General features: G+C 35.7%; 56 protein-coding genes, 4 pseudogenes, 2 riboswitches and 1 other annotated feature (2 of these 63 cut by a window edge). Of the genes and pseudogenes, 29 read left to right on the forward strand and 31 right to left on the reverse strand.

Going from position 1 to position 57,671, the window contains the following annotated elements; all coding sequences use genetic code 11:
• Positions 1-704, reverse strand: the 5' portion of a protein-coding gene (locus C7J90_RS02555; RefSeq protein ID WP_103207797.1) for a peptidoglycan recognition protein family protein. Its footprint begins 73 nt before the window's first position; the window shows 704 of its 777 coding nt (coding positions 1-704); its start codon is at positions 702-704; the stop codon falls past the left edge of the window.
• A 100-nt stretch (positions 705-804) separates the two neighbouring features.
• Entirely contained in the window at positions 805-1,632 is an 828-nt protein-coding gene (locus tag C7J90_RS02560) for a class I SAM-dependent methyltransferase (protein WP_103207799.1), read from the reverse strand.
• 203 nt (positions 1,633-1,835) lie between these two features.
• Between C7J90_RS02560 and C7J90_RS02565 the strand changes: the two are divergent.
• Positions 1,836-2,295 (forward strand): annotated as a pseudogene (locus C7J90_RS02565) (2-thiouracil desulfurase family protein).
• 424 nt (positions 2,296-2,719) lie between these two features.
• Here the strand turns inward: C7J90_RS02565 and C7J90_RS02570 are convergent.
• From C7J90_RS02570 to xpt, 7 genes are all read right to left on the reverse strand, one after another.
• Positions 2,720-3,547: a hypothetical protein gene (locus C7J90_RS02570; protein WP_158701889.1), complete on the reverse strand. Its 828-nt coding sequence runs from the start codon at positions 3,545-3,547 to the stop codon at positions 2,720-2,722.
• A 50-nt stretch (positions 3,548-3,597) separates the two neighbouring features.
• Positions 3,598-3,909: a hypothetical protein gene (locus tag C7J90_RS02575; RefSeq protein ID WP_103207802.1), complete on the reverse strand. Its 312-nt coding sequence runs from the start codon at positions 3,907-3,909 to the stop codon at positions 3,598-3,600.
• Between the two features lie 219 nt (positions 3,910-4,128).
• Complete coding sequence (locus tag C7J90_RS02580; RefSeq protein WP_269780139.1) at positions 4,129-5,568, reverse strand: RNA/DNA-binding domain-containing protein; 1,440 nt, start codon at positions 5,566-5,568, stop codon at positions 4,129-4,131.
• Between the two features lie 845 nt (positions 5,569-6,413).
• Complete coding sequence (gene guaA, locus C7J90_RS02585) at positions 6,414-7,955, reverse strand: glutamine-hydrolyzing GMP synthase (protein WP_103207806.1); 1,542 nt, start codon at positions 7,953-7,955, stop codon at positions 6,414-6,416.
• Between the two features lie 22 nt (positions 7,956-7,977).
• A complete protein-coding gene (gene guaB / locus C7J90_RS02590; RefSeq protein WP_103207808.1) occupies positions 7,978-9,444 on the reverse strand; it encodes an IMP dehydrogenase in 1,467 nt (488 codons plus the stop codon).
• 33 nt (positions 9,445-9,477) lie between these two features.
• The gene (pbuX, locus tag C7J90_RS02595; protein ID WP_103207810.1) at positions 9,478-10,746 is read right to left on the reverse strand and encodes a xanthine permease PbuX; all 1,269 of its coding nucleotides are present in this window, start codon (positions 10,744-10,746) and stop codon (positions 9,478-9,480) included.
• Positions 10,743-11,327, reverse strand: coding sequence for a xanthine phosphoribosyltransferase (gene xpt, locus C7J90_RS02600; RefSeq protein WP_103207811.1), 585 nt, complete (start codon positions 11,325-11,327; stop codon positions 10,743-10,745). Before xpt ends, pbuX begins: the two co-directional genes overlap by 4 nt.
• Positions 11,328-11,646: 319 nt before the next feature.
• Positions 11,647-11,749, reverse strand: a riboswitch (purine riboswitch).
• Positions 11,750-11,912: 163 nt separating this feature from the next.
• On the opposite strand from xpt, the gene C7J90_RS02605 reads away from it, so the two are divergent.
• The 5 genes from C7J90_RS02605 (at position 11,913) to C7J90_RS02625 (ending at position 16,710) form a co-directional block, all read left to right on the forward strand.
• The gene (locus tag C7J90_RS02605) at positions 11,913-12,329 is read left to right on the forward strand and encodes a general stress protein (RefSeq protein WP_103207813.1); all 417 of its coding nucleotides are present in this window, start codon (positions 11,913-11,915) and stop codon (positions 12,327-12,329) included.
• 173 nt (positions 12,330-12,502) lie between these two features.
• Positions 12,503-13,177: a hypothetical protein gene (locus C7J90_RS02610; protein WP_103207815.1), complete on the forward strand. Its 675-nt coding sequence runs from the start codon at positions 12,503-12,505 to the stop codon at positions 13,175-13,177.
• 109 nt (positions 13,178-13,286) lie between these two features.
• Entirely contained in the window at positions 13,287-13,886 is a 600-nt protein-coding gene (locus tag C7J90_RS02615) for a DNA-binding protein (RefSeq protein WP_103207817.1), read from the forward strand.
• Between the two features lie 63 nt (positions 13,887-13,949).
• A riboswitch (TPP riboswitch) is annotated at positions 13,950-14,050 on the forward strand.
• 83 nt (positions 14,051-14,133) lie between these two features.
• Complete coding sequence (gene thiO / locus C7J90_RS02620) at positions 14,134-15,243, forward strand: glycine oxidase ThiO (RefSeq protein ID WP_103207819.1); 1,110 nt, start codon at positions 14,134-14,136, stop codon at positions 15,241-15,243.
• Between the two features lie 75 nt (positions 15,244-15,318).
• On the forward strand, positions 15,319-16,710 hold the full coding sequence (locus C7J90_RS02625; RefSeq protein WP_103207821.1) for an L-cystine transporter: 1,392 nt from the start codon (positions 15,319-15,321) through the stop codon (positions 16,708-16,710).
• 110 nt (positions 16,711-16,820) lie between these two features.
• Here C7J90_RS02625 and nfsA read toward each other — a convergent pair whose 3' ends face one another.
• Entirely contained in the window at positions 16,821-17,576 is a 756-nt protein-coding gene (gene nfsA / locus C7J90_RS02630) for an oxygen-insensitive NADPH nitroreductase (protein ID WP_103207823.1), read from the reverse strand.
• 290 nt (positions 17,577-17,866) lie between these two features.
• Here nfsA and C7J90_RS02635 point away from each other — a divergent pair, with 290 nt between their 5' ends.
• The 5 genes from C7J90_RS02635 to ahpF all read left to right on the forward strand — a co-directional run bounded on the left by C7J90_RS02635 (position 17,867) and on the right by ahpF (position 22,833).
• On the forward strand, positions 17,867-18,709 hold the full coding sequence (locus tag C7J90_RS02635) for a LytTR family DNA-binding domain-containing protein (RefSeq protein WP_158701890.1): 843 nt from the start codon (positions 17,867-17,869) through the stop codon (positions 18,707-18,709).
• 97 nt (positions 18,710-18,806) lie between these two features.
• Positions 18,807-19,670: an ABC transporter ATP-binding protein gene (locus C7J90_RS02640; protein WP_103207826.1), complete on the forward strand. Its 864-nt coding sequence runs from the start codon at positions 18,807-18,809 to the stop codon at positions 19,668-19,670.
• Positions 19,657-20,157, forward strand: a complete 501-nt coding sequence (locus C7J90_RS02645; RefSeq protein WP_103207828.1) for an ABC transporter permease — start codon at positions 19,657-19,659, stop codon at positions 20,155-20,157. Before C7J90_RS02640 ends, C7J90_RS02645 begins: the two co-directional genes overlap by 14 nt.
• 568 nt (positions 20,158-20,725) lie before the next feature.
• Positions 20,726-21,295: an alkyl hydroperoxide reductase subunit C gene (ahpC, locus tag C7J90_RS02650; RefSeq protein ID WP_103207829.1), complete on the forward strand. Its 570-nt coding sequence runs from the start codon at positions 20,726-20,728 to the stop codon at positions 21,293-21,295.
• A 14-nt stretch (positions 21,296-21,309) separates the two neighbouring features.
• Positions 21,310-22,833 (forward strand): alkyl hydroperoxide reductase subunit F, encoded by a 1,524-nt coding sequence (gene ahpF / locus C7J90_RS02655; RefSeq protein WP_103207831.1) that lies wholly within the window; start codon positions 21,310-21,312, stop codon positions 22,831-22,833.
• A 111-nt stretch (positions 22,834-22,944) separates the two neighbouring features.
• Here the strand turns inward: ahpF and C7J90_RS02660 are convergent, their stop codons facing one another.
• From C7J90_RS02660 to C7J90_RS02675, 4 genes are all read right to left on the reverse strand, one after another.
• Positions 22,945-23,895, reverse strand: coding sequence for a DUF1002 domain-containing protein (locus C7J90_RS02660; RefSeq protein ID WP_103207833.1), 951 nt, complete (start codon positions 23,893-23,895; stop codon positions 22,945-22,947).
• Positions 23,896-24,069: 174 nt separating this feature from the next.
• On the reverse strand, positions 24,070-25,053 hold the full coding sequence (gene bioB / locus C7J90_RS02665) for a biotin synthase BioB (protein ID WP_103207835.1): 984 nt from the start codon (positions 25,051-25,053) through the stop codon (positions 24,070-24,072).
• Between the two features lie 124 nt (positions 25,054-25,177).
• Positions 25,178-26,332, reverse strand: coding sequence for a chromate efflux transporter (gene chrA / locus C7J90_RS02670; RefSeq protein ID WP_103207837.1), 1,155 nt, complete (start codon positions 26,330-26,332; stop codon positions 25,178-25,180).
• A gap of 12 nt (positions 26,333-26,344) precedes the next feature.
• Positions 26,345-26,647: a PadR family transcriptional regulator gene (locus C7J90_RS02675; protein WP_103207839.1), complete on the reverse strand. Its 303-nt coding sequence runs from the start codon at positions 26,645-26,647 to the stop codon at positions 26,345-26,347.
• A 135-nt stretch (positions 26,648-26,782) separates the two neighbouring features.
• Here C7J90_RS02675 and C7J90_RS02680 point away from each other — a divergent pair, with 135 nt between their 5' ends.
• From C7J90_RS02680 to gmpC, 4 genes are all read left to right on the forward strand, one after another.
• Complete coding sequence (locus tag C7J90_RS02680; protein WP_103207841.1) at positions 26,783-27,160, forward strand: iron chaperone; 378 nt, start codon at positions 26,783-26,785, stop codon at positions 27,158-27,160.
• 272 nt (positions 27,161-27,432) lie between these two features.
• A complete protein-coding gene (locus tag C7J90_RS02685; RefSeq protein ID WP_103207842.1) occupies positions 27,433-28,449 on the forward strand; it encodes a methionine ABC transporter ATP-binding protein in 1,017 nt (338 codons plus the stop codon).
• 1 nt (position 28,450) lies between these two features.
• Entirely contained in the window at positions 28,451-29,110 is a 660-nt protein-coding gene (locus C7J90_RS02690) for a methionine ABC transporter permease (RefSeq protein ID WP_103207844.1), read from the forward strand.
• A gap of 15 nt (positions 29,111-29,125) precedes the next feature.
• Complete coding sequence (gene gmpC / locus C7J90_RS02695; protein ID WP_103207846.1) at positions 29,126-29,968, forward strand: dipeptide ABC transporter glycylmethionine-binding lipoprotein; 843 nt, start codon at positions 29,126-29,128, stop codon at positions 29,966-29,968.
• A gap of 483 nt (positions 29,969-30,451) precedes the next feature.
• Here gmpC and rpsR read toward each other — a convergent pair whose 3' ends face one another.
• Genes rpsR through rpsF form a run of 3 tightly spaced genes read right to left on the reverse strand, consistent with a single transcriptional unit; the run spans position 30,452 to position 31,562 of the window.
• A complete protein-coding gene (gene rpsR / locus C7J90_RS02700) occupies positions 30,452-30,694 on the reverse strand; it encodes a 30S ribosomal protein S18 (RefSeq protein WP_014614919.1) in 243 nt (80 codons plus the stop codon).
• A gap of 44 nt (positions 30,695-30,738) precedes the next feature.
• Positions 30,739-31,242: a single-stranded DNA-binding protein gene (gene ssb / locus C7J90_RS02705; RefSeq protein WP_103207848.1), complete on the reverse strand. Its 504-nt coding sequence runs from the start codon at positions 31,240-31,242 to the stop codon at positions 30,739-30,741.
• Between the two features lie 23 nt (positions 31,243-31,265).
• A complete protein-coding gene (gene rpsF / locus C7J90_RS02710; protein ID WP_103207850.1) occupies positions 31,266-31,562 on the reverse strand; it encodes a 30S ribosomal protein S6 in 297 nt (98 codons plus the stop codon).
• Positions 31,563-32,042: 480 nt separating this feature from the next.
• Between rpsF and C7J90_RS02715 the strand changes: the two genes are divergently transcribed.
• Both C7J90_RS02715 and C7J90_RS02720 read left to right on the forward strand, forming a co-directional pair.
• Entirely contained in the window at positions 32,043-33,575 is a 1,533-nt protein-coding gene (locus tag C7J90_RS02715; RefSeq protein ID WP_103207852.1) for a B domain-containing protein, read from the forward strand.
• 209 nt (positions 33,576-33,784) lie between these two features.
• Positions 33,785-34,423 carry an NAD(P)-dependent oxidoreductase gene (locus tag C7J90_RS02720; RefSeq protein WP_103207854.1) on the forward strand — a complete coding sequence of 213 codons (639 nt, stop codon included), beginning with the start codon at positions 33,785-33,787 and terminating at the stop codon, positions 34,421-34,423.
• Between the two features lie 82 nt (positions 34,424-34,505).
• On the opposite strand, the gene ltrA is transcribed toward C7J90_RS02720, so the two are convergent.
• From ltrA to C7J90_RS02735, 3 genes are all read right to left on the reverse strand, one after another.
• Positions 34,506-35,792, reverse strand: a complete 1,287-nt coding sequence (gene ltrA, locus C7J90_RS02725) for a group II intron reverse transcriptase/maturase (RefSeq protein WP_106465077.1) — start codon at positions 35,790-35,792, stop codon at positions 34,506-34,508.
• Positions 35,793-36,412: 620 nt separating this feature from the next.
• Positions 36,413-37,183: an HAD-IIB family hydrolase gene (locus C7J90_RS02730; RefSeq protein ID WP_244905081.1), complete on the reverse strand. Its 771-nt coding sequence runs from the start codon at positions 37,181-37,183 to the stop codon at positions 36,413-36,415.
• Between the two features lie 103 nt (positions 37,184-37,286).
• Positions 37,287-37,544 (reverse strand): hypothetical protein, encoded by a 258-nt coding sequence (locus C7J90_RS02735; RefSeq protein ID WP_232618905.1) that lies wholly within the window; start codon positions 37,542-37,544, stop codon positions 37,287-37,289.
• A 254-nt stretch (positions 37,545-37,798) separates the two neighbouring features.
• Between C7J90_RS02735 and C7J90_RS02740 the strand changes: the two are divergent.
• The 6 genes and pseudogenes from C7J90_RS02740 to C7J90_RS02765 all read left to right on the forward strand — a co-directional run.
• Positions 37,799-37,986 (forward strand): annotated as a pseudogene (locus C7J90_RS02740) (DDE-type integrase/transposase/recombinase); the annotation flags it as partial.
• 368 nt (positions 37,987-38,354) lie between these two features.
• A complete protein-coding gene (locus C7J90_RS02745) occupies positions 38,355-38,996 on the forward strand; it encodes an HAD family hydrolase (RefSeq protein ID WP_103209463.1) in 642 nt (213 codons plus the stop codon).
• 39 nt (positions 38,997-39,035) lie between these two features.
• Entirely contained in the window at positions 39,036-39,278 is a 243-nt protein-coding gene (locus C7J90_RS02750) for a hypothetical protein (protein WP_103209461.1), read from the forward strand.
• The gene (locus C7J90_RS02755; protein ID WP_103209459.1) at positions 39,235-39,807 is read left to right on the forward strand and encodes a hypothetical protein; all 573 of its coding nucleotides are present in this window, start codon (positions 39,235-39,237) and stop codon (positions 39,805-39,807) included. The genes C7J90_RS02750 and C7J90_RS02755 overlap by 44 nt, the downstream gene beginning before the upstream one ends.
• Positions 39,800-40,279, forward strand: a complete 480-nt coding sequence (locus tag C7J90_RS02760; RefSeq protein WP_103209458.1) for an NUDIX hydrolase — start codon at positions 39,800-39,802, stop codon at positions 40,277-40,279. The genes C7J90_RS02755 and C7J90_RS02760 overlap by 8 nt, the downstream gene beginning before the upstream one ends.
• A gap of 90 nt (positions 40,280-40,369) precedes the next feature.
• Positions 40,370-40,858, forward strand: a complete 489-nt coding sequence (locus C7J90_RS02765; protein WP_103209456.1) for an MFS transporter — start codon at positions 40,370-40,372, stop codon at positions 40,856-40,858.
• Between the two features lie 7 nt (positions 40,859-40,865).
• Here the strand turns inward: C7J90_RS02765 and C7J90_RS02770 are convergent.
• The 5 genes and pseudogenes from C7J90_RS02770 to C7J90_RS02790 all read right to left on the reverse strand — a co-directional run bounded on the left by C7J90_RS02770 (position 40,866) and on the right by C7J90_RS02790 (position 45,528).
• A pseudogene (locus C7J90_RS02770) lies at positions 40,866-42,176 on the reverse strand (ISL3 family transposase).
• A gap of 230 nt (positions 42,177-42,406) precedes the next feature.
• Entirely contained in the window at positions 42,407-43,504 is a 1,098-nt protein-coding gene (ychF, locus tag C7J90_RS02775) for a redox-regulated ATPase YchF (protein ID WP_103209819.1), read from the reverse strand.
• The gene (locus C7J90_RS02780) at positions 43,504-43,716 is read right to left on the reverse strand and encodes a DUF951 domain-containing protein (protein WP_103209818.1); all 213 of its coding nucleotides are present in this window, start codon (positions 43,714-43,716) and stop codon (positions 43,504-43,506) included. The genes ychF and C7J90_RS02780 overlap by 1 nt, the downstream gene beginning before the upstream one ends.
• 11 nt (positions 43,717-43,727) lie before the next feature.
• Positions 43,728-44,627: a mechanosensitive ion channel family protein gene (locus C7J90_RS02785; RefSeq protein WP_103209816.1), complete on the reverse strand. Its 900-nt coding sequence runs from the start codon at positions 44,625-44,627 to the stop codon at positions 43,728-43,730.
• A 76-nt stretch (positions 44,628-44,703) separates the two neighbouring features.
• Positions 44,704-45,528, reverse strand: coding sequence for a ParB/RepB/Spo0J family partition protein (locus C7J90_RS02790; RefSeq protein WP_103209815.1), 825 nt, complete (start codon positions 45,526-45,528; stop codon positions 44,704-44,706).
• A 182-nt stretch (positions 45,529-45,710) separates the two neighbouring features.
• Positions 45,711-46,025: a binding site (T-box leader), on the forward strand.
• Between the two features lie 80 nt (positions 46,026-46,105).
• On the opposite strand from C7J90_RS02790, the gene C7J90_RS02795 reads away from it, so the two are divergent.
• The 6 genes from C7J90_RS02795 (at position 46,106) to C7J90_RS02820 (ending at position 54,045) form a co-directional block, all read left to right on the forward strand.
• Complete coding sequence (locus C7J90_RS02795; protein ID WP_103209813.1) at positions 46,106-47,209, forward strand: PLP-dependent transferase; 1,104 nt, start codon at positions 46,106-46,108, stop codon at positions 47,207-47,209.
• Positions 47,206-48,381, forward strand: coding sequence for a cystathionine beta-lyase MetC (metC, locus tag C7J90_RS02800; protein ID WP_103209812.1), 1,176 nt, complete (start codon positions 47,206-47,208; stop codon positions 48,379-48,381). Before C7J90_RS02795 ends, metC begins: the two co-directional genes overlap by 4 nt.
• Positions 48,335-50,176: a bifunctional homocysteine S-methyltransferase/methylenetetrahydrofolate reductase gene (locus C7J90_RS02805; protein WP_103209810.1), complete on the forward strand. Its 1,842-nt coding sequence runs from the start codon at positions 48,335-48,337 to the stop codon at positions 50,174-50,176. The genes metC and C7J90_RS02805 overlap by 47 nt, the downstream gene beginning before the upstream one ends.
• Positions 50,170-52,419, forward strand: a complete 2,250-nt coding sequence (gene metE, locus C7J90_RS02810) for a 5-methyltetrahydropteroyltriglutamate--homocysteine S-methyltransferase (RefSeq protein WP_103209808.1) — start codon at positions 50,170-50,172, stop codon at positions 52,417-52,419. The genes C7J90_RS02805 and metE overlap by 7 nt, the downstream gene beginning before the upstream one ends.
• Positions 52,420-52,431: 12 nt before the next feature.
• Positions 52,432-53,187, forward strand: coding sequence for a cyclase family protein (locus C7J90_RS02815; protein WP_103209807.1), 756 nt, complete (start codon positions 52,432-52,434; stop codon positions 53,185-53,187).
• 489 nt (positions 53,188-53,676) lie between these two features.
• Positions 53,677-54,045 (forward strand): hypothetical protein, encoded by a 369-nt coding sequence (locus C7J90_RS02820; protein WP_103207495.1) that lies wholly within the window; start codon positions 53,677-53,679, stop codon positions 54,043-54,045.
• A 364-nt stretch (positions 54,046-54,409) separates the two neighbouring features.
• On the opposite strand, the gene C7J90_RS02825 is transcribed toward C7J90_RS02820, so the two are convergent.
• From C7J90_RS02825 to C7J90_RS12295, 6 genes and pseudogenes are all read right to left on the reverse strand, one after another.
• Entirely contained in the window at positions 54,410-55,243 is an 834-nt protein-coding gene (locus C7J90_RS02825) for an urease accessory protein UreD (protein WP_103207496.1), read from the reverse strand.
• Complete coding sequence (gene ureG, locus C7J90_RS02830) at positions 55,243-55,854, reverse strand: urease accessory protein UreG (protein ID WP_103207497.1); 612 nt, start codon at positions 55,852-55,854, stop codon at positions 55,243-55,245. Before ureG ends, C7J90_RS02825 begins: the two co-directional genes overlap by 1 nt.
• 12 nt (positions 55,855-55,866) lie before the next feature.
• A complete protein-coding gene (locus C7J90_RS02835) occupies positions 55,867-56,556 on the reverse strand; it encodes an urease accessory protein UreF (protein WP_103207499.1) in 690 nt (229 codons plus the stop codon).
• Positions 56,549-57,004 (reverse strand): urease accessory protein UreE, encoded by a 456-nt coding sequence (gene ureE, locus C7J90_RS02840; protein WP_103207500.1) that lies wholly within the window; start codon positions 57,002-57,004, stop codon positions 56,549-56,551. Before ureE ends, C7J90_RS02835 begins: the two co-directional genes overlap by 8 nt.
• A 112-nt stretch (positions 57,005-57,116) precedes the next feature.
• Positions 57,117-57,320 carry a hypothetical protein gene (locus C7J90_RS02845; protein ID WP_410049433.1) on the reverse strand — a complete coding sequence of 68 codons (204 nt, stop codon included), beginning with the start codon at positions 57,318-57,320 and terminating at the stop codon, positions 57,117-57,119.
• 5 nt (positions 57,321-57,325) lie between these two features.
• A pseudogene (locus tag C7J90_RS12295) lies at positions 57,326-57,671 on the reverse strand (urease subunit alpha); its annotated part runs 53 nt beyond the window's last position; the annotation flags it as partial.

Genomic DNA, 57,671 nt, shown 5'->3' on the forward strand with positions numbered 1-57,671 from the left:
TCAATCGGATCAACATGTGTTGTACCACCCCAATATTTCCTTACTGCATCGTGGCTAATAACTGTTCCGACACCTTCATTGTCATCTGCGAGTGAAGGCTCTAACCCTTTTTGTTTCAACATATATGCCGTTAGCCACGCTTGATTATTGACCGATTTTGCAAAATCAGTAAATTGATACGTACGCACAACTTCAATCTGATAAAAATATGGATTAGCTTGCTTACCAGCGCCCCATACATAATATTCAGCAGGAGCTGTTAAGCGGATCTCATTTTGGTCAACAAATGCATGGACAAAAGCCGTATTGTATGTAGCATACATACGATCTACCCACTCTTGTAATGTTCGGTGATCCTGACCTACTTCATGAATAATGACACCAATATAAGTACCATATTTATATTGGAGCTTAGGTAATGTGTCGATACGTGGATCTTTCACGATTTTTGAATGTTTAATGTGGTTGTCAATAATATAGCGATTGACATTTGGATAATTCATATGATCAAAAGGACCTGTCATTTGTAAAGGTAAAGTGGTTTCATTTGGCGTAAAAGGATTATTTCTCGTTAATGCATTAGAGGAAGACTCTGTCTCATTAGAACGTAACAACGATCTTTCTGCATATACAGCAGGAGTAACTACGACTGACGCTAAAACGAAAGTAACAAATGTAGAAAATATCGAAATTATTTTCAACATATAAACGAACTCCTCTCTTTTATAAAATTATTATATTATAATTTCAACAATAATTTTACTCTAGTAAACGTCAAAGTCAAGCGTATCCTTTTATTGCTATTTATCTTTTTGTTGCCGCAACTAAGATTTTATTATTTAATCTGTTTTTTAAAAAAGGGATGTATCTACATAAGCCAAATATCCCCCAGCGTCTATGGAAATAATCAAAATAATTGTACTCTTTTTCTAGTCGGATACCCTTAGGAAACCATTTTTGGGCTTCTTTAAACTGATTATACCCCGACTTAAAAACTGGCTTGGATTTCAAATGAGATACGGATTTATGCTTGGATGTATGTTTAGCGATAGTCTCAGAACAACACTCAATTGCAAATGTTAATTTACAATTTGAGAACTGTAAATCTATTGTTTTGATTAATGCTTGGATTTCTTTATCATCAAAATACATCAACACTCCTTCAAATATCACTAATATATCTAATCCATCAGCATAAAATGTCGCACTTTTCACTTCATCAATCCACTTATAGTCAAACATTGACTTAGATATCATCACATGGTTTTCGCTCTCAGTGAAAAAACGCTTTCTAATATTGATTACATCTGGTACATCAATATCTACCCATGGGATACCTTTCATACTTAACCTATCGAACCTCGTATCCAAACCACAACCAATGTTAATAATGAACGCTTTTTCGTTATTTTTCACAAAATCATTCACAAGCATATCTAAAATATACGTTCTTATACTTATACCTAATTGAGTAGTCCAATCTTTCGTAATTTGATCAAAGTCATAATTAAGCTTTCTAAACATTTTTTCTGAGTGCGGATCTTTAATAATAGGATTTTTTTCATATGTTTCTAATGCTCTAGCTGCAACAGGAATTAACATCGATTCAGGAACTCCATGTAATTTTTCCATCATTTCCTCCTTGATAAGCCATTTAATTGATAATCATTTTCAATTATACAATAGTCGCCTACTTTGTAAAAGATGCATCCTTGTCCTACGTATATTGAACTTTGAGCGTAAAAATTTTATTATATTCTTATTAATGAAAGGCGTAGCAACTATCATAGTAAAGAATGATTCAATATGACTTTTGTAAGGAAGGGGGACAACTTGTGATACTCATTAGTGCTTGCTTGGCAGGAGAAAATGTTCGTTATGATGGTCAAAATAAAAAACATACATCATTAAGCCATTTAGTACAATGTGGTCTGGCTCAAACGATATGTCCTGAACTTTTAGGAGGTCTAGGTGTTCCAAGAGAACCTGCAGAAATTGTAGGTGGCGATGGATATGACGTGTTAGCCGGAAGTGCTAAAGTTATAGATATTAAAGGAAATGGTGTCACTAAAGAATATATGCAAGGTGCAGAATTAGCTTTGGAAATTTGTAAAAATATGCATTGTGATATGTTAATTTTGAAATCAGACAGTCCTACTTGTGGATCTAGTACGATTTATTCAGGTGAATTTAACGGCAAAAAAAAAATGGGGAGTCGGACTATTTACCGCACTGTTAGAAAGCAATAATATCAAAGTATATGATGAAACAAACTATATGCGGAATAATGATTGATATTACAATGGATACTATTGACAAAAAACTGGCAGGCATACAAAGTATATTAACCAAAGAGATAAAGATTACTTAAACAAAGCCTATATCGAAGAAGCCGAAAGAAAGAAGTTTACAGATGCTCTTAAAGAATATGTAGGTGTAGGACAATATAAGTATGCATACTTTACAGATTTATTATATAAATCACAGACCATAGAATTCGTGTCTTTACAATTTCTTTTGAACTTTAGTTCTAGTCACTTTGAGATCAATGCTACACTTTTGATAGTTACTTCTTACACCATTTTGCGACACCGCCTAAGGTATCAGCACCTAACGAGAACTCATCGGAACTTGGTTTCTAAGTAAATTGTATATTGCCAATTAACGTCAACCAATAAATCATCTACGAAATGTCATAAAAAGAGAGCTTTAGAAGTGTTTAATCATAATACACATAGTAAACCTCATCAATAAATTTTTGAATCAATGAATCTTCATAATTATCTGCAATAATTTCTGAAGATTCATTATCCCCCATATATCCACTAGTATATTCCAAATAATGTCCTATTTCATGGGCAAATATCCTCAATATGTTTAATACTGCATCAAACTCACCTAATTCTTGCAGTAATACGTCAAAATGATTAATAGAAACAAAAATTTTAGGATAATTGTATATTGTAGTTGGTTCGAAAAAATGACCTATAGCGCCATCATTCAGCTTATCGAAAGTGACACTAACTATAACTTTAACTGGGAACGAAAACTCACTTAATAAAAAGTTTTCAAACATCAAAAAACCTTCTTTCAATGTACTTGAAATTCCCTCTTCATATTTTATTTCTATCCCTTTTTTTGTATATAAGTTAATAGTATCACTGGATAAGACAAATTGATTTGACATATAAGTATGTATCTTATACATATCTTGTTTATACGTATCATACTGCTCTACAAAATCACGATAATCAATCTCATCTCTATCTATAATATAGAATTTAGCTAATTGTAAAGATAAATCTTTAACTATTTCATATGTCGCATTTGACAATCCATCGATAGATCTATTGAAAACTTTCCTCTCAACTTGATAACTTTCAATATCAAATAACGAGTAATAAATAACTCTATCTTCTAAATCAACCTGACAGTCACTCCAATCACCATAGCTGAGTATTGGCTTGTCATGTATGATTATAGTCACTCTTTCCCTAAAGTTACGATATCTATTAATCCACATTTCAAATTCTGCTAATTTATCCATTAACTTATCATGTTTCGTTCTATTTTTTATGCTTACTTTTTTCATCTATATCACTTTTTCTTCTTATTTGATCCTTTTGTTATTTTTCCCCCTTTATGTTTCTTACTAGGAGTATGCTTTTTATTTGTTTTAGCTCTTGAGTCTTTCCTGCTACTATAATTACTCTTGCTTCTGCTTTTATTCTTTTTTTCCCTACCTACTTTGATTCTTCCTCTGGCATCGGCTGTATTATTTAAAGGATTATGAACAATCACTCTCTCTTGATTATTCTTAAATAAATTTAAGTCTCCTTTCGAAAAATCACCATTAAACGAAAATAATACAACAAATGAAAAAATACTTAGTAATAATTTCCTTTTCATTATATCGTCCCCTATAAAATATCATAATTTTATAAAGGGAATAAATCAATACACAAAAAGAACCCTCTAACCATTACAGTTAAAGGGTTCTTCTTATTTACAGTTCTATTCCCACTCGATCCCTAACAGCTTTAATTGTAATTTCTCACAGTCTCAAAAAGCTTGTTTATTATCAAGGAGATTGAACATTGTATTTCTGATTTACTTCTCACGGTGTCGCTACTTTTTGGTTGTTTTTCTCTTATCTTTTTGTTTTCTTAATAATTTTAATTCTCTTATCATATGTTCCATAGTTGCTATTTCATCTTCATATTTCTCATTTATATGATATTTTATAGACCTCGTTTGACCATGTTTACTCAAATATCCTTTGTCGATTAGTCCATTTAGTACACTTAAAGATGCATCTCTTTTAACACCTAACAATTTCATTACATCAGCTGATGCAATAATTTTTTTCTTCGTAATATACTTTAGAACTGTTTTCTCTCTTTCACTTAATTCAGGATCAGAGTCTGCAATATCAACTTTCCATACCCTTAAGGAAGTTGTATTATTTTCGCTTTTCAGTTCAGGTAACCTTAGTTTTTGCTCTACTACATTTGTATATATTGTAATACCACCGGAGCCCATGCGTTCACTTATTCCAATTTTCCTAAATAAAACCTCTATAATAGCATTTCTCGGTTTCGATTTATTTTCTTCAAAGAATTCTCGTGTTGAAACTCTCATTTTTCCGGGGTTTGTAAAATCATAGTAATGATTAAATACTTCTATCTTAACATCCTGGTTTGCCTTATAATCAGCATGTATTATAGTATTAGCTAAAGCTTCCCTCAATACTGCATTAGTTTTAGTAGCATTTTCTTCTCTTATCATTGTTTCGGGATTTAGTGAAAATATATCTTTTATGTTTTCTGACAATCTCTTTTGTACTTCAAAATAAAAATTATATAGATTCAAGTTTGGAAAGTTAATACTTCCTGAAGATACTCTATCTTTATATCTTTCTTCCTTTGAAAAAGAAGTGTTTGTTAAATCAATATACTCTAAATGAAAGTGTGGTAAGTATTCTTTGATAGAATCATATTTACCAAAGAATAATAATCCCCCAAAAGTTAATGCTTCTTTTTTGGTTTTTCTATCTCTCCTAATTACACCTAGCTCTGATAAAATTTGATGTTTCTCCATATTTACATATCTATTATGTTTATCTCTTACAACTAATCTTTCTATATAATTATCAATAGTTATACTATCTAAATCATCCATATCATAGTTTTCTATCAAATCTTCATCTAAATTATCAATTTTATTTCTAAAAAATGTTGCAAGTTCATCTTCATTAACAATATAATCCCCACTTCCTCTTCTTATGTAAGTTTGGTTCGCTTGTCCGTTAAGGTATATTGGCTTTTCCTTATAGCTTGCCTCTGGTACTCTAATTTCAATAACCTTTTTACCATCTATATACTCCTTTATTTCAATACTATCTTCACCTAAAGATGTTAAGTTAATTTTAGAATCTGAATTTAAAGTATCGAGATATTCCTTTTTAATTTTTTCTGGACTTTCGACGCCTGTTACTACAAATTCACCTTCAATTTCTGCAATACCAAGTACCATCAAACCTCCTTTTGTATTTGAAAATGCACAAATGGTTTTCCAAGCTTCATTAGGAAATGTTTTTTAGCTTCTTTATACTCTAATTGAGTATGCTCGGCTTTAAAATTATATGTCATATTCACTCTTCTTTCTTCGGTCATATTTTTATTTTCATCGGTTTCGACCTCTTAAACCGTTGATATCATGTGGTTTTGATTTCGTTTTTTCTTCGGTTTTCTTCGTTTTTTCTTCGGCTTTAATATATTAATATGCGTTTAAACCAACAATCCAACATTCTCTGTCATTTCATAAACACCCTTACACAAAACTAAGTTTTTCATAAATTCTTACTTTAATATTGAACATTGGCATCCACTTCTTTAAGTCACCTAACGTTTTAACAGCAATTAAAAGTAACACTATAATAAAGAAATTTGAATATTGTGTAAGTTGTCTCTCTAACTTAAAGGTACATCACATTAATTATATTGTATTTATTCATTTATAACCATAAGAAAACTACCCACTTTATCGACGGATAGTAAGCAACATTCTGAAGATAGGCGGTTTTGAAAGGTAGTATAGAAGCGGGTTAACCTAAAAGTTGCCCTAACCTTTGAACCCCGTCAGTAATGACGAAGTTGTATTAAAGTGACAATTACATTGGTTTCTCAAAAAAGAGTAACAGAGAATTATGGCTATTACCGTTTCAACTTGCTCAAAATTGTACAAGTCCAAGAGGACTTCAACTCCACATTTTTACATACAATTTTTGAAAAAAACACATAAAAAAACAAACTATCGCCAAATTTTACAATTTAAAACGATAGTTTGTCTACGATCTGAGGCTAGAAACCGCATCACAACGGTATTTCTAGCCTCTCATTTATACTATATCATTATTCCCACTCAATCGTACTTGGTGGTTTTGATGTGATGTCATATACCACACGGTTAACGTGGTCGACTTCGTTTACAATACGTGTTGAGATTTTTTGTAAGACTTCCCAGTCAATACGTGCAAAGTCACTAGTCATACCGTCAATTGACGTTACGGCACGGATACCCACTGTATAGTCATACGTGCGGTAGTCTCCCATCACGCCGACTGAACGAATATCTGGTAATACTGTGAAATATTGCCAAATTTCACGTTCTAAACCTTCCTCACGAATAACTTCTCGCAAAATCGCATCTGATTCACGCACGATTTCAAGTTTGTCTTCTGTGATTTCACCTAATACACGAATGCCCAGACCTGGTCCAGGGAATGGTTGACGCCATACGAGATGTTCAGGTATGCCCAGTTCAATTCCAAGCGCACGAACTTCATCTTTGAATAACGTATTGATTGGTTCGATTAATTCGAATTCCATATCTTCAGGTAATCCACCCACATTATGATGTGATTTGATCGTTTGCGCTGTTTTCGTACCCGATTCGATAACATCTGTATAAAGTGTTCCTTGTGCAAGGAAGTCTACCCCTTTTAACTTTGATGCTTCATCATCGAATACGTATACAAATTCATTACCAATAATTTTACGTTTTTGTTCAGGATCCGATACGCCTTTGAGTTTAGACATGAAGCGCTCTTCAGCATTAACCCGAATAATGTTCATATTGAATCCTTCACCGAATTGTTCCATGACCATGTCACCTTCACCTTTTCGTAAAAGACCATGGTCAACGAAAATACACGTCAATTGGTCACCGATTGCTTTGTGTAATAAAACAGCTACAACAGATGAGTCTACGCCACCGCTCATCGCACAAAGAACTTTGCGATCACCTACACGTTCACGAATTTTAGCAACTTCAATATCAATAAAGTTTTCCATTGTCCATTCACCTGTACAGTTACATACACGGCGCACGAAGTTACGTAATAAGTCATTACCAAATTCAGTATGACGTACTTCTGGATGGAATTGAACACCGTAGATACGGCGTTTTTTGTCTTCAATTGCAGCATATTGTGTGCTTGGGCTATCTGCAATCACTTCAAAACCTTCTGGGATTTCAATGACTTTGTCAGAATGACTCATCCATACTGTTTGTTCTTCTGGTAATCCGAAGAAAAGTTCATCGGATTTCGCGTTAATGATTGCTTTACCATATTCACGTTGGTTGGCACGTTCAACTTTACCACCTAATAATTTCGTTGTCAGTTGCATGCCGTAACAAATCCCCAATACAGGGACGCCTAAGTTATAAATCTCTGGATCAATTGTGAACGCATCTTCGGCATATACTGAGTTTGGACCACCTGAAAGGATTATTCCTTTTGGATTCATTTTTTTAATTTCATCAATAGAAATTTCATGGTCATGTAATTCACTATATACGCCCATCTCACGAATACGACGTGTAATCAACTGGTTGTATTGACTACCAAAATCGAGGACAAGAATCAGTTCTTGTTCTTTTGCCATTTCCATACTATTTGTACTCCTTTATGAATTAGAATGAGTAGTTTGGTGATTCTTTCGTAATTTGAACATCATGTGGATGACTTTCTGCTAGCCCTGCTGCACTCATTTTTGTAAATTGTGCTTCTTCACGTAACGCTTTTAAGTCTTGAGAGCCTGTGTAACCCATACCACTCTTCACGCCACCAATTAATTGATAGATTGTGTCTTGTAATGGGCCTTTATAATCAATACGGCCTTCTACACCTTCTGGAACGTATTTTTTAGGGACTTTATCCTCTTGGAAGTAACGGTCGTTTGAGCCACTTTCCATAGCACCAAGTGATCCCATGCCACGATACACTTTGTATTGACGACCTTGGAACATTTCAACAAGACCTGGGCTTTCTTCAGTACCTGCAAGTAAGCTTCCTAACATAACGGCATGTCCACCTGCTGCTAATGCTTTAACGATATCTCCTGAGAACTTAATACCGCCGTCAGCAATAATTGTTTTGCCATGGTTACGTGCTTCTGTTGCGCAGTCATAAACAGCTGTGATTTGTGGCACTCCCACTCCTGCAACAACTCGTGTCGTACAGATTGATCCTGGTCCAATCCCCACTTTAACTACATCTGCACCCGCTTCATAAAGTGCTCTAGTTGCTGCTGAAGTGGCAACATTTCCTGCAATTACAGTAATCTCAGGGTATTTGCTCTTAATATTTTTAACTTGATCAATAACACCTTTTGAGTGACCGTGTGCTGTATCAATCACCAACGCATCAACGCCCGCTTCAACTAACTTTTCTGCACGGATGTCTGTATCTTTTGAAATACCAATAGCTGCTGCTACTAATAAACGTCCGTGATCATCTTTAGCTGAATATGGATATTCATGTACCTTTTCGATATCTTTAATTGTAATTAAACCTTCAAGAATACCGTTTTCAACAAGTGGTAATTTTTCAATCTTGTGATCTTGTAAAATCTTTTCTGCTTCTTCTAATGTTGTACCGACTGGAGCTGTAATTAAGTCTTCTTTTGTCATGACATCTGAAATTTTAATTGAAAAGTCTTCAATAAATCTTAAGTCACGGTTAGTAAGGATACCGACAAGTTTACGCGAATCTTTATCTTCAACAATTGGCACACCCGAAATACGATATTTACCCATTAGCGCTTCAGCTTCGTATACACTTTCTTCTGGCGTTAAGAAAAATGGATCAGTAATTACTCCATTTTCTGAACGCTTTACTTTTTGTACTTCGTCAGCTTGATGTTCGATGCTCATGTTTTTATGAATAACACCTAGGCCACCTTGTCTTGCCATTGCAATAGCCATTTTTGATTCTGTTACTGTATCCATACCAGCTGAAATTATTGGAATGTTGAGTTTAATCTTGTCAGATAATTCAACACTTAAATCCACTTCTTTCGGTAACACATTTGACTCAGCTGGAATTAATAATACATCATCAAATGTTAATGCTTCTTTTACAAACTTGTTTTCCCACATTTCTTACAGCCTCCATTCAAATTGATAACTTTATTATTTCACATTTTCTTCATTTTGTTGATAGTTTATACCATTAAAAAATAAATTCAAGACAATTGCTGAAATTGTTCCTAATACAATCCCATTTTGTGTAAACCATGCAAATTGGTCACCTAATGCTTTAAAAGCCTCAGGTACCGCTGTAACACCCGCACCTAATCCTACAGAAATCGCAATAATCAATAAATTATTTTGATTTTTAAAGTTAATATCATTTAATATACGCATACCATATGCCATCACCATACCAAACATCGCTAACATGGCCCCACCTAACACTGGTAATGGGATAACATTAGCTAATGCGCCGAGCTTAGGTATACAACCGCAGATGACTAATAAAAGAACCATGCCATAGATAACATTGTTTTTCTTCACACCTGATAACGACACGAGTCCGACGTTTTGAGAATACGCTGTATAAGGAAACGCATTAAATATAGAACCTAGCATAATCGCTATTCCTTCAGCCATGTAGCCTTTTCGGAAATCTTTACGGATTAGCTGACGTCCTGTAATCTCACTTAATGCTTGATACACGCCTGTTGATTCAATCAAACTAATGAGCGCAACGATAAAGAAGACTAAAATCGCACCTATATCAAAAGCAAATCCTGTAAATCGAAATGGCTGTGGTAATTCAAACCAATGTGCCGATTGTACTTCGGATAGATTCACTAAACCGAATACACTTGCGATGATTGTCCCTGCCACTAAACCAATGAGAATAGCGATTGATTTGATAAAGCCTGTAGTAAATCGCTGAAGCAACAAGATAATAATCAACGTGCTAAATCCGAGTAAAATATACTTTGGATCACCGTAATCTTTGGTTTCTTGTCCGCCGGCAATATAGTTCATCGCAACAGGCATGAGTGTAATACCAATAATTGTCACAACACTCCCTGTGACAACTGGCGGGAAAAGACGTACTAACGAAGCAAAAAATGGCGCAATGACAACGACTAAAATCCCTGATGCAAATAAAGAACCATATAAGATATCAATACCTTTCGTCTGACCAATTAAAATCATTGGCGCAACGGCTGTAAATGTACAGCCTAAGACAACAGGCAGTCCTATTCCGATACCTCGATAAACTTGTAAAAACGTCGCTACACCACACATGAAAATATCTGCCGTAACAAGATACGCAATTTGAGAGGATGAAAATCCTAGACTGGTTCCAACGATGATAGGGACTAAGATAGCGCCCGCATACATAGCAAGAAGATGCTGCAAACTTAATAAGAATGATTTCATGATTCAGCATCCTCTACAAGTGTTACCTGATTATTTTTAAGCGAGGCAACACGACATAAAGACATCACTTCCAGTCCTTCTGCTTCCAAACGTTCACGTCCTGGTTGGAAACTTTTTTCGACTAAGATACCTACGCCAACAGTCTTTGCACCAGCTGCTTTAACAAGCCTATGCAATCCAAGAGCTGCTTCACCATTTGCCAAGAAATCATCAATAATCAAGACCCGATCATCTTCGGATAAAAACTCTTTAGAAACGATAATAGTATTCGTACGATTTTTCGTAAATGAATGTACATCTGTTTGATAGATTTCATGAGCTAACGTACTTGGCTTTGCTTTTTTTGCAAATAAGCATGGAACTTCAAAACGATGAGCCACCATAATCGACGGTGCAATACCTGATGCTTCAATCGTCAAAATTTTGGTAACCCCTCTACTTTCAAACTGATTATAAAAAGTATGGCTGACTTCATCCATTAACATTGGATCAATTTGGTGATTTAAAAAACTATCGACTTTCAGTATAGACTCACCTATTACGACGCCATCTTCGAGTACTTTTTCTCTCAAACTATGCACTACTCTTCCTCCTCAATAAAATTAGGTACAAAAAAGAGGCCAAGACAAAGCCTTTAGCATTTGGACAGAATAAAACACCGACCGTCAAAGCAATCTTTTCAAGTCATTATTTTCTGCATCAATACTAGCTTTTAGAGCACCTTTAATCGGTCTCTCAGAACACAAACCTTATGTCTCAACCTCACTAAGAGTAATCGTCATGCAATTGTTCAATGGCGCTGTATAGCTTTAATCACGCATATTGACATCTATACCAAAACTTCATTTCTAATATATTACGCAATGCGAGCTCGAATTCAGGAGCTAATTGTAGCGTCTTGTAGCTATAACAATTACTCATAGTCATATCGTTTAAGGCGACATGGTAGAAACTTCTAAAGCCATATTCTTCAGATTATATGAGTGTATAAATTATTAACCGATAATAGCAAATTTATAAAAAAATCGCAATACTATCGCGCTATATTGATTATTTTCAGAAATTTATGTAAATTATTGGTAGACATTGTCAGTTTTTGAAATCGTTTTATTAATTTAAAATGGGGTAGATACATAATGTATATGCAACCAAGGAGGCGCTAAAAAATGACAAAATATGAAGTAGCTCGTACTGAAGAAGATGCAATCAAGGCAGTTGAATCATTTTTACGTAATGGTTACGACGAAAGTGAAATTACGGTTATCAGTAAAGGGAAATTACAAACAGACCGTTTCAACGATTCACAAATTCAACATAAGTCTACTAATGCTACAATTAGTGACAAATTCATGCGATTTTTTATTGGTGAAGATGCCGAGGAAGCTGTTTTGACACGATACAACTTAGAAGAGAATGCCAAGGATGACTTAAAGCAAGACATCTCTAACAATAAAATTGTCGTAATCGGTCAAAAAGACAATGTTAAGAATGGTGAAGTTGCCAACAACGCAGCGTATCAAAGTCAAGATAAGGGTTTGGAACATAAACATATGCCATCAGAGCATACTGGTGATATTGAATAATACGAGCTTAAGACTAAAATGTCCAATGTCGTCCTAAATCCTATCACATTAAGTCATAAGGATTAAGACCGTATTCGCGTCTTAATCCTTTTATTGTACCTTCAATCACGCCCACTTTCACTGAAGCATTGAACCTATGCTATACTTAATCCAAATTAAAAGAGGTGAACAACATGGAATTTGTACAGATCAAATCGACACAAGATCGATGGTATGCGCCTGCTATGGCATTTTATAAAGATAAACTAGACCCCCTTGTAACCGAAGATGAGTCCGTCTTCGTGCAATCATTAAAAACTGAAAAAACACAAAACGATTACGTTTTTTTAGTAGGCATTCATGACCAAAAAGTGGTCAGCTTTGCGACTGCACATTACGAAGCAACGACGAATGCTGGTTTTATCATTTACTTAATCGCTGAAAAAGGACCTCAGTGCAAAACATTTCTTAAATCAACACTTGATGCAATAGAAACAGGTGTGAACGCACTAGCTAATCAATTACATGGGCGCGATGTTAACTTCTTTATGTTTGAGTCTACCTTTGAATCACCAAATGTCGACAACGATACAGCAGATGACATTGCTTTTCGACGTCGCTTTCTCATGCAAAATGACTTTGACAAACAAACTGACATCAACTATTTACAACCTTCTCTCAATCGCAATGGAAAACCTGTTCCGTTAGAATTGTATATCAAAACAAATATTCCATTGACTAAAGACATTTATGGAACAAGTATCAAATCTTGCTATATTCTCAAATATGTATTTGCAAACCGTCTTCCTCGCAAGATTATTTATCCATTACTTATCAAGATGGGGCTGAGTAAAGAAGTCAGTGACTAACCCCTTGAAATCAGCAAATAAAGCCGTTACAATAATGAGGAGGTAAGACTTACGGGTTACTGAACGCACTCTGCCGTTTGTCTAAAAAACTAGAAAGGAATCGTGACTTATGCTAACAAAAGAGTTTGCCGAAAAAACAGGCTTAAGCGAAAAACAAGTTCGTAAAATTGTGCAGCATCTTGAGGAAAGAGGCTACCACTTAAAAAAGACAGAATACCGCGGTCGTGAAGCGACAGATTTTCAAGAAGAAGATATCGAATTATTCCAGGAAATCGCCGAACGTGTGGGTCGAACAAATAGCTATGAGCTTGCTTTTGAAGAACTTGAACAGGAAAAAGATTTTTTACAAGTTATTGTTAAAGAAGATCAAAACCATCTTCCAAGTGATCAACAAGTCCCACACCTTCTTAATGAATTACGCAATGAAATCAATCAAATGCGCGAAGAACGTCAAATGTTAGGTCAAATGGTTTCTCAAGTCCATCAACAGCAAGAAGAGTTGAAAGCATTACATACAAAATTAAATCAACAACTTGAATCGAGCAATCAATCGTTAGCGACACTTACTGAAGCCCAAAAACAACAAACTGAGCAGATTAATCAAACACAACAAAGTATTGAATCTCAAGTTCAACAGCAGAAAGCATTAGCACATACGATTGAACGCAATGAGAAAAAAGGATTTTTACAGCGCTTGTTCGGAGGATAATCCGTACATTTTGCAACAATATCTATCACGGTTTATAATAAGTGATGCATGATTAACTTAATATGACAATGCTAGGGGTGCTCGAGTGAGCTGAGAAAGATGAATCTTAACTCTTTGAACCTGAAGTGGTTAGAACCAACGAAGGGAAGCTTTAATACGATATACTGTTGCTGAAATCAGTATTCTAGCGTATCCATTTCAATCTAATCATCCTCTTGCCCCCTACTCATTGGCAGGAGGCTTTTTTATGGAACAAACCGTCATTATTGGTGCTGGTGTCATGGGATTGTCAATTGCACGTCAATTGAAATCTAAACACCGACACATTCGCATCATCGATCGCTCGACTCCACGAATGAATGCATCCTATGCAGCTGGAGGAATGCTAGGTGCTCAAAATGAATTTTTTGAAGACACACCTTTATACCGTCTTGCCATGCAAAGTCGTGCAATGATGCCCGAAACTGCAAAAGATTTAGAGCGTGAAACAGGTATCGATATTGAATACCAAAAGTATGGTTTAATCAAAGTGGCTTCAAACAGCCACGATATAACAGCACTACACAAACAATTCCAATTTTTACAATCACACGATCATACGATTAAACTACTGTCTTCCTCAGAAATGGCACAACGTTTTCCAAAGCTTGATCCTAATCAAAGTGCCGCTTTTAAAATTCAAGACGACGGACAAATCAATGCTAATATTTATACGCAAGCATTAATAAAATCAGTAGCCCACCGAGAATCTATCGAATTATTGACTCATACCGAAACCACTTCTATCTCTCAACAGGATAACGGGGGCTATCATATTCATACGTCTAAAGGAACTTTCCATGCTGACGAACTGATTATCGCAGCTGGCGCTTGGAGTGGCGCGTTATTGCATCACCTCAATATTCATTTACCGACGCACCCTGTCAAAGGTGATGTCAAACTTATCGCATCTGACTATCATGGTTTGCAAGAAACTATTTTTAATGTAAATGGATGTTACATCGTGCCGAAAAAGCCGAATCGTTTCTTAATTGGCGCTACTTCTGAAATCGACAACTGGAGCACTCAGAATAATCGCGATAACTTGAATTGGCTAGACCGTGAGAGTATTGCTATGATTCCTGCATTAAAACAAGGCCGTATCATTAAAGAGTGGACAGGTATTCGTCCTATTACACCAGATGGAGAGCCCATCATGGGAGAAGTTCGTCCGAATCTATATGTCACAACAGGACATTATCGAAATGGTATTCTTCTATCACCGATTGTGGGGAAACTTATGGCGCAATTGGTAGATGGCAATCACCAAGCACGTGAAATATTACAACCATTCCAACCTCATCAGCATACAATTTAAAAATTATACTTGATTTTATAAACGCTTCCTATTATTCTTATTTTATAAATCGGAATTAAAAGGAAGCGTGTTTTTATGTCTACGTTATATATTATTATCAATATCATTATATTTATTTTAGCACTTCTAGGATTGGCAATAATGGCTAAAAAGCATATTAAATTCCCGAAACGCGTCTTTTTAGCACTAGGTCTTGGTATTATCCTAGGATTAATTTTACACCTTATTTACGGTGCAAACAGTAACGTTACAACACAAACGACTGAATGGATTAGCATTGTCGGTAATGGCTATATAGCGTTACTTCAAATGATTGTAATCCCTCTCGTATTTGTATCGATTGTAGCTGCCTTTACTAAAATTGAAATTGGCGAAAAGTTCGCCAAAGTGGGTAGCTATATATTTATGTTTCTTATTGGAACAGTGGCAATTGCTGCTATTGTCGGGATTGTCTATGCCCTTATTTTTGGTCTTGATGCATCTAGTATCGATTTAGGCCAAGCTGAAAATGCCAGAAGTAGTGAAATTGCAAATACAGCTAGAGAAATGACTGCAACTACTCTGCCTGCACAAATCTTAGAACTTTTACCAGCCAACCCATTCTTAGACTTTACAGGAGCACGTGCAACGTCAACGATTGCTGTTGTCATTTTTGCAGCATTTATCGGATTTGCTTATTTACGCGTCGCACGTAAACAACCTGAAAACGGTCACCTCTTAAAGCGTGGTATCGATGCCGTATATGCGCTTGTTATGGCAATTGTCACATTCGTTTTACGCCTGACACCTTATGGTATTTTAGCAATTATGATTAATACGATGGCGACAAGCGATTTTGCCGCAATTTGGACATTAGGCAAGTTTGTCATAGCATCTTATGCTGCATTAATTACAATGTACGTGATTCATTTGATTATTTTATCGGCATTACGCATCAACCCTATTCAATATATGAAGAAAACGGCTGAAGTCATAATATTTGCATTCACATCACGTTCAAGCGCAGGGGCATTACCTTTAAATATTCAAACCCAAACCAATCGTTTAGGGGTTCCTCAGTCTATTGCAAATTTCTCAGGATCGTTTGGACTATCTATTGGGCAAAACGGCTGTGCCGGTATTTATCCAGCAATGCTTGCGATAATGGTCGCGCCTGTTGCAGGCGTTGAAATTAATTTACAATTCATTCTGACTTTAATTGTCGTTGTGGTTTTAAGCTCTTTTGGAGTTGCTGGTGTTGGGGGCGGTGCAACATTTGCATCAATCCTTGTATTATCTGCCTTAAACTTACCTGTGGGTCTTGCTGGTGTACTTATTTCAGTAGAGCCCCTCATTGATATGGGACGAACAGCATTGAATGTTAATGACTCTATTGTAGCTGGAACAGGAACAGCACGCTTAACAAAACAATTAGACGACGAAACATTCAAATCAAACGACTATAACGAATTAGCATCTCAACATTAACCTAAAAGTGTTGAGCATGAACTTAGATTTGAGTCATTTATTTTATAACCTACCAAAAAAGCTAGCGTACCAGCCCTTTTCATTAAAGGTCTTACGCTAGCTTTTTAATATTATTTTTTGTTAAATCCAGACATTTGCAACCAATCAAGCATCTCTTGGCGCTGTTTACTGCTCATAAAGCGTGCAATTTGCTCTGACCACGTCTCATCTCGCTCCCCATTAGTACGCTGACTATAATAGTTAGACACGATGTCATCATATTTTTTCAGATGAGTCATTTGTTCATCTTTGTTGTCGTTATAACTATCGACATGAAAGACATGTTCAAATGGTAGTCTTGGCTTAGGCATTCCCTCTTCATCATCTGCCGGCACACCTAATGCCATTCCAAATAAAGGAAAAGTATGCTCAGGCAATCCTAATATCTCCCGCACACGTTCTACATCGTTGCGCAGTGATCCTAAATAAACAATTCCGTACCCCATATCTTCAGCAGTAAGGGCAATATTTTGAGCCGCAAGAGCAGCATCAACTGTCCCAACTAATAAACCTTCAGCGGATTCAAAACTTCCTTCCATATCCGCACCTCTAGACTCATTAATTAATTGGTGGCGATAATAGTCAATGACAAAAACAAGCAAATAACCATTATCTACAACATAGGGTTGTCCCGAAACTTCCTTTAATGCTTCTTTCTTCTCAACATCTTCAACACCAATAAATGATGTGGTTTGCAAATAACTCGAAGTCGAAGCCATTTGTCCTGCTTCGATTAACTTTTGAATAACGTCACGGCTTATTTTTTCAGACTTGAACTTTCGAACTGAATGATGCTTTTGCGTTAAATGATAAACATGGTTTGACATTGAACAACACTCCTTTAACTCTACTACACCATTTTATCCTATCAAATTCCCATTCATATTGCATGACTACAAACCTCCATTAATTTTTACCCTCTAAATGACTATAGTACCTAAATTTAATCATTCCTTGTCTATCATCAGCATAAAAACACATTTATACCCTTTTCCAAAATAACACCAATCATTAATGTTATACTATAGCTAACATAAAAAGGCAGGTTTTAGAGATGGTATCATTTAAACTCAAGTGTTCACAAACGCACAGCGAAACCATTACCCACCCACTCACTATGATAGTCAGTGAGGATGAGTTTCAAAATAACATATTAAATATAAACAACCATATATATACTACAACTTTGAATGAGCCTTTACCTGAAACATTAAAAGTCAAAGAATGTATTCATTTTTGGAAGCAATGGTTCAACAAGCCTATCCGTGTAGATGACTTAATTGCACAATTTAATCTTGCAACAGTCCAAAATGAAAAAGTCAAAAATATATCCACCTCAAATCTTAAGTTACTACATCTTGTTCGCATTTCTATTAGTGAACATCAATATATTTTAATTAAAGAACCTTTACAACAATTAACGATTGAACATAAATCACTAATGATGCGACTCATTCGAAAATTAAGCCAAAAGTCTTCTATCGTGTGTACGACCAATCATGTTGAAGAAGCATTACTTCTAACAAATAACTCTTATCGATTGAGCCACCAAGGATTAAAACGATTACAATCGGAAAATGAAACTTCTAAAGATTTTGACGTTCAACCCGTTCGCCGACAAGTTCATCGCGTATCAATAAAAGTTGGCGAAAAAATTATTCTAATTGACCCAATAGATATCGACTTTATAGAGTCTCGTGAAGGAAAGGTTGAAATTCATATAGGAAAAGAAGTCTACACAAATGATAAGACCCTTACCTTTATGGAATCACTACTTATAGACTATGGATTTTTTAGATGTCACCGCTCTTATCTTGTCAATTTACAAAAAGTGAGCGAGATTATTACATGGTCGAAAAATAGCTATTCTTTATATTTAAATCAGAATAGAGACCAAATCATTCCATTGTCTAGAGACAAAGTTAAGGATATTGAACATATTTTCAAGCTCTCCTCATAACATTTGAATGATTTATAGGTACATTTCATCAGTTTTTAGTATTGCTTACCGTATGATTATTATATTCTTGTCCTACTATAGATAGGAGGGCACATATATGCAAAATATCATTCAACTACAACACGTTCAAAAGAAGATTAAAGATCAAATCATTGTTAAAAACTTGGATTTTTCCGTCAAGAAGGGCGAGATTTTTGGTTTTTTAGGACCAAGTGGTGCTGGTAAAACTACGACTATTAATATGATGACTGGTTTATTCAAGGTGTCTAAAGGGAGTCTAAATGTTTTAGGCTATAATGCAAGTAAATTAGGTACTTCTCAATTCATGCATAATATTGGTATTATGACAGACCACTCATCTTTATATCACCGTTTAACAATATATGAAAACTTGAAGTTATTCTCTGATATTTATCAGATACCAACGCAACGCATAGATGAAGTATTAGAAAATGTTGAGCTAAATGATCACAGAAATAAGCGTATTAGTGAATTATCGTCTGGTATGAAACAACGCGTTTTGCTTGCAAGAGCAATTATTCATAAACCCAAATTATTATTTTTAGATGAGCCCACTGCAAACCTTGATCCTATAACTTCGAAGTTGATACACAGTCGTTTAAAAGAGATTAACGAGCAAGGTACAACTGTTTTTATCACCACACATGATATGGATGAAGCTGCACAATTATGTCACCGTGTAGCATTCATCATCAATGGAGAGATTAAGTTAATTGGTCATCCGCAGTCTTTGCAATACCAATACGCCACACCTACAATTAAAATCATCACTAAGGACGACATTCATTTTACATTAGATATCAATTCAGACACTGGCGCATTGATTCATAAATTAATCACTAATGATAACTTAAAATATATTGCTTCAGATATACCATCACTAGGAGATATTTTTGTAAAAGTTACTGGAGAGGAGTTAAAAAGCAATGAAATTATTTAGAGTTAAAGCTGTAATCTATAAAGATTTTAAAGAAATTTTACGTAATCCTTCTCTCTATTTTATGATTATTATGCCTATATTACTTGCTCTATATTTTAAGTTTTTGAGTGCATCCCTTGCCTCTGAAGGATCAACTGAATCATTTAATGATTTACTAGTGTATATCATCATTGCATTCTCACTCACAATGCCATTAGGTTGTATTACCATTTCTATACTAGCTGAAGAAAACGAAAAAGGAACATTACAAAGTTTGATTGAGACACCCCTTAAACCTGTTGAACTTTTGTTAGGCAAAGCTTTTTTAGGCACTGTTAGTAGTCTAATCACCTCGGTAATCTCACTCATCGCTTTAGGTATACCTTTTAATATACAGTGGCATGACTATTTGAGTCTGTTATTATACATTGCTATGATAATTTGTTTTGCTTTAGGTTTTGGCTTAATCACTAAAACAATTGGTCAATCAGCTTTTTTATATTTATAGTATTAATTCTATCAATGACTCTCTTTGTAGAAATTTTTAAATCAGCAAATGTTTCAAACATCTTAATATATTTACTCAATTACTTTCCAATGAATATCGCTTTCTTCATTCATATTCATAAGGAACCTTTTCACCTATTCTATTTACTATTATGGTTCTTATTATCTGCTATATTTTTATTTGTGATATATAGATTCAAGACTCGCAAAATATAATGACTAGTACGAATACGGATTTCAGTGATAAATGTAAGGTTTACCCACTATTATTAATTGTTGCTCATCAATTTTAAGCATAAGCGCTTTAATTGAGAAAATGTAATAATAAATGATATTATGATGATATAGAACTTGGTGCTTTGTAAGTACATTAATAGAGAATTAATCCCTTATTAATAAGCACTAACAAACATTCTATTATTATCAGAGTTTATGTTTGACGTTTCATTCATAACATGTAATAATAATGCTTGAGATTAGAATTATTATTAAAAAGGAATTATGACAAAAAAGATTTGCCTATAATTCTAATCTAATAATAATATTAAAATACTAGGAGGATATCCATTATGTCTTTAATCGGTAAACAAATTGAAGATTTTACAGCACAAGCATACAATGCTAAATCAGATGAGTTCGTTGAGGTTACTCAAGAAGATTTGAAAGGTAGCTGGAGCGTAGTTGTATTCTACCCTGCAGATTTCTCTTTCGTATGTCCTACTGAATTACAAGATGTACAAAATCAATATGCTAAATTACAAGAGTTAGGCGTAAATGTTTACTCTGTTTCAACTGATACACACTTTGTACACAAAGCTTGGCATGACCATTCTGACGCAATTAGCTCAATCGAATACACGATGATTGGTGACCCATCACAAACCATTACTCGTAATTTCGACGTATTAAATGAAGAATCTGGTCTTGCACAACGTGGTACATTTATCGTTGACCCAGACGGTGTTGTTCAAGCAGCTGAAATTAATGCAGATGGGATTGGTCGTGACGCTAGTACTTTAGTACACAAAATTAAAGCGGCTCAATATGTACGTCAAAATCCTGGTGAAGTTTGCCCAGCTAAATGGGAAGAAGGTAACGACACTTTAACACCTGGTTTAGACTTAGTAGGTAAAATTTAAGGAGGCTTTACTGAATGTTAGATCAAGAATTAAAGAAACAACTCTCTCAATTTCTTGATTTGATGGAAGGTGACGTAGTATTCAAAGTGAGTGCTGGTTCTGATGATCATTCACAGAAACTAAATGATCTTGTAAACGAAGTCGCTGAAATGTCACCTCGAATTACAGTAGAAAAAGCTGAATTAAAGCGCACACCTAGTTTTAGTGTGAACAGACCTGGAGAGGACACTGGCATTACATTTGCTGGTGTCCCTCTTGGTCATGAGTTCAATTCTTTTGTACTTGCACTACTACAAGTAAGTGGGCGCGCACCAAAAGAAGAACAATCTGTAATCGACCAAATCAAATCAATTAACGAACCTTTAAATTTCGAGACATTTGTAAGCTTGACTTGTCAAAAATGTCCGGATGTTGTTCAAGCAATTAACCTCATGAGCGTGATTAACCCTAATATTACGCATACTATGATTGACGGTGCTGTATTCAAAGAAGAATCAGAAGACATTATGGCAGTTCCCTCTATCTTCTTAAATGGCGAACAATTCGGTAGCGGTCGCATGACTGTGACAGATATTCTAAGTGAACTTGGCCAAGGCCCAGATGCTTCAGAATTTGAAGGCAAAGAAACTTATGATGTATTAGTGATAGGTGGCGGCCCTGCAAGTGCAAGTTCAGCAATTTATGCTGCGCGTAAAGGCTTACGTACAGGTATCGTTGCTGACCGTATTGGTGGTCAAGTGAATGATACAGCCGATATCGAAAACTATATCGGTGTTACCAAGACAAATGGCCCCGCATTATCAAGCAACTTAGAGCAACACATCAATGATTACAATGTTGATGTAATGAAAGGTGTCCGAGCTGAAGCACTTCGCAAAACAGATGAAGGTACTGAAATTGTCCTTAATAACGGCGCGACACTTCAAACAAAATCCTTAATTATTGCAACAGGAGCAAGATGGAGACAGCTTGGTGTACCTGGTGAGCAAGAATTTGCAAATAAAGGTGTTGCATACTGCCCTCACTGTGACGGCCCTCTATTTGAAGGTAAAGATGTCGCAGTAGTTGGTGGCGGTAACTCAGGCGTTGAAGCTGCCATTGATCTTGCAGGTATATGTAAACACGTTACATTACTTGAGTTTGGGTCTGAGATGAAGGCTGATCAAGTTTTACAAGATCGTCTACAATCATTACCTAATACAACTGTGATTACGAATGCAGCAACGTCAGAAATCACTGGTGATGACCGTGTTAACGGTATCTCTTACACTGATCGTACAACTGACGAAGTGAAGCATATTGATTTAGATGGTGTCTTTGTTCAAATTGGGCTATCTCCTAATACAGAGTGGTTAGGTGACACTGTCCAACGTAACAAAATGGGCGAAATCGAAATCGATCGTTTAGGTCATACAAATGTTCCCGGTGTATTTGCAGCTGGTGACTGTTCTGACCAACGTTACAAACAAATTATCATCTCAATGGGTTCAGGTGCGACTGCTGCATTATCAGCATTTGACTATCTGATTCGTCATTAACTTTTATAACGCTTCAGGCAATATAATTGTTCGCAAAGTATTTTCGTAGCGGATATATCAAGAGAGGTTGGAAGCCAGTGAATGGTCTCCAACCTCTCTTTTTGTGTTTTATTATAAGAATGATGTCAGCCAATGCCATAATTTAGTAAATATTGCTACAATCGCATCCCACAACTTTTGTAATGCATTGCGATTTTCTTCAGTGTCTAACTTTTTCAATGCATCCAATTTATCGCCAGCATCACTTTGAATTTGCTTCATCAAATCTTGTGCTTGCTTTTTAAATGCGTCAGGATCTTGATTGATGACATCAGAGTTTGCAACATTCTTCATCATATTTTGAATCATTGCTATCTCACTGTCATTTAAAATTTGATTGAGTCCCTTCTCATTTAGCGTTTGAATCACAATATTGTTAATTGTAATGTCGTTGATTTGTTGATTAGACGTTTTTGCATCGGCTATTTGCGCTTTCATATCTGCAATAGCCTCATTAAGTGCTTCATCTGAAAAGGCGTCACTTTGAGCATGATTTTCACTGATTCGAGCTAATTCATTCATCTCTTGATGCGCATTTTGTATATCTTGACCGTTAAGGGTATGACCTTGTGCTTCATACGCTTTATAAATACCTGTCAGTGCACCTTCACCTGACACCGGGTCAATTGACGCTATTTTAATCACTGCATCTTGAATGCCTGCAGTTATCGCAGCATTCATATATTGCTCCCGAGTGATTCGTGTAATATTTTCAGGCGTTTCTATCTCAACATCCACACCACTTGTAAAGCGTTTGGGCTTAATCAAGGCACTAGAATGAATGTAGTCATACTCTGTGCCTGTGTAACGTACAACATCCGTACTTCCAACCTTATATGTGGTCACATTATTGCCGACACCCAATTTATCTTTTGTTTCTTCTAATTGTTGTTCATTTAAGTCCGCACCTTGAAGGAAAATTTCCTCTTTTGGTTTGAATTCATTGGCTGCGTATACATTTTGTACAGTTCCAAGCATTAGAGCTGATGCCGCAATGCCAGTTATGATTCGTTTTTTATGCATTTTTTCACTTCCTCTGATGCAATCATCGTTTTTGCTATTTTAACATATGTCTAGTGCCTATATTGTCATACTCTAGCCTTACATGATGAAAGTCATACGATATTTTATAATAGTATAACAAAAATAACTCTTCAACCTCACATCATACGTGAAATTGAAGAGCCTTCTTATCTTTTACTGCACTGTTGTCATATCATTGGTATAATCGATTTCATATCCCATATCGCGAATCATATCATAATCCATTTTGTTAGGTTGACCTCCTGTAATGAGGTAATCTCCAACAAAAATAGAATTAGCAACCATCAATGCTGTTGATTGCAACGAACGTAAATTGACCTCACGCCCACCTGCAATGCGGATTTCTTTCGAAGGATTAATCAAGCGAAATAGCGCTAAAATTCTTAAACAGCGCATTGGTGTCAATTCATCTTTATTCCCAAACTTTGTGCCTTTTATTGGGTGTAAAAAGTTAACCGGAATACTATCTGCATCAATTTTTTTCAGAGCGAAAGCCATATCTACAATATCTTGATTCGTTTCGCCCATACCACAAATCACCCCTGAACATGGTGAAATGTTGTGTGCTTTCATTGTTTCAATCGTATCCACACGATCTTGATAAGTATGTGTCGTAACAACCTCGTCATGATAGTTTTCACTCGTATTCAAGTTATGATTGTAACGATCAACACCTGCTGCTTTAAGACGTGCCGCTTGTTCTTCATTTGCCAATCCAAGACATGCGCATATTTTAAGTTGAGGATGCTCAGATTTGATGCGTTCAACCGATGCGGTAATATGATCAACCTCTTTATCACTAGGGCCTCGACCACTCATGACGATACAATATGTACCAATATGATTGTCTGCCGCAACTTTTGCCCCTTCTGTAATTTGATTTTCAGGAATTAAGGCATAGCGTTGTTTTTTCTTCATTTCGCGAGATTGGCCACAGTAACCACAATCCTCAGGACAAATGCCACTTTTCGCATTTAAGATCATATTCAACTTCACTTTATGACCATAATAATATTTGCGTAACTGATATGCCTCGTTTACTAAATCCATCGTATCGATTTTCTCATCTGTAAAGAGTGTATAGGCTTCTTCAGGTGACAAATCTTCACCGTTCAAAATTTGGGATGCAATATCCATCGTATTCCCCCTTTAATAATAAGTTCTTACAATATGGATATTATACTATAATTGTAAACTTTTTAAAATCAAAGTTTACATACATCATCGCATACACACATTGTCTTATTCAATTTCTAATACTTTAGTAAACCATCACACCACCTGCTAAGCCTAATATAACAATTGCCCATGACGGCACTCTACAATAAGCTAACAGCACAAATAAAATAGCTGCAAATACAAAATCAATATGTGAATGAATCGTTGACGTCACAATAGGGTCATAAAATGCTGCAATCAATATTCCTACAACACCTGCACTAACGCCTTTCAACGCTTTACGGATTAATCTATTTTTTTGTAATTGTTCCCAAAATGGAAGTACACCTATTAGCAATAAAAAGGCCGGCAAGAATATTGCAAGTGTAGCGACTATACCCCCTAGCCATCCACCTACAACCGTTCCAATATAAGACCCAAATGTAAATAGAGGTCCTGGTACTGCTTGAGCTAATGCATAGCCTGTTATAAAGTCATTTGCACTTATCATATGAGTCACTACAAACTCTTCTTTCAACAAAGGCAACACCACATGTCCTCCACCAAAGACGAGCGCACCCGCACGATAGAAGCTATCAATCATTGCAATCCATTTTGATTGAGAGATCACATTTAAAATAGGCAATACGATCAGTAGCACCAAGAACAACACTAAAGCGCCCATTCCAACGGTCTTACGAATTTTAAATAATTGAAGATGAGTCGTTTGTGTTTGAACATCTTTAAATAACATAATACTAACGACACCAACGATTATGAGTGCTATTACTTGGGAAGCTGGATGCGTAACGAGTACAGTCACAACCAATGTAAATAATGCCATTAATTTTGTTTTGACATCCGGCAGCAGCTTTTGAGCCATCCCTAAAATGGCATTCAATACAACCGCCACTGCGACAATCTTTAATCCTTGAACCCAAGTCATATCAAAGTTCATCTTTAATAAAAGACCTGCAAATATCATGAGCACTAAAGCTGAAGGAAGGGTAAAACCTATAAATGAAACTACACCTCCTAATAATCCTGCTTGAGCAACTCCGACACCAAATCCAACTTGACTACTCGCAGGACCAGGCAAAAACTGACATAAAGCAACAAGATTCGTATATGCCTCATCGTTTAACCATCGCCTCTTCTTTACATATTCATCATAGAAATAACCTAAATGTGCAGTAGGACCACCAAAAGATGTACACCCCAGTCTTAACGCAATCAAAAATAAACGAAAATAACTCAACTTACACTCCCCTTATATTTCATCTATTAATTCCCGTAACTGCTCTTTACTTTTTTGCAACATAGCATGACCCAATTGTGTGCAACGATAATTTTTACGCTGATGTCCATCTACAGTGACAAGCTCCACTTCAAGTAACCCCTCGTCCTCCATTCGATGCAGTATCGGATAGATCGTTCCCGCACTCATGTCATAACCATGCCCTTTCAACTCATCCATCATCCAACGCCCATATACTGGACGCTCTAAAGCGTGATGTAAAATATGAATATAGATAAATCCCAAAAACATACGACGCTCTATTTTATTTTGCAATGAGCCACCTCCTCATTAATATCGAAAACCGATATCGAATTGCGTTATTAACATATCATATTAAGTTATTTAAAACCACTTTGATACTTCTAAGGTATGATATACTATAGCCAAACGATGAAACAGGGGGAAAATATGGATACATTAGAGGAATTTTTAGATACCATTGAAAAAGCTGAGCACCGCGCAATACTAAACAATGTCATCACACAGTTACTGAAAGATTATCCACAACTCAAACTTGAGATTAAATGGAATCAACCGATGTTATTATTAAAAGATAACGGCACTTTTATATTAGGATTTAGTAAAGCAAAACCTCACTTTGCCATTGCTCCAGAAAAATATACCCGTGATTATTTTGAAAAAGAAATTCAAGATGCAGGCTATCAATTGACTAAAATGTTCTTTAAAATTAAATGGACACAACATGTTGATTATGATTTATTGCATCAAATAATTGACAAAAATATCGAAGACAAACGCGAAGCCTCAAAATTCTGGCGTGAGTAATTCTTACGCCAATCATTACTTCTGATGAAGTAGCACTGCCAAAATATTAACTTGCTACTTCATCAAACCTTTTGAGCACCTTGATTATTCTCCTTTATTTGACTAACCACACTCTCTCTTCAAAATGATATATTTTCACACCAAATCATATATAAAAATCAAATTTAATAACAAAAAGAAAATTCAGAAAACAATGAAATAAGTATTGACACTTAATGGACTATCAAATAAAATCATTAGTAAATAAGTCGGGATTATAGGAGGTTCCCTCATTGATAGAGTTTAAAAATATTCATAAATCTTTTAAAAAGAAAGATACCACTATTCACGCTTTGAGTGACGTAAGCTTCAAAGTGAATCAAGGTGATATATTTGGGGTAATCGGCTATAGTGGCGCTGGAAAAAGTACACTTGTCCGACTGGTGAATCAACTTGAAAAGCAAACATCAGGAGATGTACTCGTAGATGGTCACCATTTGAATACATATAATCAAAAAGACTTACGACGTGTTAAAAAAGACATTGGCATGATTTTTCAGCATTTTAACTTATTAAATTCTAAAACTGTCTATAAAAACATAGCCATGCCACTCATTTTAGCCAAAATGGATCCGAATGAAATCAAAAAACGTGTAAACGAAATGATTGATTTCGTAGGGCTTAACGGTAAGGCACACCAATTTCCTAGTGAACTGTCTGGAGGTCAAAAGCAACGTGTTGCCATTGCACGGGCCCTTGTCACAAATCCTAAAATATTGTTATGCGATGAAGCAACGAGTGCACTAGATCCAGCGACAACAGACTCAATTCTCGATTTGTTAAAAAAGACCAACCAAACATTTGGCGTCACTATTTTAGTCATTACACACGAGATGAGCGTTATCAAAAAGATTTGTAATCGGGTCGCTGTTATGGAAAACGGCCGTGTCATTGAACTCGACACAGTGAAACGTGTTTTTAGTCGCCCAGAAACACTGACCGCAAAACGTTTTGTGTCGACAGTTATTAATACAGAACCTTCTCAATATGTGCTGTCGAATTTAAAACATAGTCCTCATTCACACACATTAAAATTATTCATTGAAACTGCTCAAATACAGACAACAATTGTGAATGATTTAATTCAAAAAGTAGGTGTACAAATCAATATCTTGCATGCATTTATGACTGATATTCAAGACGATACTGTGGGTTATTTATGGTTGAATATTGAAGGTAATAACGAACAAATGTCTCAAGTTCACCATTATTTAACTGCGCTACATATTCAATTTGAGGAGGTAGTGTAATATGTTAGGTTCATCTATCGACGCTTCCCAACTACTTGAAGCTTTATATCAAACACTATATATGGTGACAGTCTCACTTGTGATTGGGTCTCTTATCGGCATTCCACTTGGTATTTTGTTAGTCATTACACGTCAGAATGGCATTTGGCCGAATATGATGATTCATCATCTATTAAACCCTATTATCAATATCTTGAGATCTGTGCCTTTTATTATTTTATTAATTGCAATTGTTCCTTTTACCAAATTATTGGTTGGAACCTCTATCGGCACAACTGCTGCAATAGTCCCACTGACAGTATATGTCGCACCTTATATTGCACGCCTTGTCGAAAACTCGCTACTTGAAGTAGATGATGGCATTATCGAAGCCGCACATGCAATGGGTGCTTCACCAGCGCAAATCATTCGCTATTTTCTATTACCCGAAGCGCTTGGCTCATTAATACTATCCATTACGACAGCGATTATAGGGCTCATCGGTGCCACAGCCATGGCAGGCGCTGTAGGTGGTGGTGGCATTGGTGATATGGCTTTAGTGTATGGTTACCAACGCTTCGATACACTAGTCATCATCATTACAGTCGTAGTACTTGTCATTATCGTTCAACTGATACAATCAATCGGTAACACCCTTGCCAAAAAGGTACGCCGTCATTAATAGGAGGATTTACATATGAAAAAATTATTAACATTACTTATTGCGACTATCATCGTATTAGCCGCATGTGGCCAAAACAATGATAATCAAAAAGTAACTATTGGTATCGCTTCTAACGACTCAAAAGCTTGGGAGAAAGTGAAAGAACTCGCTAAGGATGAAAATATCGACTTAGAAATCAAACAATTTTCAGATTATAATGTCCCTAACAAAGCCTTAAATGACGGTGACATTGATATGAATGCATTCCAACATTTTGCTTTCTTAAATGAATTCAAAAAAGCAAATGACGGTACAGATATTACACCCATTCGCACCTCAGTTTTAGCACCATTAGGGATTTATTCTGATAAGGTTGATAACATTCAAGACGTTAAGAACGGCGCTAAAGTGGTCATCCCTAACGATGTCTCTAACCAAGCCCGCGCATTAAAGTTACTTGAAAAAGCAGGCTTACTTGAACTTAATGATAATTTTGGATTATCAAGCACAACTCAAGACATTAAAGATAATCCTAAAAATTTAGACATCCAAGCCGTTGATGCCCAACAAACAGCTCGTGCATTATCAGATGTCGATATTTCAGTGATCAATAACGGTGTCGCTACTAAAGCAGGCTTAGACGCTAAAGAAGACCCTATCTATTTAGAAGACTCAGACTCTGATGCTACAAAACCCTATATCAATGTCATTGCAGTCAATACTAAAGACAAAGACAATAAAACATATCAAAAAATCGCAGAACTTTATCATTCAGATGAAGCAAAAGATGCGTTAAAAGAAGATACAAAAGATGGTGAAATCGTCGTCGATTTATCTCAAGGGGAAATCAAAGAAATTGAAGACAGTTTAAAATAAGCATATTAAGAGGTTGGGACATGAATATGTCTCAATCTCTCTTTTGATAGATAATGAAAAAATAATAACAGAAAAAAATGTAACTAAATATAAAGCTGATACATCTAATAAAACATCAAAAGTACGGATTAAAATACTCAAATAATTCATTTTTTATTTTTGTTTTTTATTTTAGATATAATAGTACCAATTACTACAAGTGTTAAAAACGTTAAAATCCAACTTATTATACTTACCACCACAACAAATTCCTCCTTTAACTTTATTTATAACATATTTAACAATTGAATAAAAAATATTAATGAATCATCTAAAATAACAGGAAAGTCAAAAATAAATATAAATCATTTACTCGTAATATTGGAAAAGACACAAGAATAGTTGAAAAATCTCTTGAATCTCTAAATTTAAAACGATTAACTTTTCCCAAAACAAAAATCCCCGTACCTATAAGGTTAGCGGGGGTTTTCATATTCCTCTATATTAAGCTTCGTCTTTTACGAATGGTAATAAAGCCATATGACGTGCACGTTTAATCGCTGTAGTCAACATACGTTGATATTTCGCTGACGTACCAGTCACACGACGAGGTAAAATCTTACCACGTTCTGAGATAAAACGTTTAAGTAATTCAGTATCTTTGTAGTCGATATGTGTGATACCGTTTGCTGTGAAGTAACACACTTTTTTACGACGACGACCGCCTCTTCTTGGTCCACCTGCCATGATTTGTGCCTCCTTTACTTTATAATCATTTTAAGATTTTTAAATTAGAATGGTAAATCATCATCACTAATATCAATTGGTCCATTCGCATTGGCAAATGGGTTATCATTATGGGATGATTGATTGTTGTTTTGATATGACGAATTTTGGCCTTGTTGTTGTCCACCGAAACTTTGTTCATAACTTTGGAAATCATTTCCTGGGTTATTGGCATGACGCTGGTTTTGTGATTTTGGCTCAAGGAATTGAACACTATCACATACAACTTCTGTGACGAATATACGTCGGCCTTCTTGGTTTTCGTAACTGCGTGATTGTAAGCGACCATCAACGCCAGCAAGACTTCCTTTAAATAAGAAGTTACTTACGTTTTCTGCTTGTTTACGGAAAACAACACAGTTGATGAAGTCCGCTTCACGTTCCCCTTGGGCATTCGTAAACGTACGATTAACCGCTAAGGTAAAAGTCGCAACACTTACGCCTGAGGGTGTCGTTCTGTATTCTGGATCTTTAGTTAATCGACCTACTAATACGACTCTGTTAAGCATATTCACGCCCCCATTTTATTCTATTACTTGTTTTCGTCTTCACGGACAACAATGTAACGAATGATATCGTCATTGATTTTAGCTAAACGTTGGAATTCGTCAGTAGCTTTGTTGTTATCTGATTGAATACGTACGATGTTGTAGTAACCATCTGTAAAGTCTTCAATTTCGTAAGCTAAGCGACGTTTACCCCAATCTTTAGTTTCCAATACTTCAGAACCTTCAGAAGCTAAAATTCCGTTAAAACGTTCAACTACTGCTTTACGAGCGTCTTCCTCAATGTTTGGACGCACGATGTACATTACTTCATATGTTCTCATTGTATATTTGCACCTCCTTGTGGTCTAAGCGGAGAGGTTCGAATCAAAAGCATATCGCTAAAGTCCTAGCCCCTCAAGGAATAATTTTCATTACTCACATTCAAAGATTGTATCATAGTTCTTTACTTTTTACAATCATTATTTCAATTGCATATTCACACCTTAAACCCTATTCAATTTCAATTCGCAAAATAAACATAGTCTTCACTATTTGGAATATCTTCTAATCGTTTATCTTGATATATGGATTTAAATGTATTTAACTCTGGATTATTCCATACATTTCCATTGTAATCTTCATTTTATATAGTTCATAGCGCGTTTATATTAATATGTTTTACAGCATCAAACAACTAATCATTTATGTTTAATTTTTATTTATAAATAGTTAAGGAATAGTTAATTTTTATTAAAAAGGTTTTGTGATAAATTTTATATGCATTGGATAAACTTTAACAACGAAACAGAAAGGGAAAAATTATGAAAAACAAAAATATTTCTAGATTATTAATGGGTGCAGCAACACTTACACTGGCTACAATGATAGCTAACGGAGAGGCGAAAGCTGACGAAGTAACACAAGAGGCTTCTGTCGAACAAAGCCAAAATGAATTCGAAACAGATCAACAACGTGCGTTTTATCATACACTTCACTTAGAAGACGTAACTGAAGACCAACGCAACCAGTACATCAAAACTATCAGAGAAGAACCAACACGTGCACAAGAAGTTTTTTCTGAATCAGTTAAAGATAGCATTAACCCTGAACGACGTACTGCACAACAAAATGCATTTTATGGCGTGCTTCACAACGAAGACTTATCTGAAAAGAAACGTAACGAATACATCGAACAAATCAAAAAAAATCCTGACCATAGCCAACAAGTTTGGATAGATTCCATTAATCCAACTGAACTTGAGCAAAACAGAGCAAATGCAGAACAAGCAATTAATGACTTTGATGCTAACAAACATGCACAAGACAAAGTGAAAGTATACGAAGAAAATGCTAAGCTTCCAGAATCAGAACGTATGCTTAATAATTACATCGTAGAACAAATCTCAAAAGACAAAGCCAATACACGTAAAAACGAGCGTATCGCTTCTGCTAACAAGGCTTTAACAGCATTAAACACACAAGACTCTATTGAAAACCGACGTCAAGCACAACGTGAAGTAAACAAAGCACCTATGGACGTTCAAGCACAACTTCAAAAACAATTAAACGCAATTACAAAACAACTTGATGAAAAAGCTGAAGCAAATCGTAAGGCTAAAGAAGATGCTATCGCTCTTGGAGACGAGCACACAGCTGCAGCTAACAAAGTTTTATCAGAGCTAAAAGACAATGTTTCTGATGAAAAACGCAAAGAAGCAGAAGATGCAATTAAAAAAGCACCTGAGCATGTGCAAGCGCACCTTCAAAATCAACTCAAAGCAATCATCTCACAACACGAACAAAAGAAAGTACAACCTGAAGTTGAAACAGTAGTAACAGAAGAAAAAGCAGAAGATGCGACTGCTGACGCAAAAGAAGACAACCAAGTAACGACACCAGCACAAGACGAAACACATTCAACATTAGCAAGCTATTATCATTCATTGAAAGATAGTCTAAAGAAGGATTATGACTCTGTTTACAATACTTTCAATAAAGGTTATCAACAACTAACTGAAACTTATAATAAGTACAAACAAAAATATGAGAATGCGAAATATTACGTTGAGACATATTATAAATATAAAAACACAATCGACAAAGTTGTATTAGCAACTTTAGGTGATGGACTCAAAACGCATATTCAACCACTTGAAATTAAAAAAGATAAAAATACTTTATATAACACATATGCTCAAGCACGTAACTATGTAACGGAAGGTGTTAATACCGGAAAAGTGTTATACGCATTCTACCAAAACCCTAATGTAGTCAAAACAGCAATCACAGCTGCTGAAACTGCATCAACTATTAAAGATACAATTTCAAGCTTTTTCTCATCATTCTTGAAATAATCATTATGCCGAATCATTGTAAGTTAAGTGATAAACTTTAATGAATTCCCTCCCCCTATAAGCTTATGATTCGGCATAAAAATAAAAGACAGAAATCTATGACCCGTATAGATTTCTGTCTTTTGCTATATTAATGCTATGAGCACAATTTTAGACAACTTCTCTCATTGGAGGTATATTTATTATATCAATGAATGGAGGTTTTTCAGATGAAAGTAGGTATTATTGGTGCAACAGGCCAAATTGGCAACTTAATACTCAAAGAAGCTTTAAATGACGGATTAGAAGTGACAGCCATTGTACGTGACGCTTCAAAATTAGAACAAAAAGATGTTTCCGTTATTGAGAAAGACACTTTTGACTTAACAAAAGAGGATTTACAACCATTTGATGTAGTTGTGAGTGCATTCGGTGCTCCTCTTGGCGAAACTGAACCTCATGTTAAAGCCGGACGCGTTTTAATTAACGCTTTAGATGGCACAGACACAAGACTTGTTATCGTTGGTGGTGCAGGTAGTTTATACACTGATGATAGTAAGACTCAAACATCTCTTGAAGCAGGACAAGTGCCAGACTTTGTCGTTCCAACTGCAACAGGTCATGATCAAAACTTGCAACAAATTAAAAAAACAGAGTCTCTCAATTGGACATTCGTAAGCCCATCATCATTCTTTGATTTTGAAGGGCCACGTACAACACACTATCGTATCGGTGGCAATGTACTACTCACAAATGCAGATGGTGAGAGTTATGTAAGCTATGCTGACTACGCATTAGCAATGATTGAAATCATTAAAAACAACGACTTTATCAAGCAACACATTACTGTTGTAAGTGATAAAGCTTAACCCTAAATCGAGTAGGAGAGTAGCCATTAATTGACTACTCGTCCTCTCACACCACCGAGCGTACGGTTCCGTACTCGGCGGTTCAATATCTTGCGTAAGCCAACTCTGCAAGCTGGGTTAATGGTATCAGTCCCCACTTGTAGAGTTGTTTTGTTGTAAGTGCACGATGAACCTCGTGCGTGTTTGATAGTCGCCAGTACTTTTTTCGAGACTGTGCGATTTTCATCGCACTTCTATGGTCAAGACCATATTGGCGCAACATCTTATACTTAGTTCTTACTCTTTTCCACCGTTTAAGTATGAGTTGTCTAAGTCGGCGGTTTAACCAAGATTGCGTGGTTTCAATAAATTCTCTGATAAAACCTCTACCAAAGTAATTTATCCAGCCTCTCGTCACTTGGTTAATTTCAGTGATAATGTCTTTAAAGGTACCGGGTCTATTTCGTTTCGTTATTTTCCTTAAGACGCGTATTAAATTTCTTTTTGCTTCCGTAGTCGGTCTGAAACGACAAACCCCATTTACCTTGGTTATTAGACAACTCAAGAACTTTAAACGTGTGACTGCTCCTATTCTGCTTTTATCTTCATTGACAGCCAACTTCAGTTGCTTTTCAATGAATTTCGTTACACTCATCATTACGCGTTCACCTGCACGTTTTGTCCGTACAAAGATGACAAAGTCATCTGCATAGCGTACAAACCGGTGTCCACGCTTTTCGAGTTCTTTATCCAGTTCATGTAGATAGATATTACATAGTAAAGGAGAGATAACGCCCCCTTGTGGTGCACCTATCTTTCTTTCTGCGACTTCGCCAGATAGGTCAATGGCACCTACTTGTAAACTTCTACGGATAAATGTTGAAATTGACTTATCTTGAACATGGCGTTCGAACAAATACATCAGCTTATCATGATTTAACATGTCAAAGCACTGTTTCAAATCACAATCCACGGCTATTTTATAGCCCTCTTCGTAGTAAATAGCGCATTGCTTAAGTGCTGTTCCTGTGCTACGATTAGGTCTGAAACCATGGCTATGATTCGAAAATGTTCGGTCGATGCTGGGTTCAATCACTTGTTTAATCGCTTGTTGTATTACCCTGTCTCTAGCGACAGGGATACCAAGCACACGCATTTTCCCATTTGGTTTGGGAATTTGCACTTTTCGAACTGCTTGAGGTTGGTATGTGCCTTCAAGCAGTTTTTTCGTTATCTGTGAAAAGTACTGCGCAAAGTGAGCACGAAGTTCACTGACTTTCATGCCGTCAATTCCAGGAGCACCTTTGTTTTTCTTAACTTTCTTGATAGCTTTTTCTATGTTGTCTGGTCTTACAACAAGCTCCATCAATGATGGAGACTTACGATACATTTCTTTCATTTCACCTAAGATTTACTGTACACACTTATGTATTCTTTTTTTTCGTTCCACTACTTATCCTTCCATAAGCTGCCGATTAAACCGTATTCTGTACGTCGTAAATCTATAACCTCCAATCTTTACTTTGTATTGAATATTGTTCAGTCCTTCGATACATTTTCCCTACTATGACTTCTGCTGACTTCTCATCATTCGTTGTTACTACGGTAGAGTACCGCTGATGAGACCTCCCCGGGTAAGATGTAACCTCTTTCCACTCATGCCACCGCATCATTTACTATATAGAACTCGGGTAGTATTGGACTTTATCTTGTTCTGCAGATTCATCCATTCTACATAGCCTTGTATGATGTTTCTGTTCGTCAGTGCGAGTGTTTGCGTCCGACTTCCTTCAGATTCCACTTCGCAATGGACACCCTTGTCTTTCGCTAACAGTTCCTACTACCAAGCCTGTAACGGACTTTCACCGTCAAGATGTTACCCATGCCGGGCGCACAGAAAAAGATGAGCTCAAACAATAAACGTTAAGCTCATCTTTTTTGATTACTTACTTTTAAACGTTTTGCTATTTTAATCTCCCTGAGTATTCTTCTCATTAAAAATATAACTACTCAATATTTTTTTAATGATTTTATTAATTCGAGCGCACTACGATCGATATACTCCACATTAGCAAAAGGCATTTCCACTTTATTTCCACCAACATAGTATGCCTGCTTAGCGTGTTTAAGTAAGTCGTAGTCATTAATATCATTCCCGTAAGCGACGTACGACGCCATATGAATGATTTGTTTAAGTGTGGTGTATTTATTGATATTTTTAGCTGTAATATCAATATTATTCTCTCTTTTATGATAATTAATTGATAAAAAAGCGCTATACGGTGCTAGTGCTTTTGTAATATGCTCAAACATATCGTCGTCTAAGTTTAACAAAATAACTTTAATTGGCTCCGTAATATCGTCCATTTTGACATTTTGCGCTAATCGCTCAGGATCTAACTGTCTATATATTTTATTGTCAGGGCTTACTTTGGCTGAATAGTCAAAAGGGCCGTCGATAATATATTCTAAATGATTGCTAACAATGAGTTCTTTTAATTTTAAAAACACATCATGAGAAATGCTTTGAATCACACCAATTTCTTCATTTATTGAAACAATCGAACCATTTCCACCTATTAAGGTTTTGTTCCCAAAATCTTTGACCACAGGAACAAGATCCCTTATCGGTCGTGCTGATGCGAAAATAATTTGATGCTTTTCTCCGATTCTTTTGATTTCCCTTTTTAGATTATCTTCTATAAATTGGCCATTGAAACATATCGTTCCATCAACATCCATCACAAATATCAAAATATAGCTCCCTTCAGTTATCATCATATTACTAATAAGTAGATATAAACTTCATGTGCTTACTGTCATTTTAAAACAATAAACGATATCCTAGCTCCTCATCTTCCTCATTTATGAATATAAGTGCACTTCACATATGTAATCGTTTATCTCTTTTCTCTTTTTCTCTGAAATAATCAACTACTGTGCATCCAATTGCAAATAAAAAGGCAATCATTAACCAATCATCATAAATGCGATTGTCAAAAAAATGCGTAAATGTAATCGGATCCACCATATTAAAAATACGTGGATTTGGGGGGACATAGCCAATGAATTTCATCAACAATATAATACCGACACTAATAACCAGTGTTTCGACAAATGTTTTAATCAAGTCTTTCACCATAAGTAAACCTCTTTTTCTAGAATTTGACTAAACGTTTATTCTTGAGAACATGATTTGCAATAAACATCTTGCATTGTGGCCCAACTTTTCAAATTCATGATGCCTTTTAGTTCTGAGACTTTTGTTTTAATTGTCACTTCTTCATCTTTATTTAATTTTCGATTCTGTTGCAAAGTTGAATTTATAATATAATTTTAACAAAAAGGAGTCTTCTGTATGAAATATTTCAGATATAAACAATTTAACAAGGTAGCCGTTGGGTTAAAAAATATGCTCCTATTTTGTATCAAATTTGGAAAAAAGCATAAAAAAACCTATTATTAAGTAGCGTATTGATGAGACATACATTAAAATAAAAGACAAATGGTGCTATTTATATTGTGCCATTTATGCAGATAATCATACATTAGATATTTGGTGTTACGCAAGCATTGAAAGGATCACCTTCTCTTAACTTTGTTCTTTTTCTTCTTTGCTTAAATCATTCCTTTTAATATATATTCTTTTACACCAAAAGAATATTGCGGAAAAGAGTCCTGAATTTGACTTTATATTAGGCGATAAAAGCGTTCTCTCAAATCCACTTTTAGGGTTTATATATTTCAGATGTTTTGAAGATTCTATTTTTATTACTTTGATTCTTGACTAATAATTCAGAAAGGTTTGTATCTAATGACTCATTATAGGTTTGTTTAAACTTTAATTATGTGTAGAATGCAGAAATAACTTTCATGATTTATATAGTATAACAAAGGTTATATATGACAATTTAAAGTAGGAAATATATGGTAATAGGAGAAATGTTATATAATGAAAAATGTTTATTTTGATTTAGATGATACTTTAATACAAACACAAGAAGCATACAGGGATGTAAATGATAAGTTATCGAAACTAATAGAAATAAATACTAATTATAAAAAGTCAGATATACTTAATTATATGAATAAAATAGATGTTTCGAAAATAGAAAGTATGTCTTTTTCTCCAAGTAGGTTTTGTAGCAGTTGGGTAGAGACATTTGAAAAATTAATGCCTGTAAATTCTTTCTCAAGAAAAAATGTTTTTGATTTAGCTAATGACGTTTTTCAACGGAAAATACCATTGCATACTGATGCTAAAAGTATTTTAGAAATAATAAAGTATGAAAAACCGGAAATGACAAAATTTATAATATTGACTCATGGTGATAAGAACATACAAACAAAGAGAATTGAAGATTTAGGATTACATACTATCTTTGACGATGTTAGTATAGTTGATCATAAAAATGAAAAAGTTTATAAAAATATGACTTCATCAAATAAAGATATCATGATTGGAAACTCTATAAATCACGATATCTTGCCAGCGTTAAATGCTAATTGGCAAGCATTTCATATTGAAAGACCTCTAAGTTGGGAATATGATGGGAAATTAACAGAAAGAAATTTTTTTCATCAAAAGATTTAACACTAATATGGGATTATATTTTTTAAGGAGGAGTATTACATGGAATTAAAACCAAATACAAAGTCCAAGATTATAGGGAAACGAAAATTTTCTAACAGGAAAGATTTCGTAAATACATATGGAGAAGCAGTCTTCAACGATGAAGAAGCAGTAAAAAAGATACATCAGTATTGGCATTCGAAAGGTCAAAATGGCTGTGTTTTCGCCCAAAAATTGTCTAAATTAGATGAGGAACAAAATGGGTGGTATAAAAAAGTTTTTTTTTACAACTCGTACAAGTGAAATAGACACAGTAATTAAAGAATCCATTTCTAGACAAGAAGTAGAAGTGATTAGTTTGCTTTTTCCTAACATAACAACAGAATTTGAAGTTATAAAATTAGTGAAAAAGTTAATTGCACAATCACAATATATTTTTATGCAAGAGCCAGTTTTATATAATGAAACTGAAATTTCTATACCTTTAAGAATTAATATAGCAGAAAAAGATAAACCACAAGTATTATCATGGGTTATGACTTTCGCTCCACTAAGTAATTATCCTAACACAAGACAATCACCAATATTTGAAATAGCAATAAGAGTTAAAGAAAAGAACGAAAATATATACAAAAATTTAAACCAAAGTCGTAGTGATGCTCATTTGGCTGATACGCCCTTTCATTTGCCAGCAAATATTGTAGACTCCACATGGAATGCTACTTTTAAAAATACACAATACTTATTAGGACATAAGCCAGACTTAAAGTCTGCCGCTAAAACAACTTTAACAGTAAGTTTAAATAAGTGGGAGGATATTGAAGATGACTAATAATCGACCTAAAGTTCAAGTGAGTTGCTTATTGCAGAGTGACGAAAAATATTTAATGATTAGAAGGGTAAAAAAGAAAGCACACACATTAATGAAGCTTATTCCGGCTGGAGGACATGTAGAAATAGGAGAACCGTTAGAGGAGGCAATCGTTAGAGAAATGAGAGAAGAGACTGGCGTAACTGTTCTCAATCCCTCTATTATTGGAGTTATTTCTTTTATTTCTGAAATTGATAATAGTCACAATGTTTGTTTTATGTTCAAAGCTCTCGAATATAGTGGAGAAACTGAAACTAGAGAACCTGAAAAAGTAGTACCAGAATGGATAAATACTAATGATTTATTAATAAATAACGATGTTCCTTCATATTACGCAAAATTTTTCGAAAAGCATTTTGAGAATCCTCAAAAATTTATTAACTGTACTATAAATTTCAAATCTAATGGAGATATAATAACGACTTTCAACTAACCTAAAACACGATTAAAGTATATAGAAAGGGGAAGGGGTATTGAATACGAGAGAGGCAAAACTACCATTGTTAAAGTTATTAGCTTTAGTGTGATAAGTTTTATTTGTGTAATGACAGAAACACTTCCATCTGACTTGCTTCCTGAGATTAGCGAGAGTCTTAATGTACCTCACTCGTATGCCGAACAGTTTGTTACAGTTTATGCTTTAGGTTCATTCATTTCAGCTATACCTATAGTTTTAAAAACACAATCGTGGAATAGAAAGCCGCTTTTTCTATTCGGATTATTGCTATTTCTTTTGATGAACACCGTCACAGTATTTTCACCCAGTTACATCTTAACTTTAGTATGTCGTTTTGTAGCAGGAATTGGGGCAGGTGTAATATGGAGTTTGTTAGCTGGTTACGTCAGTAGAATGGTTACTCCCGATGTAAAGGGTAAAGCTGTTACAATTGCTATGTCAGGAACACCATTTGCACTTAGCATTGGTATGCCTATAGGGAGTTATTTAGGTGTAATATTGAATTGGAGAATTATCTTTATGGCTCTCTGTCAAATCGGACTGGTCACATTATAATAAGGAGTTAGGCAACCTTGGATTGTTTAACTTCTTTTTTCACTGTGAAAGCGTGGAGCCTTGAACATAAAATGATTCGATTACGCAAATGATTGTAATTTCTATAACCAAAAAAGACGCGTTTAATAAGTTTGATTTTATTGTTTATACCTTCTATTGGGCTATTTGTAAAGTCTTTATAAGCTATTGTATTCTCTATCATTAATATATATTTTTTGAAAGTACGTATGACAATTTGCAGTTTGGGATGAATGGTCGATAATTGAATTTCTTCAAGTTCTGCTTTGAGTGATAATGTATCATTATTTTTGACATAATAACGTAATTGATTCACAACAGAATATGTGTTTTTAAGTATGGCATCTTGATCCAATATGTAATCAATAATGCCTTTTTCTGTTTTCCAAGATTTAAATAAAGCTACTTTACGATATTCAAACATCTCTAAACTTTCTTGTGGTGACAATAGTAACTTCCAATACCTTTTGAATTTATTATATAAAGGGCGATTAATGCTTCTGAATGTATTCATCACGGCTACTCGAGCCATGTTCAATGCACGATTAAGCGCCTGAATGATATGAAAATGATCAATAAAATCTTAGCGTTTGGAAATAGCTCTTTAATTAAATTCATATAGGGTTCATACATATCTATAATCACTGTTTTAACACATCGTCTATCATTCAATGAAAAACGATAAAAATAATCCTTTAATGACCATAAACGACGATCTTCAACAATATCAATAATACGATGCGTTAACGCATCGACATAAATAAAACGCATACTTCCAGAAACATTTTTGACACTTTTAAATTCATCCATCAGAATATGCTCGGGTAATGGACTATCTGAAGAAAGTTGAATATTTTCAGCTGCCTCATCAATAAAACGCGCAACAGTAGCGGGTGAAACTGAATATGATAAAGCTATGGAAGGCTCAAAACGAATGTCTTGGGCTTGTTTTAGAAGAGCTAAGCGTGAATGATTCGAAATAAAAGAATGTTTATTGACTATAGGCGTTTCAACCGTGTAATATTGATTACATCATTTACAATAAAAACGCTGCTTCTTAAGAACCAAATAAGCAGAATATTCAGATATATGTGGCAATGTAATTCTTGATTTCTTCTTACCCATTTTAATAATTTGATGCTTATGATTTGTAGTTCCACACAACTTACATTTATCAGGTTCGTATGAAAGTTCCCCATAGTAAAAAAGACTAAGCGTTCCTTTAAACGCTTTCTTATCAACCCTCTCCTCAAAACGATTTATCTTTAATATTTAGTGTGTTTGATATAAAATGTTGCATAGGCGCATAATCTCTCCTTTATTATTGGTTGGGTCACTTTTAATAATAGAGATTATTGCGCTTTTTTGCATTCCTAAAGAAAATCGGACTATTAAAATGAATTCTTTCATTCCACCAGTCCGATTTATTATAGAGCCCTTTTTATTCACAAAAAATACACTCCTTTCACCTTTAATAAAAGTAGTGAAAGAAGTGATATTTAAAAACACTGTAATAGCACGGTTTTTCAATTAAACATTAAATCTAAAGTGAACAACGTCACCATCTTGCATAATATAGTCTTTACCCTCTAAGCGCATTTTACCGACTTCTTTAGCACCTTGTTCGCCACCGTTTTCAACAAAGTCGTCATAACTTGTCACTTCTGCGCGGATAAAGCCTCGCTCAAAGTCTGTATGGATAATGCCGGCACATTGTGGTGCTGTCATGCCTTCTTTGAATGTCCAAGCGCGGACTTCTTGCACACCTGCTGTAAAGTATGTCGCAAGGCCTAATAGTTCATATGTTTTACGGATTAAACGATTGAGTCCTGGTTCTTCAATGCCTAACTCTTCAAGGAACATTGCTTTATCGTCATCGTCTAATGTCGCAATTTCTTCTTCAATTTTAGCACTAATGACAATGACATCTGAGTCTTCTTGAGCCGCATAATCACGAATGGCTTTAACTTTATCGTTTTCAGCATCATTCACTTCATCTTCACCAACATTTGCGATGTAAAGCATTGATTTAGATGTTAAAAGTTGCGCTTGATTGACATATTTTTGATCTTCGTCATTAAATTCTAAACTACGTACTGGTTGTCCATTTTCAAGTGCCTCTTTGATTTTTGTTAAAATACGCACTTCATTAACTGCTGTTTTATCTTTTTGTTTAGCCATTTTTTCAAGTCTTGGCAAGCGCTTTTCGACGGATTCCAAATCTGCTAAAACCAGCTCCATATTGATGACCTCGATGTCTTCAATAGGGTTAACACGCCCAGCAACATGTGTCACGTTATCATCATCAAATGCACGAACAACTTGGCAAATTGCGTCGACTTCGCGAATATGAGATAAGAATTTATTTCCAAGCCCTTCTCCTTTTGAAGCTCCTTTTACAATTCCGGCAATATCTGTGAATTCAAATGTAGTTGGAACTGTTTTTTTCGGTTGTACAATTTCTTCTAATTGCGTCAGACGCGTGTCAGGCACTTCTACAATCCCTACGTTAGGATCAATTGTTGCGAAAGGGTAATTTGCTGCGAGTGCACCTGCTTTTGTTATTGCATTAAATAGTGTAGACTTCCCTACGTTCGGTAAGCCTACAATACCTGCTGTTAAGGCCATTATTCATTCTCCTTCTCATTTATATTTCCTTTTTCAAGAACTTTTTTCAACTTTTTATTGAATGTTGAGCGTGGCATCATAATACTTCGTTGGCAATTTTCACATTTGATACGTATATCTGCACCCATTCGAATAATTTTAAAACGATTTGTACCACATGCATGTTGCTTCTTCATTTCTACTATATCATTTAATTCATACTTTGCAGACACAATCATCACCTCTATTGTTCATTGTTTTGTTGATACATTTGAACTAAGGCTGGTGTTGGTGTTTCGATACCTTCTTCATCTAAAAATGCTTTGAGTTCACGTCGCAAAATTCGAGACCCTGTGAAGTGTTCACCAGGTAGTGTTTCCCCAGCAATACGCATCGTTGCTTGATAACTATTAATTTCGTTAACACCCCATACTTCTGGTACTGCAATAAATAAGTCGTATTTTTTGGGAATTGTTTTTAAAAATTCTTCCATTTTTCTTTCAACTTTATTTAAGTCTTCATTAATTGAGATTGGTATATCAATAATAGAAACACCGTTTGTTACTGAATAGTTGGTCACTTCACTCATCGTTCCATTTGGGATTGTACATAACTCTCCTGTAATAGACAAGACACGTGTGGAACGTAACCCAATCGATTTAATAGTACCTTCTGCGATAGGTGCACTATTATTTTTAATGCCGACATAATCACCAATATCAAAAGTATTTTCGAAAATAATGAAAAATCCTGCAATCACGTCTTTAACAAGTGTTTGTGCACCAAAACCAATCGCTAAACCGACAACTCCGGCACCGGCTAAAATGCTCTCTACGCTAATACCAAATTTACTTAAGACTGTTGTCAGTGTAATAAACCATACAATATAACCCACCACATTTTGAACAAGTGTGATTAGCGTTTTGGAACGTTTAGCACGACTTGATTTATACTTCGCAGATTTTGAGGATTTATTATTCACTTTAAAGAATTGTTCGATGACCTTATTCAAAATACGAATCACAATAAATGCGACAAGTACATAAATCAGTACAATAACTAATTTGGTCAACAAATTCGAGTATGTTTCTGGCTCTAGAAACGGTCGAATCATTTCAGTCAATATTGCTTTGAATTGATTCATAACTAACAAGTACTCCCTTTCTTCTATATATTCATTCTGTCATAAGTCTCAACATGATTTTTGATCGATATTCATCCTATTGACTTGTTTGCTTTAAAAGTTTAATAAGTCTGTGATAATCAGACTCTGAATGAAATTCAAATGTAACATGGCCCACCTGTTGACGCGTTGAAATTTCGACTCCTGTACCATATTGTTTGCGTAATTGCGCCTCATGTTGGCGAATTAACTTCGGTTTAGATGGCGTTTGTGTAGCTTCTGACTTTGCCTGAACACCTTTTTGACGAACTGCATTCACCTGTTGTTCTAAATAGCGTACACTCCAAGACTCCCGGACGGCTAAATCTGCATATTTTTGCATCAATTGCCGTTCCTTTAAAGCTAATAGTGTACGCCCGTGACCACTTGAGAGTTGGTCTTGACGTATCATCGTTCTGATTTGAGTGGGAAGTTTAAGTAATCTCAACATATTGGCAATATATGGACGGGATTTACCTAAACGTTCGGCAACTTCTTGCTGTGTTAGGTTTAAGTTGTCCATCAATTGTTCGTAACTCTCTGCTTCTTCAAGCGGATTCAAATTGTCACGTTGTAAATTTTCAATGATTGCAATTTCACGCATCTCTTCGTCTGAGAATGTTTTGATAATAGCTGGAATCTTAGTAAGGCCTACCTGTTGACTCGCACGGTATCGCCGTTCTCCCGCTACAATGTAATATCCCTGAATAGACGGTGTAAGAATAATCGGTTGTAATAAACCATGTTGCCCGATGGATTGAGCCAATTCATGAAGTTTTTGGACATCAAAATCTTTTCTTGGTTGATATGGATTAGGTCTTATCTTATCCAATGATACAAATTCAACATCTTCAGGACTTTGATCTTCTATTCTACGTGTCATCCACAATCACCTCCAAAAGATTTTCACTATTCTATTTTACTGATTGAATCCTTGAGTTACAAGACTTTCATATTGTTTTACCATATCTAAAATTTTCTGCTAATCAAAATTTTCAGATAAAAGTGTTGACACCTTTTCATTTATCGTGTAAAGTGTGACTTATCAAAACGAAACACAATATTCGAAACACTGTAATAAGGAAAGTAGAACTTACACTGCTTTTACAGAGAATCTTCATTTGCTGAGAGAAGAGATTGAAAGAAAGTTTGAAAATGGCCTTGGAGTGTTGATGCCAATATGAGGTATCACCGGGTTCGCCCGTTATCGCGATACAGTATAAACATTTTGTTTAATGCCGTACTGGAATTCCAATGTATACACCTCCAATGTATATACGCATCTATACGTATTAAACAATTTAGCGTACTGGAAGAGGTTGTTTTAGTGATAAAACAACAAAATAAGGTGGTACCACGAACGAAGCTTTCGTCCTTTATATCTGATTGTATGAATCGGATCTAAAGGATGAAAGCTTTTTTATTTTGATTCAATATGTCTCTGAAGGGGGTTGTCATATATGAAAGATACACAGCTTGCACAAATTGCTGTAACAGAAGATTATACTGGCGCAATTGCTAATCCTATTTATTTATCAACGGCTTTTCAACATCAAGGGTTAGGCCAATCCACTGGGTTTGATTATACCCGTACGAAAAATCCAACACGTAATGATTTTGAAGTCGCCTTTTCAAAACTGGAAGGCGGTGCTGCATCATTCGCAACAGCAAGTGGTATGGCAAGCATTCAACTCGTATGTAGCTTATTTAAGCCTCAAGATGAAATACTCGTTTCGTATGATTTATATGGTGGCACGTTTCGTTTGTTCCAATATTACGAAGAGCAATATGGTATTCATTTTAAATATGTCCATTTTGATCAATATACTGAAGTGGTTGACGCGATTACACCTCATACAAAAGCATTATTTATCGAACCGATTTCTAATCCACTGATGATTGAGGTCGAATTGGCACCTTATTATGAATTGGCACATCAATATGGATTGTTGACAATCATCGATAATACGTTTTTAACACCTTACTTATCGACACCACTTGAAGATGGTGCAGATATTGTTATACATTCAGCAACCAAGTATATAGGTGGTCATAATGATGTTTTAGCAGGAGTTGTTACTGTAAAAGATCCGGATCTCGTTCAAAAATTTGAACTCTTACACAATATGATCGGTGCTACACTCTCACCTTTTGATAGTTATTTATTGCAGCGTGGACTTAAAACGTTACACTTACGCATCGATCGCGCTCAAGACAATGCACGTCGGTTAGCCGAACGATGTCGCACTTTAGATAGTATTAAAGAAGTCCTATACAGTGGTCGAACAGGAATGCTAAGTCTAAGATTAGAAAAAGACGTAAGTGTTGAAAAGTTACTAAAATTCACACGTGTTTGTAGATTTGCCGAGAGTTTAGGTGGAACAGAGACGCTCATTACTTTCCCATATACACAAACTCATGTCGACATGCCAGACGACGAAAAAGAAAGTAGAGGGATTGATCAGCAACTCGTTCGATTATCTATCGGTATCGAAGCTTATGAAGATATTGAAAATGATTTATTACAAGCATTAAATAAATCTAGAGAAGGAGTGATTCAATGAGTTTAAGCCAACAAACCCAGTTGATACATGACCCTAAAAGAGGACAATCTTATCAATGTGCGAATCAGCCACTCTACTATGCATCAACCTATCATCAAAAAACACTAGGTGCTGCTACTGAATATGACTATGCAAGAAGTGGTAATCCTAATCGCGAAACACTAGAAACTAAACTGGCACAACTTGAAAATGGAAAATACGGATTTGCCTTTAATTCCGGTATCGCAGCAATTACCGCCGTGTTTTTAACATTAAAATCAGGCGATCACGTCATTTTACCTGATGATGTGTATGGCGGAACTTTCCGACTTACTGAACAAATCTTATCAAAATTTGATATTCATTTCACAACGGTCAATACAGAAGATGTTTCAAATATTGAAGATGCCATCCGTTCAAATACTAAGCTTGTCTATCTCGAGACACCGTCAAATCCTTTGTTCAAAGTGACAGATATTCGTCACGCTGTTGAGATTGCTCATCGTCATGACTTATTAGTCGCAGTCGACAATACGTTTATGACACCTTTAGGTCAACATCCCCTTGAATTAGGTGCTGACATTGTTATTCACAGTGCAACTAAATTTTTAAGCGGTCATAGTGATCTGATTGCAGGTGCTGTCATTACAAATCATTCATCTGTCGCAGAGGCTATCTATCTTATTCAAAATGGTGCTGGAACAGGATTATCTGTTTATGATAGTTGGACATTGACACAACATCTTAAAACATTATCTGTACGTTTTAATCAATCCGTACAGAGCGCTCAGCAAATGAGTCGTTTTCTAGAATCACATCCAGCTGTTAAAGATGTTTATTACCCGGGCAATAACACCGTTCACCTCAATCAAGCAGAAAATGGAGGTGCCGTATTAGGCTTTCGATTAAAGCATGAACACCTTGCACAAAAGTTTGTTGATGCACTCGATTTACCGCTTGTGTCAGTAAGTTTAGGTGGTGTTGAAACAATCCTTTCTCATCCTAATACGATGTCACACGCTGCCATACCACAGCATATTCGTGAGGCACGTGGTATTACATTCGGCCTCTTTCGTTTGAGTGTTGGATTAGAAGATGTTGACGAACTCATCTCTGATTTAGATCATGCATTAAAGGAGGTATATCATGAGCCGACTATTAGAAACATTAAAGCACAACGTTCTAGTGGCTGACGGTGCAATGGGTACAATCCTCTATTCAGAAGGTTTGGATACATGCCCTGAAAGCTATAATCTGACTCACCCGGAAAAAGTCGAACGCATCCACAAATCATACGTAGATGCAGGTGCTAATGTAATACAAACAAACACATATGGCGCAAATTTTGAAAAACTCAAACCTTTCGGACTAGAACACAAAGTCAAAGCTATTCATGAAGCTGCAGTAGCAATCGCAAAACGTGCAGCGAACGAAGATACATTTGTACTAGGGACTGTCGGTGGATTCAGAGGCGTTCAACAAGGCGAACTTTCGTTATCGGCCATCCAATACCATACGGAAATCCAAATTGATACGTTAGTCTCATCAGGTGTCGATGGTTTACTCTTTGAAACATACTATGATTTAAAAGAGTTGCTTGGAGCTGTTACACTCGCTCGCAAAAAATACGATATTCCTATTATTGCACAATTAACAGCATCAAATACGAATTACTTAATTGATGGTACATTGATAAATGATGCATTGTCACAAGTCATTGAAGTTGGAGCGAATATTGTCGGTCTCAATTGTCACCATGGTCCACATCATATGAAAAATACCTTTAGTCATATTGAAATTCCAAATCATGCATACCTATCATGCTACCCTAACGCAAGCTTACTAGATATTGATCATAACCACTTCAAATATAGTGAAAATGCTGAATATTTTGGAAATATAGCAGAACAATTAATTGAAGAAGGTGTTCGACTCATCGGTGGCTGTTGCGGAACGACGCCTGAACATATTCGTAAAATTAAAGATGCAGTTACCGGTCTTAAACCTATTACCGATAAAAAAGTTATCCCTATTCACAAAAAAAGAGAACGAACCAAAAAAGAACCGCATTCACTCAACTTGGCTGAACGTGCTAAAAAGCAACCTACTATTATCGTAGAGCTCGATACGCCCAAACACCTTGATACGAAACGTTTTTTCGAAAATGTAAAAGCATTAGATGATGCCAAAATCGACGCGGTGACATTAGCTGATAACTCGCTCGCAACTGTTCGAGTCTCAAACATTGCAGCCGCTAGCTTAATTAAGCAACGCTTTGATATTGAGCCACTCGTGCATATCACATGCCGAGACCGTAACTTAATCGGGCTACAGTCGCATTTACTAGGTCTATCACTGTTAGGCATTAATGAGATTCTTGCTATTACAGGAGATCCGTCTAAAATTGGACACTTGCCAGGTGCAACGAATGTATATGATGTCAATTCCAAGGGCCTTACAGAACTTGCGCTCAAATTTAATGAGGGCATTAACACTGATGGTGATGCGCTAAAGGCAGAAACAAACTTTAACATCGCCGGGGGATTTGATCCTCATGTAAGAAATATCAACGCAGCCGTACGTAAAATGGAAACCAAAATTGAGAGCGGCATGCATTATTTCATCACACAACCTATTTTTACAAAAGAAAAAATTATCGAAATTTATGAAGCTACTAAACATCTCGACGTTCCTATATTCATAGGTGTAATGCCGATTACAAGTTATAAGAACGCTCAATTTTTACATAACGAGGTTCCAGGCATTAAAATGTCGGATGATGTCTTAGTACAATTCAAAGCAGTAGCTGGAGACAGAGAAGCCACTTATCAACTGAGCGTGTCACTTTGTAAATCGTTAATTGATACTGTTCACCAGTATTTTAACGGATTATACCTGATCACACCGTTTGAACGTGTCGATTACTCATTAGAACTGGCCGCTTACTCAAAATCAATTACTGACAATAATCAGGAGGTTATATTATGACAATTAAAACTACAAACTTAGGATTCCCAAGATTAGGACGTAAACGTGAATGGAAAAAAGCAATTGAAGGTTATTGGAATAACAAAATTTCAAAAGATGAATTAGATGAAACATTGCAAAATTTACATCGTGAAAACCTATTATTACAAAAAAATTATGGATTAGACAGCGTGCCTGTAGGTGACTTTTCATTATACGATCATATTTTAGATACATCATTGCTCTTTAATATCATCCCTGAGCGCTTCCAAGGACGCGATGTCAATGATGATTTATTATTTGATATCGCACGTGGGAATAAAGAACATGTTGCAAGTGCGTTGATCAAATGGTTTAACACAAACTATCACTATATCGTACCTGAATGGGATAATGTCACACCTAAAGTACAAAAAAATGCTTTATTAGAACGTTTTAATTATGCAAAGTCATTAAATATCAATGCACATCCAGTTATTGTTGGACCGATTACATTTGTTGCACTTTCAAAAGGTGGTCACCAATCTTTCGACGAGAAAGTACGTACATTGCTTCCATTATATATCGAAGTATTTGAATCACTCATTCAAGCTGGTGCTGAAACAATTCAAGTGGATGAACCGATTTTAGTAACAGACAAAGGCGCTGAACTTGAAGCGATTACACGTGAAGCTTATGACGCATTTGCAGGTGCTGAAGTCTCAAATAAGTTAATCATTCAAACTTATTTTGAACGTGCAAATGTTCAGTTTTTAAGTCGCTTGCCTGTTAAGGGGTTAGGCCTTGACTTTGTACACGACAATGGTCATAACCTGCAACAAATTGAAAATGGTGATTTCGATCGATCAAAAACACTTTTTGCAGGTATTATTGACGGTCGCAACGTATGGGCAGCTGATATCGAAGCCAAAAAATCTTTAATCGAAAAATTATCGCAATATTCAGATGACCTCTATATTAATCCATCCTCTTCATTATTACACGTACCAGTTTCATTAGATGATGAGACATTAGACGATACAGTACGTGAAGGATTAAGCTTTGCGACTGAAAAATTAGAAGAACTCGATGCATTAAAACGCGCAATCAATGACAACAACACTGAAAAGTTTGATACATTCAAAGCGCAATATGAGCGTTTCCAAAATCAAGATTTCAAAAATTTGGACTATGACTTTGATCGCGTTCGTTCACAACGTGCTTCTGCATTTGCTGAACGTAAAGTATTACAACAACGTCGCTTGAACTTACCTGACTTACCAACAACAACGATTGGTTCATTCCCTCAATCGCCAGAAGTACGTAAAAAACGTGCTGATTGGAAAAATAATCGTATTACAGATGAAGCATATGATACGTTCTTAAAAGATGAAATCAAACGATGGATTGAAATTCAAGAAGATATCGGATTAGATGTATTTGTCCATGGTGAATTCGAACGTAATGACATGGTTGAATTCTTCGGTGAAAAGCTACAAGGATTCTTAGTGACGAAGTTCGGCTGGGTACAATCATACGGTTCACGTGCCGTTAAACCACCTATTATCTATGGTGATGTTAAATGGACAGCCCCATTAACAGTAGACGAAACCGTTTATGCACAAAGTTTAACTGACAAACCTGTAAAAGGTATGTTAACAGGTCCAGTCACTATCTTAAACTGGTCATTCGAACGTGTTGATATTCCACGTGCTACAGTTCAAGATCAAATTGCACTAGCAATCAATGAAGAAGTCCTTGCATTAGAAAAAGCAGGTATTAAAGTAATTCAAGTCGATGAACCTGCATTACGAGAAGGTTTACCTTTACGCAAAGAATTCCATGAAGCATACCTTGAAAAAGCCGTACACAGCTTTAAACTAGCAACATCATCTGTGTCTGATCATACGCAAATTCACACGCATATGTGCTATTCTCAATTTGGTCAAATCATCCATGCTATTCATGATCTTGATGCAGATGTCATTTCTATTGAAACGTCAAGAAGTCACGGTGATTTAATTAAAGATTTTGAGGATATAGATTATGATTTAGGTATTGGTCTAGGGGTTTACGATATCCATAGTCCACGTATACCGACAGAAGATGAGATTACAACAGCTATCGAACGTGCATTACAACAAATCGACCGCTCACTCTTCTGGGTAAATCCTGACTGTGGTCTTAAAACACGTAAAGAAGACGAAGTAAAAGCAGCATTAAAAGTGCTTGTCGATAGTGCACAAAAATTACGTCAAAATGAACCGACGCAACCTACAGCATAAGGGGGCATTCATATGTCATACCCACTTTGGGATCAACTTGCTTCACTCAAAAAATTACGTTGGGTTGACTTAACACATACCTTCAATGCACAGTCCCCACATTTTAGTGCATTTGAAGGTGCACAAGTTAAGACACCCTTCACTGTTCAAAAAGATGGTTTTTTCGTTCAAGAATGGTCTTTTGTAACACAATACGGAACACATATCGACGCACCTATACATTTTGTAGAAAATCAGCGGTACTTACATGAGCTCGAACTACAAGAACTTGTCTTACCTTTAATCGTTCTTGATTTTTCTCAAGAAGTCGCGCAAAATTCAGATTTTATCTTAACACGCGAACATCTCATTGAATGGGAATCACAACATGGCACTATTGAAGCAGATACATTTGTCGCTTTTCGAAGTGATTGGTCTAAACGATGGCCTGATCACGATGCCTTCGAAAATAAAGACCAAAATGGCCAACAGCATCTCCCTGGCTGGTCATTAGAAGCTATACAATTTTTAGTTGAAGAACGGTATGTCGCTGCAATCGGGCATGAAACATTCGATACTGATGCTTCAATCGATATCGCTAAAAATGGCGACATCGTTGGAGAACGGTATATTTTAGGCCAAGACCGCTACCAAATTGAATTACTCAACAACTTAGATCAACTTCCAAGTCGAGGCGCCATTATTTATAATATTTCACCGAAACCCGATAACGCACCCGGATTTCCAGTCAGAAGTTTTGCAATTGTACCTGATATAGATTCACCATAAAACTTTTCTCAAACAAGACATCCCCCGTACTATGTCACATAGGTAGTACAGGGGATTTTTCTCTTTAATATATTATTTATAGGTTCTATAATAAATCGGACTGTTGTATAAATAATTTCATTTATTTGATTGTTCCATAAAGCCTCGCTTTTCTAGGCGCCTCACCTCAACTCATTTTAAGATTGAACTTATCCAATCTTAAAATGGATTTTCGGTTACGGCAAGATGCCTCAGAAGTCTCGGCTTAGGAAACAATCAAATATGCTATATTTATTCACACCCCTAAGTTATAAAATATGTTTTACCAACTCAATTTTACTGATTTATGTTGTATTAAAAGAGGCATTAATGTTCAAGACTTTATGATCACACAACGAAAAAGGCGTTAAGCAATCCATTATTGCATAACGCCTTAATTTAATGCGACCAGTCTATTTATAATAATCCTTTGGTATACTATCAATCATGATATTCAAAAGGAGCGTTACGATGAAAAAACTTTTCAAATCATTATTATGGCTACTTGCACTTCTACCTCTCGAGTTTATCGCTTTAGCTACAGATTATTACATGCATACTATGCTAGGCTATGTCCCATTTGTCATTGTTGCTATCATCATTGGCTTTTCAATTGATAAGTCCGGGCTCGCAAACAATTGGTATCTTTTGCTCAGTCGATTCATTGGCATAGGTTTATCTTGGTTATGCATACAATGCTTTATTAATATTGACGCTTCCGACGCCTATTTTAAACCATTACCAGTCGAGAGTTTGTCATTATTACTAGGGCTCATTTGGTTTATCACGCTAGCTATAAGTTATTGGTTCATACATGAGTTAAACTCCCGTCATCAATAAAAAGTACGTACAATAACTAGTCAGAACTTAAAATAAATAATACAAAAAAAGTAAAGGGTACCAATTCAAAGCTTCGAATGAGTATCGTATTATGCCCCGTGATTTCGGGTAACATGAAGGCAATCAATGCAGTAAAAATAAGCAAAATAAGGTACACTTTTCTCTTTACACTCATATCAATAGCCCTCCAATTAAACGCGTATAATCTCGGAATTGTAACACTATTTGACCGTTTTGACTCATTGGCACGTGCTCTAAAATTCACGTTTTACTATAACATTGATTGCGTCATATGTTTAATTAAAAGTCGGTAACCTACATTGATTTATAAAAAATCGTCTCCCTGTTCTGAGAGACGATTTTTCTAATATTTTCTTAAAAATTGTGCATCTTCTTCGTGATCGTTTTTCATTACAAATTGATGAACAGTATCAATTACTTTTTTGATACTATCTGTTGAATGCGCTAAAATACGGAATGTTAAACCGTGTGTAGGGAGTAATGTGACGCCGATACGACACGTTTCATTGATTAATGGCTGAATCACTTCTTGTACCGCTTCAACGGTTTTTTGATTGACTCCAGGACTAATATAAAAACATGAAGCCATATGGGTAAATCCTTCCATATATCCCATTTCAGCAATTTCATTTTTCTTTGTATCAAGTTTTAAGTTATCAAATACAACTAATTCACCATCGACATAAATTTCATTAAACAAATGTAGATAATCGTATCTAAATGGTCGGCCTTTTTCGTCATAACCTGGTGTCAAAATATCCGTGTAAAACATAGATGCTGTTGATTTTAAGTTAAACCGATTATGTTGAAAAAATCTCGCATTAGTATATCCGATAATCGGATCACTTATAAACTCCATAAATGAGTGATCATCGAGATTGATTGTTTGATACTGCTCAACCTTGTCATTCAATGTTTTGAAAACAATGGTCGCACCTTGTGTCGTTAATATCGCATGTGCATGAGGTTCGTAAGTAATTTCCGTTCGATAGCGGTCGCCATCGACATATCCACCGCCTAAGTTAATTAAAAACATCGTCGGATGTGGACTTCCATTTAAATAAGTAGGACGCATGACTTTGAGCCCACCTTGAAAGTATGTTTTACCATTCACGGTGCGGTCGCCGTCATGCTTAAATGTGAGATCTAACTCACCTGTCCATTCTGATATGGCCATTATTCAAGTCCTTCAAAAAAGATATCTTTACGAATCCATTCAATGACATCATCTAGACCATCGTCTGTTTTTAAGTTCGTAAATGCAAATGGGCGATCTTTACGGAAAATCTTTGTATCTTCAGCCATACGTTCAAGTGACGCACCTACATGCGGTGCAAGATCTGTTTTATTAATGACAAAGTAGTCAGACTTGATCATACCTTGACCACCTTTACGTGGGATCTTTTCACCTTGGGCAACATCGATAATGTAAATTGAAAAATCAACGAGCTCTGGACTAAAGGTTGCTGCTAAATTATCGCCCCCTGACTCAATGAAAATCAATTCAATATCGTGATGACGCTCCATTAATTCATCAATTGCTGCAAAATTCATTGATGCATCTTCACGTATTGCTGTGTGTGGACATCCTCCAGTTTCCACACCAATAATACGGTCTTCTGGTAAAACACCTGTTTCAACGAGTATTTTTTGGTCCTCTTTTGTATAAATATCATTTGTAATAACGCCAATACTTTTATCTTTAGATAGACGTTTTACGATTTTTTCAATTAATTGCGTTTTACCTGCACCTACAGGACCACCAACACCAATTTTGATGGGTTTCATATCGCATTCCTCCTAAGAAATAAAAATACGTACATTCACATTTTCATGTTCAAGTTGATTCATTTCGATACCTGGTGCTGTCAAACCAAAATCTGATTCTTCAAGTTGCATGACCATTTCACGTGTTGTCGTAATATACGGAATCATTTCGGCAACTATTTTTTGACCTTCTGTTTGGCCTAATGGTATAGCGCGCACAGCATTTTGCGTTAAGCTCGAAACATTTTGATAATAATAGTAATCTATTGTCTCTTCAATGCTTAACCCTAAATGATGTCCGAGTATCGCAAAAACTACTGCCGGATGCGTACGTATCGCATAATCGGACATTTTGTCATAATACCAATCGAGCCACGCATCATCATACAATGTGTGTGCAAGACTTATCATACGCTTTCCCATTTGTTTTGTCCCGTTTCGTGTTTCTCTTGGGATATTTTGCACAAATAATAACTGATCTAAACGTTCTATTGCTTCGGGTTGATGATCCTGTATTGCTTGATATGTCATGCGCATCGCAAGACCATCTGTATACGTAAGTTGTTCTGTTAAAAAGACCTCTAACCATTTTTTAAATGATGTACCATCATGGACATCACCACGTTGAATATATGTTTCCAGTCCAAATGAATGACTAAATGCTCCTGTCGGAAATTGTGAATCACAGAACTGAAATAGTTTAAGATAGGCTTGATCAATCATGAGAGTGTCCTATATGTTTGAATGCTTGATTCACTTTACGATCTTCACGCTCGTAAGGTATGCCAAGGTCCTTAAGCAAATCTTCAACGAGATAGTCGTATTGGACGAGCATTTCATTTTCATCTGTAAATTGCGCAGGTAAATGACGATTACCTAATTGATGCGCAATATCTCCCATTTCTTTGATTGTACGTGGTTTGATGGCGATAATATCTTCTGAATTAACATCTATAATAATCATATTGTGATCATCACGATACAAAATATCTCCATACTGTAAATCAATAGGCTGATTTAAACGAATACCAATTTCTGTACCATGGTCTGACTTAACGCGTTGAATACGTTTAACCAAATCAGAGTTCTCTAAATAAACTTTTTCGATATGCACATTCTTTTCGTCTTGCGATAAATTCGCTATATTGCCTTGAATTTCCTCTACTATCATCTCACTCATCTCCTAAAATAAGAAATAACGTTGAGCTAATGGCAATTCAGTAGCCACCTCACCCTTAAGGGCTTCACCGTCTATCATCACATCATAAGTTCGAGGATCCACTTCAATTTTTGGCATTGTATCGTTGTTTTTCATATCTTTTAGTAAGATTACGAATTCCCTGTACTGGACATACGAGGCATTTCACCCCTAATGTACGTTGGATATCTTTGTCGTAAGCATGCTTTGATACGAAAGTAAACGAAGTACGTTGTTGATTCGTGCTATATTGACCATACATTAAACGATAATTCATTGGTTCTGACATTGGGATTGAGCCATTAATGCGGTATGGTTTAATGCATGCCCTTTGCTTGAAACTCAACATTCACTAATAACTCCTCTACTACTTCCAACATACGGCGGATATACCACTTTCAATTGCCACTTGCACTTGTTCAGGGTTAATAGCGTATCGATTCCGCCAGCTGTAGCGATACGACCTTCACCAGAAATCACGTCAGTCTCTACATCGATCATAAAGTCAATATCGTCCATCATATCTAGATTTCCAGTCCACTAATACCGACAATATATTTATTTTTTACACTAATATCCCCTTTTACAACTTTATCATAATCAATGACTCATGCGTTAGCGATTAAGAAGGTCATCACGA

It is taken from the genome of Staphylococcus felis (assembly GCF_003012915.1).
In the GTDB taxonomy this organism is placed as follows: domain Bacteria; phylum Bacillota; class Bacilli; order Staphylococcales; family Staphylococcaceae; genus Staphylococcus; species Staphylococcus felis.

Bases quoted from the DNA above. Each gene is read 5' to 3' on its own strand.
- C7J90_RS02560 (WP_103207799.1), bottom strand. From the start codon at position 1,632: ATGGAAAAATTACATGGAGTTCCTGAATCGATGTTAATTCCTGTTGCA.
- C7J90_RS02570 (WP_158701889.1), bottom strand. From the start codon at position 3,547: ATGGATAAATTAGCAGAATTTGAAATGTGGATTAATAGATATCGTAAC.
- C7J90_RS02575 (WP_103207802.1), bottom strand. From the start codon at position 3,909: ATGAAAAGGAAATTATTACTAAGTATTTTTTCATTTGTTGTATTATTT.
- guaA (WP_103207806.1), bottom strand. From the start codon at position 7,955: ATGGAAATGGCAAAAGAACAAGAACTGATTCTTGTCCTCGATTTTGGT.
- guaB (WP_103207808.1), bottom strand. From the start codon at position 9,444: ATGTGGGAAAACAAGTTTGTAAAAGAAGCATTAACATTTGATGATGTA.
- pbuX (WP_103207810.1), bottom strand. From the start codon at position 10,746: ATGAAATCATTCTTATTAAGTTTGCAGCATCTTCTTGCTATGTATGCG.
- C7J90_RS02605 (WP_103207813.1), top strand. From the start codon at position 11,913: ATGACAAAATATGAAGTAGCTCGTACTGAAGAAGATGCAATCAAGGCA.
- C7J90_RS02610 (WP_103207815.1), top strand. From the start codon at position 12,503: ATGGAATTTGTACAGATCAAATCGACACAAGATCGATGGTATGCGCCT.
- C7J90_RS02615 (WP_103207817.1), top strand. From the start codon at position 13,287: ATGCTAACAAAAGAGTTTGCCGAAAAAACAGGCTTAAGCGAAAAACAA.
- thiO (WP_103207819.1), top strand. From the start codon at position 14,134: ATGGAACAAACCGTCATTATTGGTGCTGGTGTCATGGGATTGTCAATT.
- C7J90_RS02625 (WP_103207821.1), top strand. From the start codon at position 15,319: ATGTCTACGTTATATATTATTATCAATATCATTATATTTATTTTAGCA.
- nfsA (WP_103207823.1), bottom strand. From the start codon at position 17,576: ATGTCAAACCATGTTTATCATTTAACGCAAAAGCATCATTCAGTTCGA.
- C7J90_RS02635 (WP_158701890.1), top strand. From the start codon at position 17,867: ATGATAGTCAGTGAGGATGAGTTTCAAAATAACATATTAAATATAAAC.
- C7J90_RS02640 (WP_103207826.1), top strand. From the start codon at position 18,807: ATGCAAAATATCATTCAACTACAACACGTTCAAAAGAAGATTAAAGAT.
- C7J90_RS02645 (WP_103207828.1), top strand. From the start codon at position 19,657: ATGAAATTATTTAGAGTTAAAGCTGTAATCTATAAAGATTTTAAAGAA.
- ahpC (WP_103207829.1), top strand. From the start codon at position 20,726: ATGTCTTTAATCGGTAAACAAATTGAAGATTTTACAGCACAAGCATAC.
- ahpF (WP_103207831.1), top strand. From the start codon at position 21,310: ATGTTAGATCAAGAATTAAAGAAACAACTCTCTCAATTTCTTGATTTG.
- C7J90_RS02660 (WP_103207833.1), bottom strand. From the start codon at position 23,895: ATGCATAAAAAACGAATCATAACTGGCATTGCGGCATCAGCTCTAATG.
- bioB (WP_103207835.1), bottom strand. From the start codon at position 25,053: ATGGATATTGCATCCCAAATTTTGAACGGTGAAGATTTGTCACCTGAA.
- C7J90_RS02680 (WP_103207841.1), top strand. From the start codon at position 26,783: ATGGATACATTAGAGGAATTTTTAGATACCATTGAAAAAGCTGAGCAC.
- C7J90_RS02690 (WP_103207844.1), top strand. From the start codon at position 28,451: ATGTTAGGTTCATCTATCGACGCTTCCCAACTACTTGAAGCTTTATAT.
- gmpC (WP_103207846.1), top strand. From the start codon at position 29,126: ATGAAAAAATTATTAACATTACTTATTGCGACTATCATCGTATTAGCC.
- rpsR (WP_014614919.1), bottom strand. From the start codon at position 30,694: ATGGCAGGTGGACCAAGAAGAGGCGGTCGTCGTCGTAAAAAAGTGTGT.
- ssb (WP_103207848.1), bottom strand. From the start codon at position 31,242: ATGCTTAACAGAGTCGTATTAGTAGGTCGATTAACTAAAGATCCAGAA.
- rpsF (WP_103207850.1), bottom strand. From the start codon at position 31,562: ATGAGAACATATGAAGTAATGTACATCGTGCGTCCAAACATTGAGGAA.
- C7J90_RS02715 (WP_103207852.1), top strand. From the start codon at position 32,043: ATGAAAAACAAAAATATTTCTAGATTATTAATGGGTGCAGCAACACTT.
- C7J90_RS02720 (WP_103207854.1), top strand. From the start codon at position 33,785: ATGAAAGTAGGTATTATTGGTGCAACAGGCCAAATTGGCAACTTAATA.
- ltrA (WP_106465077.1), bottom strand. From the start codon at position 35,792: ATGTATCGTAAGTCTCCATCATTGATGGAGCTTGTTGTAAGACCAGAC.
- C7J90_RS02730 (WP_244905081.1), bottom strand. From the start codon at position 37,183: ATGATGATAACTGAAGGGAGCTATATTTTGATATTTGTGATGGATGTT.
- C7J90_RS02735 (WP_232618905.1), bottom strand. From the start codon at position 37,544: ATGGTGAAAGACTTGATTAAAACATTTGTCGAAACACTGGTTATTAGT.
- C7J90_RS02745 (WP_103209463.1), top strand. From the start codon at position 38,355: ATGAAAAATGTTTATTTTGATTTAGATGATACTTTAATACAAACACAA.
- C7J90_RS02750 (WP_103209461.1), top strand. From the start codon at position 39,036: ATGGAATTAAAACCAAATACAAAGTCCAAGATTATAGGGAAACGAAAA.
- C7J90_RS02755 (WP_103209459.1), top strand. From the start codon at position 39,235: ATGGGTGGTATAAAAAAGTTTTTTTTTACAACTCGTACAAGTGAAATA.
- C7J90_RS02760 (WP_103209458.1), top strand. From the start codon at position 39,800: ATGACTAATAATCGACCTAAAGTTCAAGTGAGTTGCTTATTGCAGAGT.
- ychF (WP_103209819.1), bottom strand. From the start codon at position 43,504: ATGGCCTTAACAGCAGGTATTGTAGGCTTACCGAACGTAGGGAAGTCT.
- C7J90_RS02785 (WP_103209816.1), bottom strand. From the start codon at position 44,627: ATGAATCAATTCAAAGCAATATTGACTGAAATGATTCGACCGTTTCTA.
- C7J90_RS02790 (WP_103209815.1), bottom strand. From the start codon at position 45,528: ATGACACGTAGAATAGAAGATCAAAGTCCTGAAGATGTTGAATTTGTA.
- C7J90_RS02795 (WP_103209813.1), top strand. From the start codon at position 46,106: ATGAAAGATACACAGCTTGCACAAATTGCTGTAACAGAAGATTATACT.
- metC (WP_103209812.1), top strand. From the start codon at position 47,206: ATGAGTTTAAGCCAACAAACCCAGTTGATACATGACCCTAAAAGAGGA.
- C7J90_RS02805 (WP_103209810.1), top strand. From the start codon at position 48,335: ATGAGCCGACTATTAGAAACATTAAAGCACAACGTTCTAGTGGCTGAC.
- C7J90_RS02815 (WP_103209807.1), top strand. From the start codon at position 52,432: ATGTCATACCCACTTTGGGATCAACTTGCTTCACTCAAAAAATTACGT.
- C7J90_RS02820 (WP_103207495.1), top strand. From the start codon at position 53,677: ATGAAAAAACTTTTCAAATCATTATTATGGCTACTTGCACTTCTACCT.
- C7J90_RS02825 (WP_103207496.1), bottom strand. From the start codon at position 55,243: ATGGCCATATCAGAATGGACAGGTGAGTTAGATCTCACATTTAAGCAT.
- ureG (WP_103207497.1), bottom strand. From the start codon at position 55,854: ATGAAACCCATCAAAATTGGTGTTGGTGGTCCTGTAGGTGCAGGTAAA.
- C7J90_RS02835 (WP_103207499.1), bottom strand. From the start codon at position 56,556: ATGATTGATCAAGCCTATCTTAAACTATTTCAGTTCTGTGATTCACAA.
- ureE (WP_103207500.1), bottom strand. From the start codon at position 57,004: ATGATAGTAGAGGAAATTCAAGGCAATATAGCGAATTTATCGCAAGAC.
- C7J90_RS02845 (WP_410049433.1), bottom strand. From the start codon at position 57,320: ATGTCAGAACCAATGAATTATCGTTTAATGTATGGTCAATATAGCACG.